This window comes from Acinetobacter sp. CY73, from assembly GCF_059515865.1.
Genome location: NZ_JCAKMZ010000014.1, coordinates 1 through 57,671 on the forward strand (window position 1 = coordinate 1; position 57,671 = coordinate 57,671).

Annotated in this window: 47 protein-coding genes and 2 pseudogenes (1 of these 49 running past the window's edge); 29 read left to right on the forward strand and 20 right to left on the reverse strand. The window is 39.3% G+C overall.

Annotated elements, in window-relative coordinates; genetic code table 11:
• Nucleotides 1-113: pseudogene (locus AC5YD2_RS08235) on the reverse strand (IS5/IS1182 family transposase); the annotation flags it as partial.
• Nucleotides 114-581: 468 nt separating this feature from the next.
• Here AC5YD2_RS08235 and AC5YD2_RS08240 point away from each other — a divergent pair.
• A pseudogene (locus tag AC5YD2_RS08240) lies at nucleotides 582-758 on the forward strand (IS1 family transposase); the annotation flags it as partial.
• 66 nt (nucleotides 759-824) lie between these two features.
• Here the strand turns inward: AC5YD2_RS08240 and AC5YD2_RS08245 are convergent.
• Nucleotides 825-1,706 carry a LysR family transcriptional regulator gene (locus tag AC5YD2_RS08245; RefSeq protein WP_496125871.1) on the reverse strand — a complete coding sequence of 294 codons (882 nt, stop codon included), beginning with the start codon at nucleotides 1,704-1,706 and terminating at the stop codon, nucleotides 825-827.
• A 169-nt stretch (nucleotides 1,707-1,875) separates the two neighbouring features.
• Here AC5YD2_RS08245 and AC5YD2_RS08250 point away from each other — a divergent pair, with 169 nt between their 5' ends.
• From AC5YD2_RS08250 to AC5YD2_RS08280, 7 genes are all read left to right on the forward strand, one after another.
• Nucleotides 1,876-3,393 (forward strand): CoA-acylating methylmalonate-semialdehyde dehydrogenase, encoded by a 1,518-nt coding sequence (locus AC5YD2_RS08250; protein ID WP_496125872.1) that lies wholly within the window; start codon nucleotides 1,876-1,878, stop codon nucleotides 3,391-3,393.
• 11 nt (nucleotides 3,394-3,404) lie between these two features.
• The gene (mmsB, locus tag AC5YD2_RS08255; RefSeq protein WP_496125873.1) at nucleotides 3,405-4,298 is read left to right on the forward strand and encodes a 3-hydroxyisobutyrate dehydrogenase; all 894 of its coding nucleotides are present in this window, start codon (nucleotides 3,405-3,407) and stop codon (nucleotides 4,296-4,298) included.
• A 109-nt stretch (nucleotides 4,299-4,407) separates the two neighbouring features.
• The gene (locus tag AC5YD2_RS08260) at nucleotides 4,408-6,111 is read left to right on the forward strand and encodes an AMP-binding protein (RefSeq protein ID WP_496125874.1); all 1,704 of its coding nucleotides are present in this window, start codon (nucleotides 4,408-4,410) and stop codon (nucleotides 6,109-6,111) included.
• A 34-nt stretch (nucleotides 6,112-6,145) separates the two neighbouring features.
• Nucleotides 6,146-7,273, forward strand: a complete 1,128-nt coding sequence (locus AC5YD2_RS08265) for an acyl-CoA dehydrogenase family protein (protein WP_496125875.1) — start codon at nucleotides 6,146-6,148, stop codon at nucleotides 7,271-7,273.
• Nucleotides 7,274-7,324: 51 nt separating this feature from the next.
• Nucleotides 7,325-8,098: an enoyl-CoA hydratase gene (locus AC5YD2_RS08270; RefSeq protein ID WP_496125876.1), complete on the forward strand. Its 774-nt coding sequence runs from the start codon at nucleotides 7,325-7,327 to the stop codon at nucleotides 8,096-8,098.
• Nucleotides 8,099-8,144: 46 nt separating this feature from the next.
• The gene (locus tag AC5YD2_RS08275) at nucleotides 8,145-9,176 is read left to right on the forward strand and encodes an enoyl-CoA hydratase/isomerase family protein (RefSeq protein ID WP_496125877.1); all 1,032 of its coding nucleotides are present in this window, start codon (nucleotides 8,145-8,147) and stop codon (nucleotides 9,174-9,176) included.
• 97 nt (nucleotides 9,177-9,273) lie between these two features.
• Nucleotides 9,274-9,486, forward strand: a complete 213-nt coding sequence (locus AC5YD2_RS08280) for a hypothetical protein (protein ID WP_496125878.1) — start codon at nucleotides 9,274-9,276, stop codon at nucleotides 9,484-9,486.
• A gap of 133 nt (nucleotides 9,487-9,619) precedes the next feature.
• On the opposite strand, the gene bioB is transcribed toward AC5YD2_RS08280, so the two are convergent.
• Entirely contained in the window at nucleotides 9,620-10,609 is a 990-nt protein-coding gene (gene bioB, locus AC5YD2_RS08285) for a biotin synthase BioB (protein ID WP_496125879.1), read from the reverse strand.
• 281 nt (nucleotides 10,610-10,890) lie between these two features.
• Nucleotides 10,891-11,982, reverse strand: a complete 1,092-nt coding sequence (queG, locus tag AC5YD2_RS08290; RefSeq protein WP_496125880.1) for a tRNA epoxyqueuosine(34) reductase QueG — start codon at nucleotides 11,980-11,982, stop codon at nucleotides 10,891-10,893.
• 23 nt (nucleotides 11,983-12,005) lie between these two features.
• Here queG and AC5YD2_RS08295 point away from each other — a divergent pair, with 23 nt between their 5' ends.
• Complete coding sequence (locus AC5YD2_RS08295) at nucleotides 12,006-13,535, forward strand: NAD(P)H-hydrate dehydratase (protein ID WP_496125881.1); 1,530 nt, start codon at nucleotides 12,006-12,008, stop codon at nucleotides 13,533-13,535.
• Nucleotides 13,536-13,594: 59 nt separating this feature from the next.
• Nucleotides 13,595-13,927, forward strand: a complete 333-nt coding sequence (locus AC5YD2_RS08300) for a hypothetical protein (protein ID WP_496125882.1) — start codon at nucleotides 13,595-13,597, stop codon at nucleotides 13,925-13,927.
• Between the two features lie 49 nt (nucleotides 13,928-13,976).
• Here the strand turns inward: AC5YD2_RS08300 and ruvC are convergent, their stop codons facing one another.
• On the reverse strand, nucleotides 13,977-14,522 hold the full coding sequence (gene ruvC / locus AC5YD2_RS08305) for a crossover junction endodeoxyribonuclease RuvC (protein WP_496125883.1): 546 nt from the start codon (nucleotides 14,520-14,522) through the stop codon (nucleotides 13,977-13,979).
• Nucleotides 14,523-14,644: 122 nt separating this feature from the next.
• Between ruvC and AC5YD2_RS08310 the strand changes: the two genes are divergently transcribed.
• Together AC5YD2_RS08310 and AC5YD2_RS08315 are read left to right on the forward strand one after the other, a co-directional pair.
• On the forward strand, nucleotides 14,645-15,235 hold the full coding sequence (locus AC5YD2_RS08310) for an FxsA family protein (protein ID WP_496125884.1): 591 nt from the start codon (nucleotides 14,645-14,647) through the stop codon (nucleotides 15,233-15,235).
• Between the two features lie 169 nt (nucleotides 15,236-15,404).
• The gene (locus AC5YD2_RS08315; protein WP_496125885.1) at nucleotides 15,405-16,046 is read left to right on the forward strand and encodes a LysE family transporter; all 642 of its coding nucleotides are present in this window, start codon (nucleotides 15,405-15,407) and stop codon (nucleotides 16,044-16,046) included.
• Between the two features lie 13 nt (nucleotides 16,047-16,059).
• On the opposite strand, the gene AC5YD2_RS08320 is transcribed toward AC5YD2_RS08315, so the two are convergent.
• Nucleotides 16,060-16,269, reverse strand: coding sequence for a hypothetical protein (locus AC5YD2_RS08320; protein ID WP_496125886.1), 210 nt, complete (start codon nucleotides 16,267-16,269; stop codon nucleotides 16,060-16,062).
• 361 nt (nucleotides 16,270-16,630) lie between these two features.
• Here AC5YD2_RS08320 and AC5YD2_RS08325 point away from each other — a divergent pair, with 361 nt between their 5' ends.
• Nucleotides 16,631-16,879, forward strand: coding sequence for a hypothetical protein (locus tag AC5YD2_RS08325; RefSeq protein WP_496125887.1), 249 nt, complete (start codon nucleotides 16,631-16,633; stop codon nucleotides 16,877-16,879).
• Nucleotides 16,880-16,994: 115 nt separating this feature from the next.
• Here AC5YD2_RS08325 and metK read toward each other — a convergent pair whose 3' ends face one another.
• Complete coding sequence (gene metK, locus AC5YD2_RS08330; RefSeq protein ID WP_496125888.1) at nucleotides 16,995-18,161, reverse strand: methionine adenosyltransferase; 1,167 nt, start codon at nucleotides 18,159-18,161, stop codon at nucleotides 16,995-16,997.
• 460 nt (nucleotides 18,162-18,621) lie between these two features.
• On the opposite strand from metK, the gene AC5YD2_RS08335 reads away from it, so the two are divergent.
• The 5 genes from AC5YD2_RS08335 (at nucleotide 18,622) to AC5YD2_RS08355 (ending at nucleotide 23,702) form a co-directional block, all read left to right on the forward strand.
• Nucleotides 18,622-19,779: a GGDEF domain-containing protein gene (locus AC5YD2_RS08335; protein ID WP_496125889.1), complete on the forward strand. Its 1,158-nt coding sequence runs from the start codon at nucleotides 18,622-18,624 to the stop codon at nucleotides 19,777-19,779.
• A 186-nt stretch (nucleotides 19,780-19,965) separates the two neighbouring features.
• A complete protein-coding gene (gene tkt, locus AC5YD2_RS08340; RefSeq protein ID WP_496125890.1) occupies nucleotides 19,966-21,954 on the forward strand; it encodes a transketolase in 1,989 nt (662 codons plus the stop codon).
• Between the two features lie 193 nt (nucleotides 21,955-22,147).
• On the forward strand, nucleotides 22,148-22,363 hold the full coding sequence (locus AC5YD2_RS08345; protein ID WP_496125891.1) for a hypothetical protein: 216 nt from the start codon (nucleotides 22,148-22,150) through the stop codon (nucleotides 22,361-22,363).
• A gap of 167 nt (nucleotides 22,364-22,530) precedes the next feature.
• The gene (locus tag AC5YD2_RS08350) at nucleotides 22,531-22,983 is read left to right on the forward strand and encodes a GNAT family N-acetyltransferase (RefSeq protein WP_496125892.1); all 453 of its coding nucleotides are present in this window, start codon (nucleotides 22,531-22,533) and stop codon (nucleotides 22,981-22,983) included.
• Nucleotides 22,984-23,114: 131 nt separating this feature from the next.
• Nucleotides 23,115-23,702, forward strand: coding sequence for a YceI family protein (locus tag AC5YD2_RS08355; RefSeq protein ID WP_496125893.1), 588 nt, complete (start codon nucleotides 23,115-23,117; stop codon nucleotides 23,700-23,702).
• Nucleotides 23,703-23,812: 110 nt separating this feature from the next.
• Here AC5YD2_RS08355 and AC5YD2_RS08360 read toward each other — a convergent pair whose 3' ends face one another.
• Both AC5YD2_RS08360 and AC5YD2_RS08365 read right to left on the reverse strand, forming a co-directional pair.
• Complete coding sequence (locus AC5YD2_RS08360; RefSeq protein WP_496125894.1) at nucleotides 23,813-24,436, reverse strand: LysE family transporter; 624 nt, start codon at nucleotides 24,434-24,436, stop codon at nucleotides 23,813-23,815.
• Nucleotides 24,437-24,677: 241 nt separating this feature from the next.
• Complete coding sequence (locus tag AC5YD2_RS08365) at nucleotides 24,678-25,394, reverse strand: glutamine amidotransferase (RefSeq protein ID WP_496125895.1); 717 nt, start codon at nucleotides 25,392-25,394, stop codon at nucleotides 24,678-24,680.
• A gap of 205 nt (nucleotides 25,395-25,599) precedes the next feature.
• Between AC5YD2_RS08365 and AC5YD2_RS08370 the strand changes: the two genes are divergently transcribed.
• The 3 genes from AC5YD2_RS08370 (at nucleotide 25,600) to AC5YD2_RS08380 (ending at nucleotide 28,421) form a co-directional block, all read left to right on the forward strand.
• Nucleotides 25,600-26,379, forward strand: coding sequence for an SDR family oxidoreductase (locus AC5YD2_RS08370; RefSeq protein ID WP_496125896.1), 780 nt, complete (start codon nucleotides 25,600-25,602; stop codon nucleotides 26,377-26,379).
• A gap of 207 nt (nucleotides 26,380-26,586) precedes the next feature.
• Nucleotides 26,587-27,186 (forward strand): 2-hydroxychromene-2-carboxylate isomerase, encoded by a 600-nt coding sequence (locus tag AC5YD2_RS08375; protein ID WP_496125897.1) that lies wholly within the window; start codon nucleotides 26,587-26,589, stop codon nucleotides 27,184-27,186.
• Nucleotides 27,187-27,371: 185 nt separating this feature from the next.
• Nucleotides 27,372-28,421 (forward strand): NAD(P)-dependent alcohol dehydrogenase, encoded by a 1,050-nt coding sequence (locus tag AC5YD2_RS08380; RefSeq protein WP_496125898.1) that lies wholly within the window; start codon nucleotides 27,372-27,374, stop codon nucleotides 28,419-28,421.
• A 147-nt stretch (nucleotides 28,422-28,568) separates the two neighbouring features.
• On the opposite strand, the gene eutC is transcribed toward AC5YD2_RS08380, so the two are convergent.
• The 4 genes from eutC to exaC all read right to left on the reverse strand — a co-directional run bounded on the left by eutC (nucleotide 28,569) and on the right by exaC (nucleotide 33,975).
• Nucleotides 28,569-29,384 carry an ethanolamine ammonia-lyase subunit EutC gene (eutC, locus tag AC5YD2_RS08385; protein ID WP_496125899.1) on the reverse strand — a complete coding sequence of 272 codons (816 nt, stop codon included), beginning with the start codon at nucleotides 29,382-29,384 and terminating at the stop codon, nucleotides 28,569-28,571.
• 9 nt (nucleotides 29,385-29,393) lie between these two features.
• The gene (locus AC5YD2_RS08390) at nucleotides 29,394-30,776 is read right to left on the reverse strand and encodes an ethanolamine ammonia-lyase subunit EutB (RefSeq protein ID WP_496125900.1); all 1,383 of its coding nucleotides are present in this window, start codon (nucleotides 30,774-30,776) and stop codon (nucleotides 29,394-29,396) included.
• Between the two features lie 40 nt (nucleotides 30,777-30,816).
• On the reverse strand, nucleotides 30,817-32,256 hold the full coding sequence (gene eat / locus AC5YD2_RS08395) for an ethanolamine permease (RefSeq protein WP_496125901.1): 1,440 nt from the start codon (nucleotides 32,254-32,256) through the stop codon (nucleotides 30,817-30,819).
• A 207-nt stretch (nucleotides 32,257-32,463) separates the two neighbouring features.
• The gene (gene exaC / locus AC5YD2_RS08400) at nucleotides 32,464-33,975 is read right to left on the reverse strand and encodes an acetaldehyde dehydrogenase ExaC (protein WP_496125902.1); all 1,512 of its coding nucleotides are present in this window, start codon (nucleotides 33,973-33,975) and stop codon (nucleotides 32,464-32,466) included.
• A gap of 201 nt (nucleotides 33,976-34,176) precedes the next feature.
• Here exaC and AC5YD2_RS08405 point away from each other — a divergent pair, with 201 nt between their 5' ends.
• Nucleotides 34,177-35,361, forward strand: a complete 1,185-nt coding sequence (locus AC5YD2_RS08405; RefSeq protein ID WP_496125903.1) for a helix-turn-helix domain-containing protein — start codon at nucleotides 34,177-34,179, stop codon at nucleotides 35,359-35,361.
• 79 nt (nucleotides 35,362-35,440) lie between these two features.
• Here AC5YD2_RS08405 and AC5YD2_RS08410 read toward each other — a convergent pair whose 3' ends face one another.
• The 3 genes from AC5YD2_RS08410 to AC5YD2_RS08420 form a co-directional block, all read right to left on the reverse strand.
• Entirely contained in the window at nucleotides 35,441-36,451 is a 1,011-nt protein-coding gene (locus AC5YD2_RS08410; RefSeq protein ID WP_496125904.1) for an alpha/beta hydrolase, read from the reverse strand.
• 204 nt (nucleotides 36,452-36,655) lie between these two features.
• Entirely contained in the window at nucleotides 36,656-37,828 is a 1,173-nt protein-coding gene (gene mdh / locus AC5YD2_RS08415) for an iron-dependent methanol dehydrogenase (protein WP_496125905.1), read from the reverse strand.
• 456 nt (nucleotides 37,829-38,284) lie between these two features.
• Nucleotides 38,285-39,115 (reverse strand): SDR family oxidoreductase, encoded by an 831-nt coding sequence (locus tag AC5YD2_RS08420; protein ID WP_496125906.1) that lies wholly within the window; start codon nucleotides 39,113-39,115, stop codon nucleotides 38,285-38,287.
• 328 nt (nucleotides 39,116-39,443) lie between these two features.
• On the opposite strand from AC5YD2_RS08420, the gene AC5YD2_RS08425 reads away from it, so the two are divergent.
• The 3 genes from AC5YD2_RS08425 (at nucleotide 39,444) to AC5YD2_RS08435 (ending at nucleotide 43,870) form a co-directional block, all read left to right on the forward strand.
• The gene (locus AC5YD2_RS08425) at nucleotides 39,444-41,498 is read left to right on the forward strand and encodes a hypothetical protein (protein ID WP_496125907.1); all 2,055 of its coding nucleotides are present in this window, start codon (nucleotides 39,444-39,446) and stop codon (nucleotides 41,496-41,498) included.
• 222 nt (nucleotides 41,499-41,720) lie between these two features.
• A complete protein-coding gene (locus tag AC5YD2_RS08430) occupies nucleotides 41,721-43,436 on the forward strand; it encodes an AAA family ATPase (protein WP_496125908.1) in 1,716 nt (571 codons plus the stop codon).
• A gap of 65 nt (nucleotides 43,437-43,501) precedes the next feature.
• Nucleotides 43,502-43,870 carry a 5-carboxymethyl-2-hydroxymuconate Delta-isomerase gene (locus AC5YD2_RS08435; protein ID WP_496125909.1) on the forward strand — a complete coding sequence of 123 codons (369 nt, stop codon included), beginning with the start codon at nucleotides 43,502-43,504 and terminating at the stop codon, nucleotides 43,868-43,870.
• 119 nt (nucleotides 43,871-43,989) lie between these two features.
• On the opposite strand, the gene thiM is transcribed toward AC5YD2_RS08435, so the two are convergent.
• Nucleotides 43,990-44,853: a hydroxyethylthiazole kinase gene (gene thiM, locus AC5YD2_RS08440; RefSeq protein ID WP_496125910.1), complete on the reverse strand. Its 864-nt coding sequence runs from the start codon at nucleotides 44,851-44,853 to the stop codon at nucleotides 43,990-43,992.
• A gap of 78 nt (nucleotides 44,854-44,931) precedes the next feature.
• Complete coding sequence (locus AC5YD2_RS08445) at nucleotides 44,932-46,092, reverse strand: hypothetical protein (protein WP_496125911.1); 1,161 nt, start codon at nucleotides 46,090-46,092, stop codon at nucleotides 44,932-44,934.
• 381 nt (nucleotides 46,093-46,473) lie between these two features.
• Between AC5YD2_RS08445 and pepN the strand changes: the two genes are divergently transcribed.
• Nucleotides 46,474-49,083 (forward strand): aminopeptidase N, encoded by a 2,610-nt coding sequence (gene pepN, locus AC5YD2_RS08450; RefSeq protein ID WP_496125912.1) that lies wholly within the window; start codon nucleotides 46,474-46,476, stop codon nucleotides 49,081-49,083.
• Between the two features lie 235 nt (nucleotides 49,084-49,318).
• Complete coding sequence (locus AC5YD2_RS08455) at nucleotides 49,319-49,531, forward strand: hypothetical protein (RefSeq protein ID WP_496125913.1); 213 nt, start codon at nucleotides 49,319-49,321, stop codon at nucleotides 49,529-49,531.
• A gap of 269 nt (nucleotides 49,532-49,800) precedes the next feature.
• Here the strand turns inward: AC5YD2_RS08455 and putA are convergent, their stop codons facing one another.
• Nucleotides 49,801-53,643 (reverse strand): trifunctional transcriptional regulator/proline dehydrogenase/L-glutamate gamma-semialdehyde dehydrogenase, encoded by a 3,843-nt coding sequence (gene putA, locus AC5YD2_RS08460; RefSeq protein ID WP_496125914.1) that lies wholly within the window; start codon nucleotides 53,641-53,643, stop codon nucleotides 49,801-49,803.
• A 118-nt stretch (nucleotides 53,644-53,761) separates the two neighbouring features.
• On the opposite strand from putA, the gene AC5YD2_RS08465 reads away from it, so the two are divergent.
• A complete protein-coding gene (locus tag AC5YD2_RS08465) occupies nucleotides 53,762-54,250 on the forward strand; it encodes an Lrp/AsnC ligand binding domain-containing protein (protein ID WP_496125915.1) in 489 nt (162 codons plus the stop codon).
• A gap of 92 nt (nucleotides 54,251-54,342) precedes the next feature.
• On the opposite strand, the gene putP is transcribed toward AC5YD2_RS08465, so the two are convergent.
• Nucleotides 54,343-55,836, reverse strand: a complete 1,494-nt coding sequence (putP, locus tag AC5YD2_RS08470; RefSeq protein ID WP_496125916.1) for a sodium/proline symporter PutP — start codon at nucleotides 55,834-55,836, stop codon at nucleotides 54,343-54,345.
• Nucleotides 55,837-56,263: 427 nt separating this feature from the next.
• On the opposite strand from putP, the gene aspA reads away from it, so the two are divergent.
• A protein-coding gene (aspA, locus tag AC5YD2_RS08475; protein ID WP_496125917.1) for an aspartate ammonia-lyase crosses the window boundary here: on the forward strand, nucleotides 56,264-57,671 show its 5' portion. Its footprint extends 50 nt past the window's final position; only the first 1,408 of its 1,458 coding nucleotides appear in the window; the start codon lies at nucleotides 56,264-56,266; its stop codon lies beyond the right edge, outside the window.

Genomic DNA, 57,671 nt, shown 5'->3' on the forward strand with positions numbered 1-57,671 from the left:
AGTGATTCTGCTTTTGCTAAAACCTCGACCATTTCAGTAAAAACTTGCCGAGGTACGCCAACCAAGCGTTTGAATTCAGAATCTGAAAAATGGTTTAATTTCTGATATCTCATGACATTTATATGGGCATAGTTTTTACTTTCGCAAGAGGTCTATTGATGTCGGCTCTTCTTTCACCAACAAGCTTTGTATTTTAAAAATTCAGTGATCTTGGTGATATGGCAGGGGAGTTTGGTGGTGAAAAAAGTTCAAGTGATCAAAAAAACAACATTTAAATCATGTATCCTAGTTTGTATCCTGTAATTTTTTAAAAGTAATTAGTGTAATAAAAACAATAGGGTAGGTAATAGTTTTCGTCCGTCTGGGCCACCATATAAAACAACCGCTTACGTGTACTAATCCTAAGTGGTTTTTTGTTTTTATTTGCTAGTAAGAATATGGTAAGTAGCTTAAATCAACTTATAAGATTAGGTTTTTTAAAGTTATATAAGGTTTGGATCTGTGCTTGGAATCAAGTGTCTAAGTTTAAGATGAGCCAGAAGATCTGCTTCAGCTTGTTTGGACTCTTCTTGAATTTCGAAGGGTTAACGAACCATGTTGAGCGGTTCAATGCTACATTAAGAAATCGCTTGGGACGTTTTACACGGAAAACTTTAAGCTTTTCGAAGAAGAAAGAAAATCATGAAGCTGTCTTGTATCTGTTTTTATTAAAATACAATCAAAACATGAAAAATAAATGGATAACACGTCATACTTAAACACTATCAAATGATAATTAAGCTCTTGTTAGCTAATTATCAGATGATTAACTTAGTTCTCTATGCTTAATCCATCAATGAGTCTTGTAGAGAGTCTATTTGTTTTCTCAGGAAATCCCAGACCAATTTGATCCGCGGTTCATGCTGCAAATCCACCAAAGTTAGCATCCAAAAAGTATGGGTAAAACGAACCTGTTGCTGTAACACTTGTTCAAGTTCAGGCTTATCTTCTGCCATAAATTTGGGCAAAATCGCAAGTCCTGCGCCTGCACTGACTGCAATTTGTTGCGCTAAAATACTGCTGCTTCTAAAATTTGCTGTGAGCTGTAATGGAAGCCGTTCTAAACAATAGAGTTCTGGGCTATAGACTAAATCATCAATGTAATTGACGAAGCGATGTTGCGATAAATCATCCAAAGTTTGAATAGCTGGATTGGATGCTAAATAACTTTTGCTGCCATAAATTTTTAAACAATAATCCGTCAAGCGCGTAATGATATAAGGGCCAGATTTCGGTCGATCAATAGAAATTACAATATCTGCTTCACGGTGTGAAAGTTTAATCATTTTAGGTACGGGGATCAGATCAATACTGATGAGAGGATATTGTTTGGAAAATTTAACCAATAATTGAGTTAAAAATGCTGTTCCGAAACCTTCAGGTGTGCCAATTCGCACACGACCTTCTAGAGGGTTATGAGGTTTTTGAATTTGCAAATAGGCTTGTTCCATATGTTCAATACGAGGAACCAATGCCATTCCTTCAGTCGTCAGTTCATATCCTGTGACTTCTCGTTTAAACAATTGAGTACCTAAAGCAAGCTCTAAGGCTTGGATTCTTCGCGCAACAGTACTGTGTTCGACCCCGATAATTTTTGCAGCATTGGTTAAGGTCTTGGCACGTGCGAGTACCAAAAAATACTGTAAATGATCCCAATTGATTTTCATTGTTATTTTCACTTCCTGTGCAAATATGCACATCGATCGTGCACGAATTTAGGTTGGTGGTCAAAGATAAATTTGCTAATTTGGATTTAGAACTTAAAAACCAACGACAGCTTAAATTTGAAGGTGAAGTTGTTGTCAAAAATTACAATTGAATACCCAAGGAATGGTTATGAACGCAATTCAGAAAATAGAATTAAAAAAAGCTCAGCTTTTAATCAACGGTGAATTTGTTGATTCAAAAACAACGCATTGGCAAGAGATTGTTAATCCAGCCACCCAAGATGTTTTAGGTCATGTACCGTTTGCGACGGTTGAAGAAGTCAATGCAGCGATTTCATCTGCACAAAATGCGTTTGCGAGTTGGAGTCAAACACCAATTCAAGCGCGTATGCGGATCATGCTTAAATTTCAAGATTTGATTCGTCAAAATGCCAAAGCAATCGCTCAAGTCTTGACAGCGGAACAAGGTAAAACTTTGGCTGATGCTGAAGGTGATATACAACGCGGTTTAGAAGTTGTAGAACATGCCTGTTCAATTGGTACGCTGCAAATGGGTGAGTATATCGAAGGCGTTGCTCGTGGTGTGGATACCTATACTTTGCAACAACCGCTAGGCGTGTGTGCAGGGATTACCCCATTTAACTTTCCTGCCATGATTCCCCTCTGGATGTTCCCGATGGCGATTGTGTGTGGGAATACTTTTGTGCTTAAACCCTCTGAACAAGACCCGTTATCGACCATGATGTTGGTTGAACTTGCGATCGAAGCCGGTGTGCCAGCTGGGGTTTTAAATGTGGTACACGGTGGCAAAGAGGTGGTCGATTTACTCTGTACGCATCAAGATATTAAAGCGATTTCATTTGTCGGTTCGACCCATGTCGGCACGCATGTTTACAACTTAGCAGGTCAACATGGTAAGCGTGTGCAATCGATGATGGGTGCAAAAAACCATGTGGTGGTCATGCCTGATGCCAATAAAGAACAAACTTTAAATGCGTTGGTGGGTGCGGCTTTTGGCGCGGCAGGACAGCGTTGTATGGCTTTATCGGTTGCGGTTCTGGTTGGTGAAACTAAGCAATGGATTGATACACTGGTTGAAAAAGCCAAAACCTTGTCTGTCAATGCAGGGCATGAGCCCAATACCGATATTGGACCGGTGATTTCACCTCGTGCCAAAGCCCGTGTGATTGATTTGATCAATAGCGGTGTTGAAGAAGGTGCAACACTTTTACTCGATGGTCGTGATGTCCAAGTAAAGGGATATGAAAGAGGCAATTTTGTCGGTCAAACCATTTTCAGCGATGTCACGACTGACATGCGTATTTATAAAGAAGAAGTTTTCGGGCCAGTCTTAGCGATTATTTGTGTGGATACACTTGAAGAGGCAATTACCCTGATTAATGCCAACCCATTTGGTAATGGTGTAGGTCTCTTTACGCAAAGTGGTGCAACCGCACGTACTTTCCAGCATCAAATTAATATCGGTCAAGTCGGCATCAATATTCCAATTCCAGTCCCTGTACCATTCTTTAGCTTCACTGGTTCTCGTGGTTCAAAACTCGGTGATTTAGGTCCTTATGGTAAGCAAGCAGTCCAATTTTATACCCAAACCAAGACCATTACCAGCCGTTGGTTTGAAGACTCTCAAGAGTCTACCGGTGTCAATACCACGATCAATCTGCGCTAAGGAGATCAACAATGAAAATTGCATTTATTGGTCTTGGAAATATGGGCGGTGCCATGGCGCACAATCTATTAAAAGCGGGACAGCAGGTTTTTGGTTTTGACCTGAGTGAAAAAGCACTACAAGCACTTCAAGGGCAAGGTGGTGTAATTTGTGAAAGTCCACAAGCGGCGGCCAAACAAGCAGATATTGTGATTAGCATGTTGCCTGCGGCGAAACATGTGCGCGATGTGTATTTAGGTGAAAACGGTGTTTTGGCAGTGCTTAAAGCAGGGAGTCTCTGCATTGATTGTAGTACCATTGACCCGAAAACCATTCAAGATATTGCCAAAATTGCGCATGAAAAAGGCATTCAAATCTGTGATGCCCCTGTGTCAGGGGGCACTATTGGCGCACAAGCAGGAACCTTGACCTTTATGGTGGGTGCAGATCAAGACACATTTAATGCTGCTCAATCTGTTTTGAGCCACATGGGTAAAAATACGGTGTCTTGTGGCGAAGTTGGTGCCGGTCAAATTGCCAAAATTTGTAATAACCTGATCTTGGGGATATCAATGGCAGCTGTCGCAGAAGGGATGGCATTGGGTGCCAAACTGGGCATTGATACGCAAGCTTTGGCAGGGGTCATTAATAGTTCAAGTGGTCGTTGCTGGAGTTCTGAGGTGTGTAATCCGTGGCCAGGAATTAGCCCGAATGCACCAGCGTCACGGGGTTATACGAATGGTTTTGCCAATCAATTGATGTTAAAGGATTTAGGTTTAGCGGTAGAAGCCGCTGCTCAGGTGCAACAACCTGTTTTACTTGGTGGATTAGTCCAACAGCTCTATCAGCAAATGTGTTTACAGGGTAAAAACCACTTAGATTTTTCCAGTGTGATTCAACAATATTTACCGTCAAACTCGCCGTGAAAAATACTGAATTAGGGTGAATAGACGGGATAAAAGTCAAAGGATGACGAAGTAGTGCCTTCATGGAAAAGGTATTGCGATCAATAATAAAATGAAACTGAGGTAGCACATGTCAAACTATCAAGATGTTGCAAAGAGTTTTAATTTAGAAAATGCAGCGGATGCATTGTTGAACGGTTCTTTAAATGCGTTAAATGCTTGTGATGAATGTTGTGATCGACATGCGACAGGCAACAAAGTCGCGTTGTATTGGCAATCTAAAGATGGTGAAAAAAAACAATACACCTTTCAGCAGTTAAAAGAGTACTCGAGTCAATTTGCTAATTTTCTCAAGTCTCAAGGTGTTCAGCGCGGTGATCGAGTTTCGGGTTTATTGCCAAGAAATGTAGAGCTACTGATTACCATTTTAGCCGCATGGCGGATTGGTGCTGTCTATCAGCCTTTATTTACCGCATTTGGACCCAAAGCGATTGAACATCGTGTGCAACTGGCGAAAAGTAAGTTTGTGGTGACCGATGCAACCAATCGTCCGAAGCTCGATGAAGTTCAGGATTGCCCACCGATTATTTCAGTGGTACCTGCATCGGGGTTTAAACGACCAGAAGCAGATTTAGATTTCTGGAACGAAGTAAATGCTCAGTCGAATCAATGTGATGTGGTTTTACTGGGGATCAATGATCCATTTTTATTAATGTTTACCTCTGGCACAACAGGCTTAGCCAAGCCTTTAGAGGTGCCCCTAAAAGCACTGATTGCCTTTGGTCGTTATATGCAAGATGCAATTGGTCTGACTGAAGATGATGCATTTTGGAATATCGCCGATCCGGGTTGGGCCTATGGTTTGTACTATGCCATTACTGGACCCTTGTTATTGGGTCATGCAACCTTGTTCTATGAAGGTGGATTTAGCACCGAAAGCCTGATCAAGATTACTCAAGAATATAACATCACCAACTTAGCAGGTGCTCCGACAGCATATCGTTTAATGATGGCTGCCGATCTAGATCAGATGACCACACTTCGTGGACAATTTAGACGGGTGAGTAGTGCAGGAGAGCCACTCAATCCCGAAGTGATTCGTTGGTTTGATCACGTTTTAAATGCGCCGATTTATGATCATTATGGTCAAACTGAAGTCGGGATGGTGGTGTGTAATCATCATGCTTTAAAACACGATATTCGTGCAGGTTCAGCAGGTTTTGCAAGTCCTGGATATCAGATTGCTGTGGTCGATGAGCAAGGCAATGTATTGCCAACCGATACCCCTGGGATTTTAGCGATCAATTTGGAAAAATCACCACTAATGTGGTTTGGTGGCTATAAAGAGAGCCTGAAATCTCCATTTGTTGGTCACTATTATTTAACAGGTGACACCGCAGAAATTCATGCTGATGGCAGTATGAGTTTTGTGGGACGCAGTGATGATGTGATTACGACATCAGGTTATCGTATTGGGCCATTTGATGTGGAAAGTGCGCTCTTGGAACATGATGCCGTGGTTGAAGCCGCTGTGGTTGGTGTCCCTGATCCTGAACGAACGGAAGTGGTGAAAGCCTTTATTATTTTGGCACAAGGGGTTGAAGCAACGGATCAGTTATCTGCTGAACTCAGTGAGTTTGTGAAGAAACGTTTATCTGCACATGCTTATCCAAGATTGGTTGAATTTGTGACTGAACTTCCTAAAACGCCGAGTGGTAAAATTCAACGGTTTTTATTGCGCAATCAAGAGATCAACAAGCAAGAATTGAAGAAACAAGACGTTAGTAAGCAAGAATTAAATAAGCAAGAAATAAGCAAACAGCAAGCTGTATAAACGGCTGTGAACGAATGTATCAAAAGGACGAGATATGCAACTAACCGAAGAGCAAGTACTGATTCAAGATATGGCGAAAAGTTTTGCCGTCGAGCAAATTAAGCCCTTCGCCAGTGAGTGGGATCAAAAAGGAATTTTTCCGAAGCAAGCCCTGAATCAAATGGGTGAGCTTGGGTTTTTGGGCATGTTGGTGCCTGAACAATGGGGTGGCTCAGAAACCGGTAACCTAGCTTATGTATTGGCTTTAGAGGAAATTGCCGCGGCAGATGGGGCAACCTCGACCATTATGAGCGTGCACAACTCTGTGGGCTGTGTCCCCATTTTAAAATTTGGTACAGAACAACAAAAAGAGCAGTATTTAAAGCCCTTGGCACAAGGGGAACTGATCGGGGCTTTTGCGCTTACTGAGCCACATACGGGTTCAGATGCGGCTGCGATCAAAACCCGTGCGGTGAAAGAGGGCGACGATTATATTCTAAATGGGGCGAAGCAGTTTATTACCTCAGGGCATAATGCCGGCGTCATCATTGTCTTTGCAGTGACCGATCCCAGCGCAGGCAAAAAAGGCATGAGTGCTTTTATCGTTCCGCGTAACACTCCAGGTTATGAAGTGATTCGGGTTGAAGAAAAGCTCGGTTTACATGCTTCTGATACTTGCCAAATTGCACTGACAGATGTGCGTTTGCATAAAAGCATGATGTTGGGTAAAGAAGGTGATGGTCTCAAAATTGCATTATCCAACCTTGAAGGTGGGCGTATTGGCATTGCAGCACAAGCGGTCGGTTTGGCACGTGCAGCTTTAGAGGAAGCAACTCGCTATGCCAAAGAACGCGTGGCTTTTGGTAAACCCATTTTTGAGCAACAAGCCATTTCCTTCCGTTTAGCCAGTATGGCAACCGAAATTCAAGTTGCACGACAAATGGTGCATTATGCGGCGCGCTTAAAAGAAGCAGGTCAGCCGTGTCTCACTGAAGCGTCTATGGCGAAACTTTTTTCGTCAGAAATGACCGAACGTGTCTGTTCTCAAGCCTTACAAATTTTTGGTGGCTACGGTTATCTCAAGGATTTCCCGATTGAACGCATTTATCGCGATGCCCGTATTTGCCAGATTTATGAAGGCACCAGTGATATTCAACGCTTGGTGATTGCACGGAGTTTATAGGTCAGGCTGACTTAAAGCTAAAAAAATTAAATATTGAAAGGGCGTAAAAGAATGAATTTTGAAACGATTTTATTAGATAAGAACAATGGTGTGGGGCTAATCACCTTGAATCGTCCAAAAGCACTGAATGCACTCAATACAGAATTGATTGGTGAAATCAATCAAGCGCTAGATCAACTGGAAAAAGATCAAGCAATTGGCTGTATTGTAATTGCTGGTTCAGAGAAAGCCTTTGCCGCAGGTGCGGATATTAAAGAAATGGCAGAACTGACTTTTCCCAATATTTATTTTGATGATTTTTTTAGTCTGGCAGATCGTATTGCACAGCGCCGTAAACCTTTGATCGCAGCGGTCAGTGGCTATGCTTTAGGTGGTGGTTGTGAGTTGGCGCTGATGTGTGATTTTATTTATTGCGCAGACAATGCCAAATTTGCTTTGCCCGAAGTCACTTTAGGCGTATTACCGGGTATTGGGGGGACTCAACGTTTGACCTTGGCAGTCGGTAAAGCCAAAGCCATGGAGATGTGTTTAACCGCACGCCAAATGGGTGCGATTGAAGCGGAACAAAGTGGATTGGTGGCTCGCGTCTTTGCTGCAGATGAATTGTTAGAACAGACCCTACAAGCCGCGGAGAAAATTGCAGAAAAATCATTAACCGCTGTGATGATGATTAAAGAGTCGATCAATCGTGCCTTTGAAGTGAGCCTTGCTGAAGGCTTGCGCTTTGAGCGTCGCACGTTCCATTCCATCTTTGCCAGTCAAGATCAAAAAGAAGGCATGCGTGCATTTATTGAAAAACGACCTGCTCAATTTAAAAACCAATAAACATTGAGCCATTTATTTATTTGTTTTAATTACTCGGATATAAAAAATGAAGAATGAAAATAACTTAATGATCCAGATGCAAGGTAGCTTAGGCATCATTACTTTAGATCGTCCCAGTCACTTAAATGCTTTATCACTTGAGATGATTCAAGGCATTCAAGCGCAGTTTGAAGCGTGGAAAGATGATGACTTTGTTCAAGCGATCTTGATTAACTCAAACAGTCCAAAAGCCTTTAGTGCGGGTGGTGATATTCGCTATTTGTATGATGCTTATAAAAATGACAGTAGTGATTATCGAGACTACTTTATAGCCGAATATAAAATGCTCAACACCATTCGACAATACCCGAAGCCTGTACTCACCTTTTTAGATGGTTATGTTTTAGGTGGTGGATTTGGTTTGGCGCAAGCCTGTCATATTTTAGTCAGCAGCGAAAAATCAAGATTTGCGATGCCTGAAACAGCGATTGGTTTTTTCCCAGATGTCGGGGCAACGCATTTTCTATCTCGTTTAGATGACATGGGGGTTTATCTTGCCATTACGGGTGAGCAAATCAGTAGTAGTGATGCACTTTATTTGGATTTAATTGATTACCATGTGCCAAGCGCACGTATGGAAGAATTGATCAAGGCGATTATTGCACTTCCTGAATTGGGCAAAATTGAAATTGAACAAGTGATCTCTCGTTTTATCAATGATCCTGTGAGTAGTGAGTTAAAAGATTTGGCAAGCCAGATCCATCAGCATTTTTCGCATACAAGCATTGAAGAAATTGAGAAGAGTCTCGCCAATGAACGAGACCCACTTCGCCAACCTTGGGCTGAAAAAGTTTTAAATGTGCTTAAACAACGTTCCTTGATTGCCAAACAAACCAGTTTGAAATTACAGTTGATTGGGCGAAGTTTATCGCTAGAAAAATGCATGAAGCTTGAACGAGATTTGCAAGATATTTGGTTTGAACATGGCGATTTGATGGAAGGTGTGCGTGCTTTAATTATTGATAAAGACAAACAACCGAAATGGCAAACTGAAAATCCAAAACTCAGCAAAATGATTCAGGATCTTACTGTGGCTTAAGAGCACAAATGATCGATAATAATGGATAGAAGTATGTTGGCTCAGGCTATTGCATTAAGTAGAATTGAGCCAATATATCGCAAGCATAAAATGAAGCATGTCTAAAGATTTTAAAGCAACGACTTATGTTGTCGATGCCAATTTGGCAGATACCTTGACTTGGTTGGTTTCACATCAAGATTGTTATGATCGCTTTGAATATGATGCATTGACCAAAGAGCTTTTGGTTCATCATGCCAATGGAACAGATCGTATTAAACAAGGTGATTATCTAAATGCTTCTTATGGCATTTTGATTACGTCACTTTAGAATAATTAATGTCCTAAAAGCTGAGCTGGATTCTTCCTTCAATAAAGAAAAAACCCAACAGTACATTGGGTTTTTTCTTTATAGGATTACTTCTTCACTTTATTCTTAATATGAAGAATCAATCCATATCAATTTAACTTGCCATGGCATCAATGGTGAGTTCTGCAACAGTGGGTTTTGCTTTTTCAGCCTTTAAGCCTAACTTATGAAACAATTGTCTATCACGACCTTCACCCGCATTTGGTGTGGTGAGTAATTTTTCACCTGAGAATAGCGAGTTTGCCCCAGCCATAAATGCCAACGCTTGATCAGAATCAGACAATGACTCGCGACCTGCTGATAAACGAATATAACTTTTAGGCATAATGATACGAGCGACTGCTATTGTACGAATCCATTCGGTCACATCCAATTTTTCTACATCGGCTAAAGGCGTACCTTCAATCGGCACCAACATATTAATCGGTACTGATTCAGGATGAATCGCCAAAGTCGCCAGTTCATGTAATAAACCGATACGATCTTTACTGTCCTCACCCAAGCCCACGATTCCACCACTACATACTTTCATGCCTGCCTGACGGACATGATCTAAAGTATTTAAGCGATCATCATAAGAGCGGGTGGTAATCACATTGGGATAATATTCACGAGAGGTATCTAAGTTGTGATTGTAATAATCTAAACCTGCATCTTTTAATCGCTCTGCTTGAGATTGATTGAGCATGCCTAAAGTCATACAGGTTTCTAAACCCAATGCTTTCACTTCTTTGACCATTTCTAAGACATAAGGCATATCACGTTCATGTGGGTTACGCCATGCGGCTCCCATACAGAAACGAGATGATCCAGAGGCTAACGCTTCTTTGGCCTCGCTAATCACTTTTTCAACTTCGATACGTTTTTCAGCTTCAAGCTTGGAGTCATAACGTGCAGATTGAGAGCAGTATTTACAGTCTTCAGGACATTTTCCCGTTTTAATTGAAAGTAAAGTACTGACCTGAATGTTGTTTGCATCGAAGTGTTGACGATGAATACGTTGCGCCTCAAAAACCAAATCTAAAAAAGGTTGTTCATATAATTTTTGAATTTCTTCACGCGTCCAATCATTGCGCACGTTCATATTTTATCCATCTAATAAATGCATTGATTTGATCATACGGGTTTTTATGAGGAGACAAAGCTTAAAAAATGACATTTTTGTTGAGAAAAAATCATCGATTTTGCTATGTTGATTGAAAATAGGAATTGTTGATTTGGTTACAAAATTATCTTGAATTCTTGTTAGATGTTTGCAAAGTTTATTGGGGTTGATATTTGCTATGAACTGGTCGCTAACGTGCACTTAAAATTCTAAAACGTGTTTTGTTTTTAGGGATAGGCTTAAAATTGAAAAAAGTTTATTCATTGTTTTAGTTTCTGTTGAGCGATTGCCCAGTCAATATGGACTTGCACAATCTCATCGTATTCAACTCGTGTTCGCATTAAAGTTTCGATAATTTTTTCAGAATAGGGTGCATTACCCAGTCCAATTGCGATGTTCCGCATAAAACTTTGATAACCTGTACGCCGCAGTGGACTACCTTCTGTTCTGGCTAAAAAAGTTGCTTCATCCCATGCCCAAAGTTCTAATAAGCTGACTTGGTCTAAACCATGTCGAGGGTGGAAATCTTCTATCGAGGTGGTTTGAGCAAAACTATTCCATGGACAAATCAGTTGGCAGTCATCACAACCAAAGACACGATTGCCAATACCTCGACGTAATTCTTCAGGAATAATGCCTTGATATTCAATGGTTAAATAGGCAATACATTTACGAGCATCCAGCATATAGGGTTCGACGATGGCTTGTGTCGGGCATATATCAATACAGGCGGTACATGATCCACAATGTTTGCTTGCGGGAGAGTCAAAAGGCAATTCGAGTGAGCTGAATAGTTCACCTAAAACAAAAAAAGAGCCCGCCTTTTTATGAATCAGTAAAGTGTGTTTTCCTGTCCAGCCCATACCCGCAATTTCAGCGAGAGATTTTTCAAAAATAGGGGCTGAATCTGCAAAGGGGCGAGATTCAAAATCTCCTATTTTTTCACGAATACGTGTGGCTAATATCTTGAGGCGACCACGCATCACTTTATGGTAATCCCGTCCACGTGCATATCTGGCAATAATGGCAGCATTGGGTTGATCAGGGACATATCGAGGCTTGGGTGTCTCAACCAAATAATCCATGCGCACACAGATGATACTTTTTGTTCCCGGAACCAATAAAGTCGGATCAGCACGTTTTTCTAGATTTTCTTCTAAAAACTTCATATCGCCGTGATAGCCACGATCTAAATATTCTTGAAAACGGACTAATTCTGCTTGAGCATCTGGTTTGGCAATGACACAATCGGAAAAACCCAAGTCCAAAGCTTGTGCTTTAATCCATGCTTTCAATGCAACCGGATCTTGCTGATCTACAGGGATTTTTACTAAAGATGTGGATTGAGCCATAACCAAGATAATAAGGAAAGATGATGCGTCATTCAGTTTATCACAGCCATGCTATTCAAGCATGGGAACAGCGTTGGTTTAGTCAACAAAACAGCGCTTATGGATTGATGCAACAAGCCGCTTGGACAATTGCACAACGATTAATCGATTCCTTTAACCCTTTAAAGAATCCCGTTAAAAATATTGCGGTCTGTTGTGGGACGGGTAACAACGCAGGTGATGGTTATTTGGTTGCAAAATATTTGGCTGAAGCAGGTTTAAAAGTAGACATTTATGCTGCTGAGCTTGGGCAGTCCAATGCTTTAAAGTTAGCTTATCAAGAAGCACAGCTTACGCAACAACGATCAGATTGTGATCTCAAAATCTATTCAGGTTTCGATTTTCAGCAAAACTATGATGTCTATGTCGATGCTTTATTCGGGATTGGACTCAATCGTGATTTAGATCAATTATGGCAAGACATTATTCAATCGATCAATGCTCAATCAGGTTTAAAGATATGCATTGATATTCCCAGTGGATTGCATGCAAATACAGGTCAACCACTGCCTTGTGCGATTAAAGCAGATATTACCTATAGTATCTTGGCTTTAAAAGCAGGACTATTTACGGGTAAAGGAAAAGAATACGCAGGAACAATTGAATCGGTTTCACTCATTCCCATAGATCAAGAACTAGAACCGATGGCTCAGCTTTCGCAAAATGATATACAACTCCCACAACGTCAAGCTTTTGGGCACAAAGGCAGTTATGGTCATGTATTGATCGTTGGTGGACATGCAGATATGGGCGGAGCTGTCATCATGGCAGCTGAATCTGCTTTTTATGCAGGTGCAGGTAAAGTCAGTATTGTATGTGATGCGAAACATCATGCTTCAATCTTGGCGCGTTCACCGAATATCATGGTCAGAGATATTAATGCCATGTCTTCAAATGATATTGCAACGGTCATTGAGCAAGTTGATGCGATCAGCTTTGGCATGGGCTTAGGTCGAGATGAATGGGCGAAAGGCATCTATCACCATTGGATAGACGCTCTGATTCATTCCAAGATTAAATTAGTACTTGATGCTGATGCATTATGGTTCTTGGCACTTAATCCTCAAAAAATGCATGAGCAGTGTTTTCTTACACCGCATCCAGGTGAAGCTGCAAAGTTATTGAATACTTTGGTTCAACAAGTCGAGTGTGATCGTATTCAAGCGATTCATGCTTTACAGGAAAAATACGCAGGTCAATGGGTATTGAAAGGTGCGGGGAGTTTAACTCTACAGACTATAAAAAATGAATTTAAGCCGAATAACCAAAAATCATTGCCTTGGATTTGTACTGCAGGCAATGCTGGAATGGGAACGGGGGGGATGGGTGATGTGCTTGCAGGAATGATAGCAAGTTTAAAAGCCCAATTTGATAATGAAATTGATCTACATCAAATTGTGACTTTACATGCTTTGGCGGGTGATTATATGGCTCAACAGGGTATGCGTGGCTTACAAGCACATCAGATGAATCATGCGATTTACCATGTTGTGAATCATCCATTAGGCGTTTAGATAGCATTGCAGATAAGAGCTAAACTACTCTTTAAATGAATTAAAATATAAGGTGAAAAATGGAAAAATATTTGATCGTTGCTGTCGTTCTAGTGATCTGTATCGGAATCGTGATGTATACACAGATGGCAAGTGGGACAAAGCTTGAAGGACAATCATTGAAACAGGCTGTTCAGAAAGCATTTCCAAAATATAAAGTGATTGAAAAGCACGGTACGATTATGATTTGCGAAATCAATCATCGAAATGAACCTGATGAATTAGTCTTTATTCGAATTGATCGGAATCAAAAGAAAAATATTCGTAATTTTGGTCGTCGTGTAACCATTACTTATTCTAAAAAGCCTTCAATTAATGAAATAAAAAAAGATGTTATTCCTTATTTGGATTAGCACCTTTAATTGATCTTTTCATTTTAGATTAAACGTTTGAAACTTTAATTTAACGTCTACGTGAACTACTGCGACTTCGTCCACGTGCCATTCCACCTAAGGCATTCAATACTGCTAGTTTTGTCATGCTCCCCGAAGCATGAGCGTGACAGATTGCTGTGGCAAGCGCATCAGCGGCATCTTGTTGAGGTTTAATACTGAGATTTAGAATACGCATCACCATCATTTGAACCTGTTCTTTATCTGCAGCGCCATAACCAACCACAGACTGCTTAATTTGACGTGCCGTATATTCAGCAACTTGTAGATCTAAATTGACCAGTGCCGCGATCGCAGCTCCTCGTGCTTGACCTAGTTTTAATGCAGAGTCAGGGTTTACCGACATAAACACTTGTTCAACAGCAGCCTCAGTCGGGCCATGAAACTTTACAATTCGTTCTATTCCAGCAAAAATTCTTTTCAATCGTTCGGGCATTTCGGGCGTTTCAGTTCGAATCGTTCCAGCATCGACAAATATTAGTTTTTGACCTTCTTTTTGAATGATTCCGTAGCCCGTTAAACGTGAACCTGGATCAATTCCAATAATTAGTGACATTCAAAGACTTTAAAAATAATATAATGCCCATATTGTTACATAAGTGTATGAAAAAAGCTTGATACAGATTAAGCATATGATTACCGCAATTTATTCATTCTCTTGAGATTAGATTACTTTCCATGAAATTAGCTCTTATTGTTTTAGTTGGTATCGTCCTTGAAATATTCGTATGGATCGGAATAGGTGATCTCGTCGGAAGTATGTGGTATGTGTTCTTCTGGTTCATTGCGGCATTTTTTATTGGGATGAATATGATTCGTACACATGCCTCGGGCCTGATGCCACAGATGCAACAAATGCAAAAAGGTCAAATGAGTGCAGATCCGAACCTGACCAATAATTTGCCAAAAATTATTGCGGGTTTATTTTTGATGATCCCGGGTTTGATGACTGATCTGATTGCGTTGTTAATTTTAATTCCACCTGTACAGCGTGCGTTTAAATCGATCATGATGAAAACCATGATGAAGCGTCAACAAGCCATGATGGAAAAAATGATGGGTGGCATGATGGGCGATATGAATGGAATGGGAGGCATGAGCGGTGGTGCTCAAGGTCAAAACCCATTTGCTGATCTGATGCGTCAAATGCAAGAAGCCCAAAATCAACAAACTCGTGGTGGTCGCGACTCTACGATCATTGATGGGGAAGCACGCGAAGTTACGCCAGATGCAAAGAAAATTGAAATGAAAGATGTGAATCCTAAATAAACTAACTTACTTCATTAATGTATGAGCAAAGCCAAATCAAATGATTTGGCTTTTTTATGACAGATCAGATTTGAGCAAATGTAAGTCATCGTTATTTATTCAGATCAATACAACAGACAAAATTTAAAATTGTTATAATTCAGGTATTATTTCATGTTTAAGCCAATTTATGTCCTTGCTCCTGACGATCTGTATATTGCATTTTGTGGCTCAATTTACCCCTGGTCCTGATGTACTCTTGATTGCTAAAAGTGCTGCATCTACGACACGAATCAACACACTTAAAATTATTCTAGGTATTTCAGTCGGTATTTTGGTTTGGGTTGTTCTCACCTTACTCGGCTTCACGGTATTAATTACACAGTTTCCTTGGATTCAGCAGGTACTTATGCTGATTGGTGGGCTATTTTTAGCAAAAATGGGATGGGCAATGTTGAAGGGTGGTTTAGCTACTTTAAATCAACGCTTTGAAATAGATATATCCCAAGACAATCAGGATAAGACGCCTCAAAACTATTTTTTATTGGGTTTATTGACTAACTTATCCAATCCAAAAACATTGATTTATTTTAGTAGTGTTTTTTCACTGGCATTAAGCTCATCCGCAGCAAGTAACTTAAAAACGCAACTGGCTGTCATTATCCCGATTCAAACCTTTTTAGTGTTTGCGCTCTTTATGTTGATTATGTCGATGCCAAAAATTAAGGCTACTTACCAGCGTTCTGGGAGTTATATCGATATTTTATCGGGCGCGCTGTTTTTGATTTTTGCGATTATTCTGTGGATTGATGCGATTTATTTAATGCTTTGAGTTTGGATTTGACTTAAAGCGTATCGGGTTTTGAAGGGTCAAAAGCCTTTGTTGTAATCGCTGACTTTGAAACACGACCTGAATTATCTTGGTCAAAACCTTGTTTTTTATTATCCGAATATGAATTTGGATGAAGTGTGGTTTCTGTATTTTCAGAGCCTTGATAGGTTCGGCTGCGATTGGCACGCTCACGCAACCCCCCTTTTTTAATTAACTGAACCATTTTGAATCCCAAGCTTTATGTAAAAGTGTATTCTATAATAATTTATCATATTTGGAATCGAGAATTTATAATGACTCAATTTGAACGATCTTTAATTCAACTTGATTGTATTTATATTAATTAAAGAATTAATTGAGATAAAATAAATAATTAATTTTTTGTTACGTTTAAAAGGTGGTCAGAATCGAGACCTAACCAACTTATGTTTATGTAATTTATAATTTAAATATTTTGATATTGCTTATTGGTGGTTATTTATTAAAATATGGGTTGATAATGTATATTGTGTCTCATAAGATAATAAAAGCGTTAAAAAATATAGATAAAACAAAAATAATGATCAAGCTGGGAGTAAGAAATAATGCACTATCAGTATCACTGCGCGTGTTGCGAAAAGACAGTACAGTCTTCTGAGAAAGTTTGTCAAAGCTGTGGATCACAGAATATTCGAACCCCTTATGGATTTTGGATGTTTTGTATTTTTGCTTGTTTGATGGTTGCGATTGTTTTTAAAGTAGGACAGATGTATTTACATGATCATCAAAATGTCCCTGTACAACATGGTTTTTTAAATGCGCTAGAGCAGGGTAATCAAAAAACGAGTCAATAATATCTAGCCAATTATCAAGCTTATAATTTTTGTTCCTTTGATTGTTCAAATTATGATTGGATATAAAAAAGCCCACAACGTTGTGGGCTTTTTATATTAAATACTTACTCAAAAATTAGAGACCAGCAGAGGCGCGTAATGCTTCAACTTTGTCTGTTTTTTCCCAAGTAAATGCACTATCAGAACCTTCGCGACCAAAGTGACCGTAAGCAGCAGTTTGTTGATACATCGGTTGAATCAGATCAAGCATACGCGTAATACCGTATGGACGTAAGTCAAAGTGTTCACGAACTAACGCAATAATCAATTCTTCCGATACTTTAGCCGTGTTAAATGTATTGATCGAAATCGAAGTTGGTTCTGCAACACCAATGGCATATGACACTTGGATTTCACATTTATCTGCAAGACCAGCAGCCACAATGTTTTTTGCAACATAACGACCAGCATAAGCGGCTGAGCGGTCAACTTTCGATGGATCTTTACCAGAGAAAGCACCACCACCATGACGCGCCATACCGCCGTATGTATCAACGATGATTTTACGACCCGTTAAACCACAGTCACCTACAGGTCCACCAATCACAAACATACCTGTTGGGTTAATATGGAATTTAGTATTTGCATGGAACATTTCAGCAGGAATAACTTTCTTCACGATTTCTTCAATCACAGCTTCTTTTAATTGAGACTGAGAAATTGAAGGATCATGTTGAGTTGAAAGTACAACAGCATCTAAGCGAACAGGTTTGCCATTTTCATAAGCAAAAGTAACTTGGCTTTTTGCATCTGGACGTAACCAAGCTAAAGTGCCTTGCTTGCGAAGCTGAGCTTGTTTTTCCATAAGACGATGCGCATATGAAATTGGAGCAGGCATCAGCACATCAGTTTCACGACTAGCGTAACCGAACATTAAACCTTGGTCACCCGCACCTTGATCTTCTGGCTTTTGACGGTCAACACCCTGAGCAATTTCAGGCGACTGTTTACCGATCATATTCAATACAGCACAAGTAGAGCCATCGAAGCCAAGATCGGAATGGTGATAACCGATACCATTGACAGTGTTACGAACAATCGCTTCAAAGTCGATATTTGCTGTTGTTGTGATTTCACCGGCAAGAACGACAGCACCTGTTTTTACAAGCGTTTCACAAGCAACCCGTGCATACGGGTCTTCTTTTAAGATTGCATCCAAGATAGCATCACTAATTTGATCAGCCATTTTATCTGGATGACCTTCGCTTACAGATTCTGAAGTAAATACAGCGTACTCGCGCATAAGTCCTATCACAGTTAAATTTAAAAGACGCAATATGGTACATCGAGTTAGACTTTTGGACTAGCTCAACCTGACTAAAAAGCATGAAATTATGTCAATTTATTGCCTTTTTAATTGATATGTACATCTATCAAACTGATAAAGGTCTGGAATAGGGCTATTCATACAATAAATGGATGAGCTGCATTCGAGTTAATACAAGAATAAATACCAACTATGTCAAATCATCTATAAATGAGCAAACATTGAATGAGGATTCAATCTTTAGTAAAAAGTTGCAATTTTTTCACCATATTTATAAATAAAATCAAGTCTTAGGGTTAAAACTTTAACGAATTATTTGTTTGTTTTTTTGTATCAAATTGAGTGAATCTGTCCGCATTAGCCTTATATTAAGCAAATTGTTAAACAATACTAATAAATGTGCTTAGGCAGTTGGTCGTGAAGAGTCAAATATAAAATGTTAAAATCGTTACTGAGCTATGTGCATTGGTTTGTATTTGATTCAAAAATTTTAAATTGGAGTCAGGTTCATAAGTGTATTTTAGTGCTCGTTTTTTATCTTTTTATACGCGCATTATGGATCAGCTGGAAGGCATTTACATTACTAACCCCTGAAGTCCAGCAATTTGTAAATTTGGAAACTCTATATTTCCATCTTAACATTGAGATCGTTGAGTTTTTCTTTACACTACTTGTGGTTTTTATCTTATTACTGAGTCGTAATCAAGAGTGGGCACAACATTTTTTTCCCTATTTTTGTGCTGTTTTACTGATTAGCTCCATGGTATTTGATTGGTATTCTTCAGGCTTACTTGAAGCTGGGGCGGTTATCAATGCAATGAGTTTTATTTACTTATTGATTGTCTTATTTGATCGTAAGATGCTGATTTTTACACTCATCTATGCCATTGCTGTATTTGTATATTTCTTGTCTAGTGGAATCGTTAATGGTCAAGTTCAATATAAACCTTTGTTTAACATTGATCAGATCGGTTATCCCAATTTTAAAAATTCGTTTTGGTTGTGTAGTACTGTTTACTTTAGTGCACCACCTTTTTTACTCGGTGTATTTATTCTCAATACCATACTTACGCAATGGTCTGCACGTGAGTCTTATGTCACGCAACTCAGTCGTAAGGATGGTTTAACGTCTATTTATAACCGCCGTATGTTGAATGAGTTTTTATTGCAGCTCGATGAAACTGAATCGTCTGACCATCCTTATGCCATATTATTAATTGATTTAGATCATTTTAAGTCGGTTAATGATACCTACGGACATTTGATGGGAGATCGAATTTTAATCAGTGCAGCGAATACCTTAAAGCAAGTTATTCGAAGAAGTGATGTTTTGGGGCGATATGGTGGGGAAGAATTTTTAATTATTATTGAAAATACACATCCTTACGAAGTTCAGCGTTTAGCCGAGCGTTGTCGTTCAGCACTCGCTAGCCACCGCCATGCCGTAGATCCTATGAAATCCATATTCGTAACGTGTAGTATCGGTGTGGCATTTTCACATCCGAGTCAAAGTTCATTACAAGTGGTGAATGAAGCGGACCAGGCGCTCTATCAAGCTAAAACACGGGGTCGGAATCAAGTCAGCATTGCTTAAATTCATTTAAACTGAATATTCCACCTGTAGTATAATTTTAAACATCTTGTTTTTAACTATATTTGCCTCAATATAGGATAAATATACGTTTCTAGTCTTTACGCTGTCTCATTTTTTTACGACAATACGCGCAGTTTTGAATTTAATTCAACTTCCCACATTTTTAAATATATCGGATTCTGATCTATGACAACCCCGCTGAATGAACGTCGTGTTGCAAACGCAATTCGTGTACTCGCAATGGATGCTGTGCAAAAAGCAAACTCTGGACATCCAGGTGCTCCAATGGGGATGGCGGATATTGCTGATGTTGTATGGCGCGAATTCTTGAGTCACAACCCTACAAATCCAAATTGGGCGAACCGTGACCGTTTCGTGTTGTCTAATGGTCATGGTTCAATGCTTCACTATGCATTGTTACATTTGACTGGTTATGATCTTTCAATTGAAGATCTTAAATCTTTCCGTCAATTGCATTCTAAAACGCCTGGTCATCCAGAATTAGGTTATGCACCGGGTATTGAAACAACCACTGGTCCATTGGGTCAGGGCATTGCCAATGCTGTGGGTTTTGCACTTGCTGAAAAAACTTTAGCTGCACAATTCAACAAAGATGACATTAAAGTTGTTGATCATTTCACTTACTGTTTCTTAGGCGATGGTTGCTTAATGGAAGGTGTTTCTCACGAAGCATGTTCATTGGCGGGCACTTTAGGTTTGGGTAAACTTGTTGCTTACTACGACGACAACGGCATTTCAATTGACGGTGAAGTTGAAGGTTGGTTCTCTGACGATACAGAACAACGCTTCTTAGCTTACGGCTGGCAAGTGCTTAAAGTGGATGGTCATGATGCAGATGCATTACGTGCTGCAACTTTAGAAGCGAAAGCTGAAACGAATAAACCAACACTCATCATTTGTAAAACGATTATTGGTTTGGGTTCACCAAACAAACAAGGTAAAGAAGATTGCCACGGTGCTCCACTGGGTAATGACGAAATCACATTAACCCGTGCAGCTTTAGGTTGGACTGAAGGTCCGTTCGAAATTCCTGCTGATGTTTATAGCGCTTGGGATGCAAAAGAAAAAGGTCAACAGGCTGAAGCTGCTTGGAACGACACTTTTGCTGCATATGCTGCAAAATATCCAACTGAAGCGGCTGATCTTAAACGTCGTATGTCAGGTGAATTACCAAGCGATTTCATTGCGAAGGCAGATGCTTATATTGCTGAAGTAAATGCTAAAGCTGAAACAGTTGCGACACGTAAAGCGAGCCAAAATGCGATTCAAGCATTTGCGCCATTGTTGTCTGAAATCTTAGGTGGTTCTGCGGATCTTGCGGGTTCTAACTTAACGCTTTGGAAAGGTGCACAAGGCGTTCAAGACAATGCTGCAGGTAACTACGTTCATTACGGCGTACGTGAATTTGGTATGACAGCGATTGCCAACGGTGTAGCCCTTCACGGAGGTTTCATCCCTTATGTAGCAACATTCCTCATGTTTATGGAATATGCACGTAATGCAGTACGTATGTCTGCACTGATGAAACAGCGTGTGATTCATGTCTATACACACGACTCAATTGGTTTAGGTGAAGATGGTCCTACACATCAACCCGTGGAACAGATTGCATCTTTACGTGGTACACCGAACCTCAACACTTGGCGTCCATGTGACACGGTAGAAGCTGCAATTTCTTGGAAATCTGCACTGGTACGTAGTGAAGGTCCAACAGCCCTCATTTTCTCTCGTCAAAACTTACCGTTCCAAACGCGTACTGATGCTCAAATTGCAGATGTTGCGAAAGGTGGTTATGTATTGGCTAAAGAAAAAGGCGAGTTAAAAGCCATTATCATTGCGACAGGTTCTGAAGTATCGCTTGCAATGGATGCGTATGCACAACTTGATGGTGTGCGTGTTGTTTCTATGCCATGTGCTGAAGAATTTGTGAAACAAGATGTGGCTTATCGTGAAGCAGTTCTTCCATCGAATATTCGTGCACGTGTTGCTGTAGAAGCGGCGCATGTTGATTACTGGTGGAAATTTGTGGGTTTAGATGGTCGTGTGATTGGTATGACGACTTATGGTGAATCAGCACCTGCAAAAGACTTATACCAACACTTTGGTATTACGACTGAAGCTGTAGTGGCTGCTGTAAAAGAAGTTATTGCTTAATCATCAACATTAAGCCAGTGGAAAAGCGCTCCATACGGAGCGTTTTTTTATTAAGAGGACTTAAGCAGAATATCAAATGTTGCTATTAAGATTGGAATAATCTGCTTAATTTTCTGATTCGGGCGTATAATATGCACGCCGAATCATTCGGAAAACATTTTAGTGTGGTTTTTAAGATCACAAGTGAGGAAATATGAGCCTGTATAACCAGATTAGTGATGAAATTACCTTAATGGATGCGGGTGAAGAGAAGTGGATCGGTCAGGATCTACCTTTAGAGAGCATGGTTGCAGTGGTTTTACTTCTTAAAGATATGGAAGAAGATAAAATCATTAAAGTACGTCGTCAAAACCGCGAGACAACGTCAGGTCGTAAACAAGTCGATCGCGTTTTGGTAAAAAAACTATAAGATTGTTTTTAATCTTTATAGTCACGCAAGGTCATATTTTATCAGGGATATGACCTTTTTTAGGTTTAAATGAATAATACTTTTAATAAAATGGGGTACAACAACAATCGCTTTAAGTTGAGTTTTCATTTATAAAATGATGAGATTTAAATGAGACTCTATATTTCATGAAACAGAATAATATTCAAATCAAACCGCTCTTATCAGAACAATATCAAGAATGGCTTCATCTATGGAAAGCTTATCAGACATTTTATCAGGCAGATATTTCTGAGCCAATCACTGCCAACACATGGGAAAAATTGATCGATCAGGACCAGCAGCATATTTATGGCTTTGCTGCGTTTAAGGATGATCAAGTGGTCGGTATTGTGCATATTATTGAGCATGATAGTTGTTGGACGATTCAGCCTTATGCCTATTTACAAGATTTATATGTAAATGAAAATTTTAGAAATCAGGGTATTGCACGACACTTGATTGAGTATGCTCAGCAAGTGACCAATCAGAGAGGTTGTGATCGGTTGTATTGGTTGACTCATGAGTCAAATGAAACAGCACAGCTTTTGTATGATCGAATCGCACGTAAGACTGGATTTATTCAATATCGTTGTCCTTAACTCCATCATAACTACAATATAAAAAATTACATTTTTATCGTTCTACCCATGCAACAAACCGTTTTATGTTTAAGGGTGCAATCATTTAAAAACTCTATAGACTAAAATGAATCATTAAAGCGAGAAAAAACATGAATTTTAAAACATTAGCATTAGGCTTAACCATTGCTTCAGTTGCAACTTTTTCGGTAGCAAAACCAGTTGATTATAAAATTGATCCAACACATACCGCGACAGTATTTACTTGGAATCACTTTGGTTTCTCTACACCATCGGCTAATTTCAGCGATATTCAAGGTACAATTTCAGTAGACAATGCAAAACCTGCAAATTCTTCTGTGAATGTAACAATTCCATTGACGAGCCTAAATACCAACGTAAAAGCACTCGATGAGCATTTGTTAAAAGCTGATTTTTTTGATGCAGAGAAATACCCAAATATCACGTTCAAAAGCACAAAAGTTCAAGCGATCAGTAAAACCAAATACAAAATCACGGGTGATTTAACCATTAAAAATGTGACCAAACCTGTGGTGCTTGATGCTGTTTTAAATAAACAAGCTGTGCATCCAATGAGCAAAGCGGAAACGATTGGTTTTAATGCAACAACGAGTTTTGATCGTTCAGCATTTGGTGTCGGTGCTTATGTTCCAAATGTCGGTGATAAAATTACTGTAAATATCACCACTGAAGCATCTGTTCCAACTGAGAAAAAATAATTTGATTGATGACTGACGCATCGTTTAATCAATCTAAAAAGCACCTAAGGGTGCTTTTTAGATTCTGATGCTATTGTCAGTCTCAGTATAAATCTTACTCAGTATAAATATTAATCACGATTTAGAATCAGTAAACATCCAAAGCTGATAAAAATGCCGCCTGTAATGGCATCAATTTTTTTACTGAACTTTTGATAATACGCATTGACTTTAGTTGCTGAAAATAGATAGGCCAACAATGCAAACCAAATTAAGCTTTCAATAAAAACCAATGCCAATAAAGAGCTTTGTTGAAACAGGCTAGCATCAGTGTTGATTGCAATGGCAAATACGCTACTGAAATAAACCAATGCTTTGGGATTCGCCATATTGGTCAGAAAACCTTGAATCAAGAGTTTTGCATAAGATTTTTCAGTATGTGGATTCTCTTCAACAACAACCGCATCAGATTTTTTAAACGCTGATTTTAATAGTTGAGTACCTAGATAAAATAAGTAGAGGCCACCACAGATCATCAGAACTTGTTGTAGCCATGCCATTTTTTGGAATAGATAGTGAAGACCACTTATTGCACACAGAGCCCAAACTAAAATGCTCAGCGAAATACCTAAAGCTGCAAAAAGTGCATGGGTACGAGATTGGCGGACAGCACTTTGAGTCACATAAAAGAAATCAGGGCCGGGGCTAATCAATGCGAAAAGATGAATAATGGCAATACTAATCAGAGGCGTCATATTATGCTTATCTTGAAATTTAAATTGATATTAGTTGAATTTTAAAGTGAGCAAAACACAACTTTAGAAGGGTTGAAATTCAAGACGCATTTTATTTGACCTAAATGCATTGAAAGTGTGGAGTCTTTAAAAGCCAGCAAATTTATGCGTGAAAATTAATGAAAATGCCTGCGTTGATAGGCACGTTATTCTAACAATTCGGCAATCTGATTCGAGGCCAAATTTTATTGTTAAAAGGCTCTTAAGCTATTTGAAGTTGTTGCATAAAATGACGAAGAATCAAATCGGCAGCATCCTCAAGTTGATCAGCATATTGTTGATTGTCACTACGTAGTCTGTGAATATCAATTTTCGCATGGCGTAATTCGCAGGTATGCCCAATTAACCATTTTTCTAAACTTTCAGCAGCCACTTCGATGTGGAATTGCAAAGCCAAAATATTGCTGCCCACTTGAAATGCTTGATTACTATAAACTTGAGAACTTGCTAATAAAGTCGCTTGTTCAGGGAGATCAAAAGTATCACCATGCCAATGCAGAACATGTGTATCAGCCAAAGGTTTGAGCATGTTATTGGTTGCAAGGCGAATTTCTAAAGGACTCCAACCTATTTCTTTTTGATGACCTGCATAAACTTTCGCACCCAAGGCATGCGCAATCAGCTGAGCCCCTAAACAAATCCCTAAAGTCGGCAAATTTTTCTCTAAACGAACTTTAAGTAAGTCAATTTCTTGTTGTAAGAAAGGGTAGTCAGCTGCTTCATAAACGCCGATTGGGCCACCTAAGATAATCGTCAGCCCTTCATAATCTAAAGCTTTAGTTAAGTCATCAATACCTGCCTCAAAATAACGAACCCGAAAACCAAGTTGATAAAAGACATCTTCAAGTGAGCCTAGATCTTCAAATGCAAGGTGTTGAATGGCATAGATCGTTTTCGGTAGGTGTGCAAAAGCAGTCATTGTCTAATTTAAATCGTACAAAATATATAAAGCACTTTAAGCTCAATTGAAACAAAAAAGAATGATTATTTTGTGAAATAAACCGTAATTTAAGGTGTAATCAAAGTATTTCTAAAGTGAATCATCCGCTTGGCAAATAACTTTGACTGATCGAGTCATCCCTCATAAGATCTAGATAAGTTCAAATAATAAAGAGTCGAAGGAAATGCAAAAAAGAGACAAGGAATCAGACGTGATTGATCGTAATTCTAAAGACCATCATTCAAATAAAGTTGCACTTGTGATTGGTGCAGGAGATGCAACAGGTGGAGAAATTGCAAAACGGTTTGCACGCGGTGGTTATATTGCCTGTATGACGCGTCGTAATGCAGATAAATTACAGCCTTTGATCGAATCGATTGAACACGAAGGTGGGCGTGCATTTGGATTTGCATCGGATGCACGTAAAGAAGAACAAGTAATCGAACTCATTGAACAGATTGAATCTGAGATTGGCCCGATTGAAGTCATGGTGTTTAATATTGGAGCAAATGTGCCTTGTAGCATACTAGAAGAAACAGCACAAAAATATTTTAAGATTTGGGAAATGGCCTGTTTTAGCGCATTTCTGACAGGGCGTGAAGTGGCTAAGCGCATGGTCACTCGCGAGCGAGGAACGATTATTTTTACAGGTGCAACAGCGGGTACTCGAGGTTCGGCTTATTTTGCTGCATTTGCAGGAGCGAAACATGCACTCCGTGCATTGGCTCAAAGTATGGCAAGGGAATTAGGTTCTCGAAATGTTCATGTTGCGCATGTGGTAATCGATGGTGCAATAGACACTGATTTTATCAAAGACAGTTTTCCTGCCCTTTATGAAAAGAAAGAGCAGGATGGCATATTAAATCCAGAACATATCGCAGAAAATTATTGGCATATCGCGCATCAACCGCGGGATGCATGGACGCATGAATTAGATCTGAGACCATGGAGTGAAAAATGGTAATGCTTCAAAGTAATCAAATCTACGTTAATTTGATTAGTTGATGAGATATCTGACTCATTTTTTATTTCTCATTACAGAGATAAAAAGGAGGCTTAAGTGATATACATGAAGTCTAGTAGAAGAAAAACGTCCAAAGTGAATATGTAAGATGGAAATCACTTTAGTCATGTAAATACACATATAGATTAATCATCAAGGGAATGGACAATGAATATCGTTGAATTTTATTTTGATTTGGGTAGTCCTTATAGTTATATCGGCTTTTATCAGCTACAAAAAATTGCTGAGCAGCAGCATGCTGAAATTATCTATAAACCGATGCTTTTGGGCGCAGTATTTAAAGCAACAGGGAATAGCAGTCCAATTATGGTTCCTGCCAAAGCACAATATGCCATGATTGATTTACGCCGTTGGTCAAAGCTTTGGAATATTCCTTTTAAGATGAATCCTAATTTCCCGATCAATACACTACCTGTCATGCGCTTAGTCACAGCAGTAAAATTATTTGCACCTGAACAATTTCACCAAGTATTAACAGGACTTTTTGATGCCATGTTTGCTCATCCACGAAATCTGAATGATCGAGATGAGTTAATCCAAGTGGCTACAATCCATGGCTTAGATGAAGCAAGAGTGAAGTTGTGGCTTGATGATGAAAAAGTGAAGAATGAGCTTAAATTTATCACTGAGGAAGCGATTGAACACGGTGTTTTTGGCGCACCAAGTTTTATTGTCAAAGATGAATTATATTGGGGTGTTGATCATCTACACTTTGTTGAAACTGCACTGAGTAATGTAAATACTTAGTATGATTTATATGTTCAGTAGCTCATTTTAAGGTGCTATATTTTTCTAAACGTTTTAGCTAGAAATTCAGATAGAAATATTACGAATGATTTAATGATCGCATGATTCATCGCATTAATTAACTGTAAATCATTAAGCTCAAAATAGAATTTCAATTCAAAATAACTACCCAAAAGGAAGCGAAAATGACACAACACGTTTTAGCCTATGCTGCATTGGATGCGCAAAGTCCATTGGTTCCTTTTAAATTCGAGCAACGTCAGTCACGCCCTGATGATGTCATTATTGATGTTGAATATTGTGGCGTGTGCCATTCAGATTTACACCAAGCACGGAATGACTGGGGCTTTAGTCGTTATCCGATCGTCCCAGGGCATGAGGTGATCGGTCGAGTCAAAAGTATTGGCAATGCTGTGACTAAATTTAAAGTCGGTGATTTGGTTGGTATTGGTTGTATGGTGGATTCGTGCCGTACCTGTTCGGCTTGTCATGATGGTTTAGAACAATACTGCGAACAGGGCAATACAGGCACCTACGGCAGTTTAGATCGCCACGATCAAAGTGTGACCTATGGTGGATATTCGCAAACCATTATTTGCAGTCAAGATTTTGTGCTGAAAGTGCCTGAAAACTTAGATACCAAAGCAGTCGCACCAATTTTATGTGCAGGGATTACCACATGGTCGCCATTACGTCACTGGAAGGTTGGACCTAAATCAAAAGTCGCTGTCATCGGGCTAGGTGGACTGGGACATATGGCGATTAAACTCGCGCATGCCTTGGGTGCAGAAGTAACCCTTTTTACTCGCTCACCAAATAAAGAACAAGATGGCAAAGATTTAGGTGCTGATCATGTGGTGCTTTCAACAGATAAAAGTCAAATGAAAGCGGTCAAAAATCAATATGATTTGATTATTGATACGGTTCCTTATGACCATGATTTAAAGCCCTATATTCCAACATTGGCATTGAGTGGAACATTGGTACTTGTGGGATATTTAGGTGAGTTCTCAACCAACTCTGTACCGATGATCATGGGGCGTAAATCAATCGCAGGCTCGGTGATTGGCGGTATTCAGGAAACGCAAGAGTTGTTGGATTTTTGTGGTGAGCACAATATTGTGTCTGATGTGGAAATAATTGATATGCAAAATATCAATAACGCTTTTGAGCGTATGCTGAAAAGTGATGTGAAATATCGTTTTGTGATTGATTTAAAATCCCTAAAAGATTGATGCACGCTTTATAAAAATCCCTGACGATCAGGGATTTTTTTATTTCATGGTAGGAGTTTTATAGAGGTATTTTATAGACGTATTTTATAGACGTTTTTATAGACTTGATTGGACTATGATGATTGAAAATAATCAGGCTTAAGCATTTTAAAATAATCTTTTCTGGCTAGCAGATACGTCTAAAACTTCAATTTCATGATCATCTTTGAGCTTTACACCAGAATAGCCTAAGCTTTTTGATTTTCTCATCAAGTTCATCAGTCGCTGGGTCGCAATCGGAATGCTTAAACCCGCAGGTCGAACGTTAGAAATACAATTTCGTTTCGAGTCTAAATCTCCTGATTTTGCGCCAAAAGTATAGTAAATCCCTAGGCTGTCAGGGGAGCTTAAACCGGGGCGTTCTCCAATGAGCATGATCAGCATTTTGGCTTTTAAAAGTTCACAAACCTGATCACCCAGTGCAACACGACTGCCTGTTGCAATCACGATGGGCGCAATTGTCCAATTTTCCTGTTTTATCTCAAGCTGTAATGACTGGATCAGTTTAAATGCATTTTCTTCAATTGCGAGAGCAGACAAGCCATCGCCAACCACAATACACACATCAAAGGCTGTGGCATGTTGATGCTGATATTGGGTGAGGACTTCAACGGAATCTTGAGCCAATACACGTCCTAGGTCTGGTCGTTTTAAATAGGCTTGTTTGTCTTCAGCTTGGCTTTTAACCGCAACAGTTTCTAGTCCGAGGCTTTGAATTTGTGCTGTTAATGATGCCACGTCAAGCGCTTGATAGACTGCATCGCGCGCTTGAGCATGTGCCAATTGGAATTCGAGCATCGGACGAGTTGGAATGCTAGAACCTGCACGACCAATGGCGATGCGTGCATCGGTAAACTGTTTAAGTTTTTCCCACTCATCCTGATGAAATGACGGATTAAAAAGATCATTTGGAATAAGGTTCATATGTTGCTCCTATGCCAACAGTCTTGAAAATTGTGAAGGCATTTTCTCTGCCCATTCAATACGTTGATGATGTTGTTTGAAAATGCCTTGCTGTGTAAGCCATTGATCAAATTCAGGTGCGGGTTTAAGCCCTAACAACTGTCTAAGATACAGCGCATCATGAAATGACGTGGTTTGATAGTTCAACATGACATCATCTGAACCCGGTATCCCCATAATGAAGTTTAGGCCTGCTGTGCCAAACAGGGTGAGCAGCACGTCCATATCATTCTGATCGGCGTCAGCATGGTTGGTATAGCAGACATCACAGCCCATCGGTAAACCTAGTAATTTGCCACAGAAATGATCTTCTAAACCCGCACGGATGATTTGCTTGCCGTTATATAAATATTCAGGACCAATAAATCCGACAACGGTATTCACCAATAAGGGATTAAATTTACGTGCAACAGCATACGCTCGAGCCTCAATGGTTTGTTGATCTACGCCGTGATGTGCATTACTAGATAAGGCGCTACCTTGTCCAGTTTCAAAATACATGACATTTTGCCCGACTGTTCCACGTTTTAATGCTAAGGTCGCTTCATATCCTTCTTGCAATAGCGCTAAATTAATACCAAATCCATCATTGGCAAGCTGTGTTCCAGCAATGGATTGAAACATCAGGTCAATTGGCACATTTTTTTCAGCCAACTGAATCCCTGAGCTGATATGCGTTAAAACACAGGATTGGGTGGGGATTTGATACTCTTGAATCACATGATCCATCAGTTTTAACAGCTCAGATAAATTCTGTAAATTGTCTGTGGCAGGGTTAATCCCAATCACCGCATCGCCATTGCCATACATCAAACCATCCAAAATACTGGCGGAAATACCCAGTAAGTCATCGGTGGGATGATTCGGTTGTAAGCGCGTGGAGAGGTGACCTTTTAACCCAATGGTATTGCGAAATTTCGTCACCACTTCACATTTACTGGCCACCAAGATCAAGTCTTGATTGCGCATAATTTTACTGACTGCAGCGACCATTTCAGGGGTTAAACCCATCGAAAGCTTTTGCAACTTTTCCGAGGTTGCATCACTACTTAGTAGCCAATTACGGAAATCTCCCACGGTAAAATGTGAAATCGGTGCAAACAGATCTGCCCGATGATCATCAATAATCAACCGTGTGATTTCATCTTGCTCGTATGGGATCAATGACTCATTTAGAAATGTTTTCAGTGGCACATCGGCCAAAGCCATTTGAGCTGCCACACGTTCTGTCGCATTTTCTGCTGCAACCCCTGCAAGTTCATCACCTGAACGTAGCGGTGTTGCTTTGGCCATCAGCGTTTTTAAATCTGAAAATACATAATGCTGATGACCGATTAAGGTTTTATACGTCATAAAACGATCCTTCTAAAGCGATTCTCTTAAAGGGATTACGTTAAAGCTCTTGTTCTGCTTTACGGATATTTTCAAACTCTTGTTCTGGCGTTCCAGCAACCAAATGATGGCGACTATAGAAAATGAAATAGGCAATAAATAGAACATAAATGCCTGCTGCCATGAACCACACCTTCGGATTCACCAAGAAACCTGCAATGACTGCAATCGCTGCTAAAACCAGTGCAATACTTGAAGTGACGATACCACCGGGTGTTTTATACGGGCGGTGCATATCAGGACGGCTTATGCGTAATTTGATATGCGAGAGCATCATCAGCACATAAGAAATGGTTGCACCAAACACCGCCATTAAAATGAGTAAATCACCTTCGCCAGTGAGGGATAAACCAAAACCAATGATGCCGGGAATGATGATGGCAAGGTAGGGCGCTTTATTTTTATTGGTGAGTGATAGTGATGTGGGTAGATAACCGGCACGAGACAAAGCAAAGATTTGACGCGAATAGGCATAAATAATTGAGAAGAAACTTGCCACTAGACCCGCAAGTCCGACAAAGTTTACAAAGCTGGCTAACCATGTATGTTGTCCATAGACGGCAACTAAGGCATCAACCAGTGGGGCGCCTGAATCTTTCAATAAGTTGGCACCCGCAGCACCGACGCCTAAGACTAAAATCAGAATCGCAAAGGTTGCAAGAATCAGCATGGAACCGATGAGTCCACGGGGTAAAGATTTGGTCGGATCTTTGGCTTCTTCAGCGGCAAGCGGAACACCTTCGACCGCCAAGAAGAACCAAATCGCGTACGGTACAGCCGCCCAGATCCCCATATAACCAAGCGGCAGAAATGCACTTGCTCCCGCTTTATCAGTAGACACAGCCATATCAAATAAATTGGCACTGTTAAAATGTGGAATCATGGCGATGATGAATACGAATAGCGCAACAGCAGCAATCGCAGTAATCACAAACATGATTTTTAAAGCTTCACCTGCGCCTTTTAAGTGAATGGCCATAAAGATAATGTAACAGGCTAAATAAACTTTCCAACCGCCTATCCCAAATAAACTTTCACAATAGGCACCGATAAAGCAGGCAATCGCCGCAGGTGCTATCGCATATTCGATCAGAATTGCGGTACCGGTGAGGTAACCACCAAAAGGGCCAAAAGCCGTACGGGCAAAACTGTATCCACCGCCAGCTGTAGGTAGCATGGTCGACATTTCCGACATAGACAGGCACATGCATAAATACATAATAGCAACGACGACGGTGGCGATAAACATGCCACCCCAGCCACCTTGCGCCAAACCGAAGTTCCAGCCAGCAAAATCACCAGATATGACATATGCCACACCTAGTCCGACCAATAACAGCCAGCCTACAGCTCCTTGTTTAAGTTGTCGTTTTTCAAAATATTCCTGTTGTGAAGAATTGGGTGTAGAAGTATGTGTTCTGTCATTATTAATTTCACTCATCATGAGCTCCAAAATATTATTTTGATTGATCTGCTGAGGAATGCAATTTAGATACCAGCGTCAGACCGAACTTCCCTGAAATGACTTAACTGAAATAATCTTTTTTATTGTTTTATAATTTTAATGATGAAAATATTCAAATCATGATCAATTTTTTTGTCGCTTAAAAGGCAATTACGACCCCGAAAGGTCGTAATTGAGCGTGTCTTAGAAGAAGCCCATCGCTTTAGTTGAATAACTCACCAACAAGTTTTTGGTTTGTTGGTAATGATCCAGCATCATTTTATGGTTTTCACGTCCAATGCCTGATTTTTTATAACCGCCAAAGGCAGCATGTGCAGGGTAGATGTGATAACAGTTGGTCCATACTCGACCAGCCTGAATCGCACGACCAGCACGATAAGACGTATGTGCCGAACGTGACCAAACGCCTGCACCTAGACCATAAATGGTGTCGTTGGCGATCTTAATCGCATCATCAAAATCTTTAAATGTGGCAACCGCAAGTACAGGTCCAAAAATTTCTTCTTGGAAGGTTTTCATGTCATTGGTGCCTTTGAAAATGGTCGGTTCGATATAGAAACCACCATTCACATCATGGCGTTCTTCACCACCCGTTAAAATTTGTGCTCCCTCACCACGACCTGTTGCAATACAACCCAAGATTTTATCTTGTTGCTCTTGTGATGCTTGAGCACCAATCATGGTTTCAGTATCCAGTGGATGACCTGTTTTGATGCGCTTCACACGTTCAACTGCCATTTCTAAGAATTTATCTGCAATGCTTTCTTGGACAAGCGCACGTGATGGACAGGTACAAATTTCACCTTGGTTCAAAGCAAACATGGCAAAACCTTCAAGCGCTTTGTCCAAGAATTCGTCATCTTTGTCCATAATGTCTTCAAAGAAGATATTAGGCGATTTACCCCCCAACTCTAAAGTCACTGGAATGATGTTTTCAGTCGCATATTGCATAATCATTTGACCAACAGCTGTTGATCCCGTGAATGCAATTTTTGAAATACGCGGATTGGTTGCCAGTGGACGACCGACTTCTACGCCATAACCATTGACGATATTTAAAACGCCAGGTGGTAAAATATCTTGGATCAATTCTGCAAGCACTAAAATGCTGACAGGCGTTTGTTCAGCAGGTTTAAGGACAATACAGTTACCTGCGGCTAATGCAGGTGCAAGCTTCCAAGCCGCCATCAGAATGGGGAAATTCCATGGAATGATTTGACCCACAACCCCTAAAGGCTCATGGAAATGGTAAGCAATGGTGTCGTCATCAATCTCAGAAATACCACCTTCTTGAGCGCGAATACAGCCTGCGAAATATCTAAAATGATCAATAGTTAAAGGAATATCTGCTGCAAGGGTTTCACGGATCGGTTTACCGTTATCCCACGTTTCTGCAACAGCCAATAATTCTAAATTTTCTTCTAAACGATCAGCGATTTTCAGCAGGATATTTGAACGTGCAGTGGTCGAGGTTTTACCCCAAGCGTCTTTGGCTTGATGTGCAGCATCAAGTGCCAGCTCAATGTCTTCGACTGACGAGCGTGGAACTTTCGTAAAGACGTTACCATCGACGGGTGAAATATTTTCAAAATATTCACCTTTGACTGGGGCTACCCATTTGCCACCGATAAAATTGTCGTATTGTGTTTTAAATTGGACTTTTGAACCGGGTTGGTTCGGATCGACATAGCGCATGTGAGTTCTTCCTTTGCTTATAGAGTTTATTTAGTGCATCTACACTTTGGTATAAGGTACATCTGTCCTATATTTGATTAGCATAACCAATATAAGGTTGGAAAAAGGTTGGAATGAAGCAGGTTTACAAGCATTCAACAATTGTTTACAACCAAGTTCAATACAGTGGATGTATGTCAGGAATTATTAAAAGAATCAGGAATGATCAGCATGCAAAATTTAATACTGAAAAGACAGCAAATAGAACGATTTAAAGAGAGAATTGGCGGATCAGCAGCACAAGCGAAACAACTTGGACAAAGTATTTTAAGTTCTTGGAAAAGATCCACTTTAGCCGCAATTCCAAAGGATCGCTCCGCTGCTCCAATCATTGATCAATCCATGCCAAAAGGAACAGCTTTAGAGCATGCATTAAACACGTGTTCAGATGAGCTCAAACATATTGCTCAGCAATCTTCCATGGTGATTGCCGTTGCAGATATTGCCAGCACCATTATTTGGAGTGCATCAAGCCGACAGATGCGAAAGGCTGCTGAAAGTGTGCATTTTATAGCCGGTGGGCAATGGCGGGAGGAGTTGGTCGGCACTAATGCATTGGCATTATCTTTAAAAACGCAACAATCGAGCTGTGTTTTTTCCAATGAACACTATATGAGTTCAGTGCATGATTGGGTCTGTTATGCCGCACCGATTATTGATCCTTATTCTAAACATGTGCTTGGCGTGATTGATTTATCCACGACTTGGAAAAATCACAACAGTTTAGGCTTATTGGCGGCTGAACGTTGTGCTTCCATTATCCAAACTGCATTAACAGAATATCAAAGTCAGCGATTGTATATTCGTAGCTTTGGGATGCCTCAAATTTTATTTAACGGTAAGGCTTTAGTGCTTACACCACGTCAAATCGAAATTCTGACCATTTTGGCATTATGCCCACAAGGTTTGACCTTAGATACCTTACATCAGGCTTTATATGGGGAGCGTAAAGTCAGTATGGGAACGCTCAAAGCAGAAATGTCACAGTTACGCGACCTGTTGGGTGGCATGCTTGGATCTAGACCGTATCGAATTTTGGCACATGTCGAAGCTGACTTTCTACAGGCAGAACAAGCGCTTGACGCGGCTTATATTGAAACGGCTTTAAAATTATGTAGCGGTGTGATGCTTGCCAAAACTGAAAGTCCTTTTTTGTGTGCTTGGCGTGACTGTATGGAATCGCGCCTCAGCGATGCGATATTTAAAGCCAACGACACGGATGTATTGCTCAAACATATTGCGCGTTATCCAGATGCGATAGATGCTGTGGAACGTTTGATCGAGCTGACACCATCAGAACATCCCGCACATCAACTCTTGATCAAATACAAACATGGGTCGGAATGAGTTCAGTCGATATTTGCTGTTCAAAAAATAATGAGTTCCTTAAACCTAAACAATTTTTAAAATTCACAGCTTATGTGATTTAGATTTTTTGTTCCAACCATTGAAAGAGGGTTTGATACACCTGCCTTCTCACTGGTTTTGCAGAGAGGACTAAATCGTGTAATCCGTCTCTAATCGAGATGATTTCAACATCACCTTGGATTTTTTTTGCATATTTTGAGATGTGTTTAACGTCTAAAATGACATCACTCGATTGAGCGTCGTGATTAAATTTTCGAGGATAAGTCGTTCGCTTTGAATGCATCACTAAGACGGGAATGTTTAATAATACGCCTTGATGAATCTCTTTTTGAGCTTCATAGATGGCATGCACAAAACTTAAATACACCATTGGATATTTTGTGGGTTTCCAATCTAAATTGAAATCCCATTCGCCTTTTAAGCTTTTATGTAGGCTCGTCACATAAAATGGATTTAACTCGCTTAGAAATTTAAGTTTTGGACATCTTTTACCGATTTTACTGAGTTGTGGTAAAGCCAATTTCTTCTTAATTATGCTCATATTAAAGTCATAAAAAGGACTGTTGAGCCACAATGCTTTGATGAACTTATTTTCAGGATGATGTGCGGCGTACAACGTGGTAATCAGTCCACCAGTAGAGTGACCGCTTAAGATAATAGAATCATGATTTTCTTGTACAATGATTTTCAATGCTTCTGTTATTTCCGCATCGTACTCATTTAAATGTCGAACATAAAACATCTTTTGATGGGGGAGATAAGAACGTCCGTATTTTCTTAAATCTAAGGCATAGAAATCATAACCTTGTTGATTAAACTGTTCAGCCAATTCTTTTTGAAAGAAATAATCGAGAAAACCATGAATGTATAAAACAGCTTTGGTTGTGTGTTGTTCTGCTTTTTTTCGAACCAATGTTGCAATGACTTTGCCTTGATCATCATCAGCAAGATTTAAGATCAACTGCTCATAAGCTTCACCTAAAATATCAGGACAATAATTCGAACGATGTGCTGATTCAAATGAAGTGGATGATACTTCTAAAGGATTTTGATCGGAAGATTGGGACATGGCTGAGGACTCAATTTATTTGATGTTATTGTCGTATGTCTATCATCCTTCATGATGTGATTTTTTTTGTCAAATGAATTTAAATAAAATAGCGAGAATACGCTTCTCGTGCTGAGCAAACCTCAAAATCAAGGTTTGCTCATCTAAGGATTGGGAGAGTTTAAGTCTAGAACACGAGAATGTTTAATCTAAAAGATCAAACACTTACATCGCCGCTTTAAATATTTCAACCACTTGCGCATGATTTGCTTTACGCGGATTGGTCAGCATACAGGCGTCATTTTGTGCATTTTCAGCCATGACGGACAGATCAGACTCTTTAACATTCAACTCTGCAAGGCCAGATGGAATACCGATTGAAACAGACAGTTCTCGGATTGCATTGATAGCTGCATAAGCGGCTTCATTGACTGTCAAATGCGCTGTATCTACACCCATAAGCTCTGCGATTTTTGCGTAACGATCTGGGCAAGCGATGAGATTAAATTCGCAAACATGTGGCAGTAAAATCGCGTTACATACGCCGTGTGGTAAGTTGTAAAAGCCACCCAGTTGATGTGCCATTGCATGTACGTATCCTAATGATGCATTGTTAAATGCCATACCCGCTAGATATTGTGCATAGCTCATCGCATCACGTGCTTCGATATTTTCGCCGTTGGCAACAGCAGGGCTGAGCCATTGGCTAATCATGGTAATTGCTTTTTCAGCACAAGCATCTGTAATCGGATTTGCTGCTGTGGACACATAAGCTTCAACGGCATGGGTCAGCGCATCCATCCCTGTCGCAGCTGTTAATCCTGCTGGTTTTGCAACCATCAGTTTAGGATCATCAATTGCCATCAGTGGAGTACAGCGCCAATCCACAATCGCCATTTTTACATGGGTATCTGTATTGGTAATAATACAAAAACGCGTCATTTCTGAAGCCGTACCTGCAGTGGTGTTAATCGCAATCAATGGGGTCATCGGTACCGTACTTTTATCGATCCCTTCATAATCACGGATATTACCGCCACCCGCTGTCACTAAACCAATCCCTTTAGCACAGTCATGCGATGAACCACCGCCTAGGGAGATAATGAAGTCACAATTGTTCTCATTGTAAGCTTCAACACCTTTCAGCACATTAATATCGGTTGGATTGGGTTCAGCACCTGGAAAAATATGGTAATCAACATTCGCTTCTTTTAAATAACCTGCGATCGTGTCTGCTACACCAAATTTGAATAAACCTTCATCGGTCACAATGAGCGCTTTTTTTGCACCTAAATTATGTGCTCTTTCACCGACTTCTTTAGAGCAACCTGGCCCAAAAAGTGAAACACATGGAATATAAAAGCCATTAGTTTGATCTGAAATATTTTTAAAAGCCATGGTTCGATTCCTTCTACCATTATGATGAATTTTTATCGGTGATCTATACCGTGCTTTGAGTATTCAATAAGACAATTCAGATGTGTACCTACCAAATACCTACCAAATACCTAGCAAAGACATAAAACATAATGAAATTGCAAGGATTAGATTTTAAAGATTGAACTGGAAAATCAAGGTATTAAATTGCTATATATCAAATCATTCCTTGTTTATGAAAGGATTGAATTTAAGACAAAAGAAAGTTTTTGTACTGCCCTTAGTTGCTTTTGTCATTACGTTGGAATGATTTTATAATTACTTTTAGGTGTTTTAGACGATAAATGTAATCAAACTAGAGCGAATAAATATCATAATTTTATTTAAATGGTTGGAAGTTTAGTATAGATCGAGTGCTAAGCATAAATTTGCTGAGCACTCTTGTTCTTAAATAGATTTAATGGTTTTAGATAAATTTTAGAGATAGTGTTTCACTAAAGCGAAAGTCTGATCATAGAGCTGATGTGCGAGCTTTAAATCTTTGGCTTTCGCAGAGCGAATAGCGGGTGTTTGCAGACTGACATATTGACCTGTCCGTTTTGACCATGATGGATCTAGTGCCATTTTTTTAATGAGTTCTGCGGGTTTATTAGGAGAAATTAAAAATAATTTAATCACCATATATTGATATTTAGGTAACTCACGATAAATTTCAGAATCGACACCACCGGGATGTAGGGCATTGGAGGTAATTGACGTATTTTTAAGTTTGTCTGCCAAGGCATTACTAAATAAAAGATTGGCTAATTTACTGTTGCCATAGCGTAGGACGCCATTATAGTTTTTTACATCTTCAGTTTTAAATTGATCAAATTTGATGGAACCCATCAGGTGCATCATTGAAGCCAGATTAATCACTCGACCCGCTTCTGATTTTTTCAATAAAGGCAAAAGCTTTAATGTCCACAAAAAATGACCAATATAATTCACGCCAATTTGTTTCTCAAAGCCATCTTGAGTCGATTCTAAAGTCGGTGACATAATCCCTGCGTTATTGATCAACACATCGATTTTATCGAGTCTTGCAAGTAGATCATTCGCAGTTTGATTGACTTGATCTAGACTATCGAGGTTGAGTGGAAGGAGTTCAACTTTTCCAGTGCCTAAGCGTTCTAATCGTTGTTTCGCTTGCTCAGCTTTTTGAGGATTACGGCAGGCTAAAAAGACATGATGTCCATCTTGAATGAAGCTTTTCGCTGTAGCAAATCCAATACCTGTGTTTGCACCTGTAATGACGACTGTTTTCATTTTATTCAGATATCCTTATTGTTTTGACTTTTATAAAATAAATCATAGAACGATATTTATTCGTTAGTTTTAATTAATAAAAGTGCAGTATGTATCTGCTAATTTAATCATGCGAGCTGATGACTTACTTTTAATATAGACAATTGTTATAGTCAATTTTGATTGTTAGACAGTCACAGCTTTTCTTAGTATTTCCGATCAAGTTTAAGCGATGCACATTGAATCTTTACAGAATATGAACGGTTCCATTTGCTAAATGCATAATAATGTTTAAGATTCATCTTCTTTCACTATCTGCCTGTATTGGGTGCTGCCATGAGTCAAAAACATGCTTAAAACACCGAATCAGAATCACCAACAAACAGCTCAAAGCTTATTGGATCATTCAGCGACCTTGAAACAGTTGTTTCAAGATCAATGGTTTTATTTGTGGACACTGACACCACAAAATCTATGGATGATCGATGCAAAAAATAAACAGTTATTGATTGCAGATGGACTGGTTAAAATTAAATTTTCAGAAAATATAAAATCCTTAGTACAAGTATCGAGTAGTCATAAAAATATTAATATCGATAACATCATCGATTTTGTTTTTGACAAAATGACCTTTTTGATTCGAGATCTAAAAGCACAGCATTCATTATTTTTACAAACCAAGGTTCAGTTATTTAGACAGCTTTTGGTTGAAGAAGTGTTTAAGTGGGTGGATGGCGAAAATCGTGTGGAGCATTTTTTATATAATTTGAGCGTAGCTGAAGCCGAAGTGATTGATCGAATCATGCTAGATGCGGGTTATTACGAAGAAGCGCATCTCACTGATTTTGCAAAATTTGGTAAAGAAATTCCTTTAGATGTTGAATTGAATTTTAAGCATTTGAGTTTGGTCAATTCGGTCTTAGGGTCAAATTTTTTACCTGTTCAGCAACTGATTCCTCATTATGACGAACTGTGTTTTTCAGCGGCTCAGTTCATGCCAAAACCGTTATATCGTATTGTAGAATCGGCTTTTGAAGATCAATTTACATTGTCTCAAGTCGTTGAACATCAAAATGACTTTAAATTGTTATTAGATCATGCTAAAGAACAACCACATTTATTGGGTTTTACTCAGTGGATGAAACGGGGCTATTGGCAGTATAAAGATATATTCAGTAAGAAAAATTTTATCACCACTGAATCCGTGTATTGGGATGAACGAATCTCAAATATTTTCCCTTTGTTTTATTATAAACGAACGGTGAACTGGTTATTTAAACAAGATCAGCAGGTGATCGATTGGGTCGCTCAGAATTTGGATCACTTGAATGTTCGAATTTCAGTGACAGCAATCAGTTTTATGGACACCAGTCAGATTCATCCACAGGTTATTTTACACAGCTTAAAGTATTTTGAATCCGTGGTCGCACATTGGTTTGTCGCTGAAATGAGTCATTTTGCACTTCAGCATCATTGGATAAGTTATTCTAATGAAGCAGAGCCGAAGTCTCAGGCTGTCCACCCATATATTTTAAAATCAACGACACAGCAAAATCCACACATTAAAAATAAGATACAAATTACAAATTCAGTTTTATATACAGAAGAATGGCTGAATTTACTGTTTTTATTGAGCAAAGATGATCAACGTATTGCCAAACAGGTTTATAGCGCTTTATCTCGTGTGATTCATGCGTATATGCTCTTTTTGCAAAGAGGCATACAAGATCTACCTGAAGAATTGATTCAGTTTATGCATCCGCAGATGCAACAAAATCCACGCTTTCAACATTTGCTCAAAAAGAATCAAATCGATGCACAACAATTTCGAAAACATTTTAAACATCCATCCACACGAATTGATCAACCGATCAGTGTATTTGACTCTTATGTCGCAGATTTTTTAAATGATTTATTTTCGAATCATGCAAGTTTCCCTAAAAATCTGACGTGGGGTGGGCTGTTTCAACAAGCTGTGCGTTGGCATCAGCAAGCATATTTTGATGCAACGCTGAGTCATTTACGTAAAAGAATATCCATTACTTCATGGAAAAGAGTGAGTCCACAACACGTCATGTTTACTGAGCATTGGAAGTTTGAAGAGCTCAATGATTTAGACATGATTATTCATGAATCTATTCGATTCAAACATTGCTTAGCGTTGTCTTATACAGAGCGAATCGCAGCAGGTGAATATGTGGCATTTCATATGACCCATTTGGAAGATGAAAATATTCATCTCACCTTAGGATGTTTCTATAAATTTGATCAATTGCATTTTGATCAGCTGCGTTTGCCGAATAATGAAGTTGCAGATCAAAAAACGGAGCAAGAAGCCCAAGCTTTTATTGATAAGGTCAATCAGCATTTAATTTGGGACTTTAAAGAGCAAAAAGTTCAATAAAGTTTAAAGGCTATGATTGTAAAGGGGAGATATTTTAAATCTAATATTTTTTGATGAGGATTATTTTAACATTTCGCATGAAAGGATTGTATTTATTTAAACCCCATACTCGATCTTTAAAGTGTGTAAATACCCTCAAGACGAGCGCAGAATCTGAATTTGAACTTAACTTTTAATGCAAAAATCGTTAGTCTATGACGGTCTGATAAGGTTAAGGTTGTTATGAAGCAAGAAACTGCACTAAAACTCATGAAAGCAGGTGAAAGTGTCTTTTTGACAGGTTCCGCTGGTGCAGGAAAAACCTATACCTTAAACCAATATATTAATTATCTTAAAGCCCGCAAAGTTCCTGTAGCGATTACTGCATCAACGGGGATCGCTGCAACGCATATGAACGGCATGACCATTCATACTTGGGCGGGTATTGGGATTAAAGACTTTTTGTCAGATGATGACTTAAAGCGTATGAAAGAGCGTAAATACCTCAAAGAGCATTTAGAAAATGCCCAAGTACTGATTATTGATGAAATATCCATGTTGCATGCCAAACAATTGAATTTGGTCAATCAAGTCCTCAAATTTTTTAAAGAATCTGATGATGCCTTTGGTGGTATTCAAGTGATTGTTGCAGGGGATTTCTTTCAGTTGCCGCCTGTAGGACGCAATGATGAGAAAAATCGCGATAAATTCTGTTTTATGTCGCAAGCTTGGGTTGAGGCAAAATTTCGTGTTTGTTATTTGACTGAGCAACATCGTCAGGATGATTCGGCACTCAATGATATTTTAAATGCCATTCGTTCACAAAGTATTAATCAACAACATATTCAAGCTTTAGAACAAACACGTCAGCAAGATATTGGTGAGACTTTCACACGCCTATATACCCATAATATGGATGTCGATAGTATTAACTATCGTCATTTAAATGAGATTGATGGTGATGGACATCAGTTCTGTGCGCAGATGGATGGTAATGACAAACTGATTGAAACTTTAAAGTCTTCAGTTCGTGCACCCGAAGAACTCACTCTAAAAAAACATGCCAAAGTCATGTTTGTCAAAAACAACTTTGACATGGGCTATATCAATGGCAGTTTGGGTGAAGTGATTGGTTTTGAAGAAGTAGATGATCACGGTATTTTACCTAAAGTAAAATTAACCGATGGAACAGTCTTATTGGTTGAGCCTGAAACATGGTCAGTGGATAATGATGCAGGAAAAACTATCGCCAGTTTTTCTCAAGTCCCACTTCGTTTGGCGTGGGCGATCACCATTCATAAATCTCAAGGCATGACCTTGGAAGCAGCTGAAATTAATTTGTCGCATACCTTTGAGAAAGGGCAAGGTTATGTCGCAATTTCTCGTCTAAAATCGATCAATGGGCTGCGATTACTTGGGTTTAATGAGCAAGCTTTAGAGCTGGATAGTCTTGCCATTAAAGCAGACCGCCGTTTTCAAGAGTTATCCGAAGAGGCTGAAACTCATTATGCAGATGTGAATTTAGAAGCACAGCATAAAGCCTTTATTCGCCACTGTGGCGGAACGCTGAATGAAACTGAAATTACGCGTAATGAAAAGAAAATTGCCAAGAATGCGGGTAAGCAGAATTATGCAACAGCCACCTTGGATGAAACCAAAGAACTGTTTATGGGTGGTTATGAAATTCAAGATATTGCGGTTGAACGCGGGTTAACGCCAGCGACCATTATCAATCATTTAGCGAAGCTACACCGCGAGCAAGGCTTGGATATTTCTGTCGCACATCCAGGTGATGAAGTGGTGGAACAAGTTCGCAAGATCTATAAGAAGTTGATGAAGCGTCAAAACCCAGAGCATTTAAATGAAGATGGTAGTATTAAATTACGTCCTATCGTTGAAGCAACCGCACCACGTATGGGCTACGATCAAGTGAGATTGGCACTTTTATTTGTAGAGTAAGCTGTTAAATAGAGTTGTCATCTAGATTTATACTGCAATGTATTAAAACGTAAGGAAAAGAAGTCATGCCACAAATGTTCGTAGATTATTCTGACAATATCAAAAATGTGGATAAGCAAAGTTTATTGCTTGGACTTAACCGTGCTTTATTTGATACAGGATTAGTGGGGCACGAGTTTGATATTAAATCTCGAATCCATGCGGTCTCAGATTTTTTGATTGGCTTTGGTGATAATAATCAGGCTTTTATTTTTGTACGTTTACAAGGTTTAAGTGGTCGTACGGATGAGCAGAAAAATTTAATGACAGATCATTTGTCTGAATTTTTACAGTCTTTTAAAGGCTATACAGCAGACGGTTTAGAGGTACAACTCTGTGTGGAATTTGCTGAAATGCCGAAAGAGATTTATCGTAAGATTAAAGTGCAACAATAATTAGCGTTGATTTGAACTGTACTGATTTAAAAAGGGTTGATGAGTTTAGATATCAACCCTTTTTTATTATGCAGATTTTATTATGCAGAACATAGAAGCGCTAACATTTGATTAAAATTTTAGCTCAGCACCTGAATCTCTGCATATTCCTCAAACATTTCCGCATTCATTGCATGTATATAGTCAATAAAAGCCACATTAAAACTGCCAACCGTTTGCGCTTCTTCAAATGCAAGTTTTCCTGCAATTGCAAAATGCACATGCGCTGAAATTGCTGCGATGGTTGGTGTACTGACTGCACTATAAGCTGCGATTAACGCTCCTAAGGCACAACCTGTTGCGGTCACTTTAGGTTGTAAGTGTGAGCCACCATTGATTTGAATGACCGCATTGTATTCTTTTGAAATGATAAAGTCGGATTCACCAGAAATTGCAATACATTCGCTATATGCAAGCAACGATTTGGCATGCTCATAGACTTCAGCGCTATTCAACGTGCTATCAACACCTTTAGATTGAACCTGATTGCCAGCTAAAGTGCTTATTTCAGAGGCATTACCACGAACAATGGAGGGTTGGAATGCTAATAGCTCATCTACTTTTTCTGAGCGCCATTTTAAAAGAGGACCATAACCCACAGGATCGAGAACCCATGGCACTTGATGTTGTTGTGCCGTTTGCGCTGTGATGGTCATGGCTTGCATTTGTTCAGTGGTTGGCGTGCCTAAGTTGATACTGACAGCACCGCTCATTTCTGCAAAGGCTTCCGCTTCATAAGGATTATCAATCATCGCAGGCGAAGCACCTGAAGCTAAAAGGACATTGGCAACATAATTTGCTGCAACGGTATTGGTAATACAATGCACCAAAGGTTGCTGTGTTTGTAATGCTTTCCATGCTTCAATCACCATTTGCAAAATCGTCTGAGTATCCAATTGCAGTTGATGGCTCGCTGATGTTAAGAGTTGTTCAGGATGATTCATGATAATCCCTTATCGGGTGAAAATAGTTTAGCTGATGAAATGGGTTAACGAGTGAAGCTGTTTATCGAGTAAAGCTGTTTATCGAGTAAAATAGTGGTCTTGCTGTTTACAGTTTCGACAGAACAAGGAAACATAATCATTGGCATCATATTCCACCGTGAGTTCATTTGAACCGCAATGCATACAACGCTTTTGAGAATAAAAGTTTAATCGAGGTTCGATTTTTTTCCAAGAACGCCAAATCGGTTGGAAAAAGATATTCTCATCATAACCAAGAAATCGATAAAACAAGATTTCACTCATACGACTCAGTGGAATATTGTTGGGACGTGGTAGGGTATAAGTTTCCCACTTTTCATTTAAAGAACGCTCACGATATTGTTCTAAGGTCTTTTTGAGCAAGTTGGTATTGATGAAGTTTTCATTACGCGCTTTTAACGCATTTTGTTTATGTAAATATTCCAAAGCATTTTGGATCATATAATAAATTTGCCCGACTGCAAGTGAATCCATGAGACGGAAACAAAACACTTGAAAGCTATTATTGCCTGCGATTTGAATACCCCAAGTGCGACAGTAATGTTGTGCAAACTGAATAATCTCTTGGTATAGCAACATATATAAGGCACTTTTCACTTCATCGGCATCTTTAAAAGGGATACCCATGGTCAAGTTATGAAAAAATAAATGCCGTAAATGCTGGGTCAAACTAAATAAACTGGGTTCAGAATAGCCATCTAAACGAACATTTAAATAGTACTGACTGACTTCATCCGAAAATACTTTCGGCACTAAAATTTGATCTTTTAGCAGATTTTTAATCAGACCATTTTGAAAGAGATAATTTGGACTAATCGGATGGTATTTAATGACAGCCCAGTCGATATATTCATGATATAAACTGCCTTCACGTACTTGTTGATCCAAGATGCTGAGCAAAAAAAGTTTATTGATGAAACTTAATTGATCCAGTTCATATTCATAATTTTCTTTGGTCTTTTTGCTGTATTTGCGCTGTTCTTGTACGCGTGTTTCGGCTAAGATTTTCTTTCTTTTGGCTAAACAGGTATCACAGTGGCAGTTGCCTTTATTGTCTTGGAAAACACGATGTTGGCAATGGGAGCATTGATGAAATTGCGTTGGTTGATCATATTGTTCTGCTTCAATCCACAGCATTGCCGCCTGACAGAGCGGGCAACGAGTACTTTCATCAAGCTGTTTTTGCAGAATTTGCAGCATAAATTAATCAATAAAATGAACTGTGGTTTTGATTATACACATTTCAAGGTGGGGAGTTGAAACAAGCGAGATATCGAGATTTCTAATTTTCGTTAGTCTTAAGTTGTTTGATTGGAGACGTCTAAGCTCGAAGTATTTTGAAACAATTAGATGACTTATACGTGATGCGTAAAAAAAGTACAAACGTCGACTAAATATTCAAAATTTATTGAAAAAATCAGTCTGAGCTCCCATATCAGACACAAAGGCAATAGCACAGACAGATGATAAATCTTGGCGTATGATCAAATGCTTGATCAAATTTTTTGTGTTAAAAATTAAATTGCATTAGAAGCCATCGTGAAGAATTTCTCTGCTTAAACAACAGAATCAGGACATTATATGAATATCGCGGCAAATCCAGTGATTGAAGCAGATCAAACTGTTTATTTAAAAGACTACCAAAAACCTTCTTTTCTTGTAGATTCAATTCATTTAGATATTCAAGTTTTTGCAGATCATACTCTTGTGAATTCAACGCTGGTAATGAAGCGTCAAACCGCAGGGGAATTGGTACTGCTTGGTCGTGATTTAGAGCTTAAATCCTTACAATTAAACGGTCAGCTACTGGACGCGTCGCAATACCGTTTAGATTCAGAACAATTGGTCATTCAGAATGCGCCAGATGAAGTGATTTTAGAAACTTCAGTGGTGATCCACCCTGAAACCAATACCCAACTTGAAGGTTTATACCTTGCGGGTGAAGGGCTGTTCGTGACTCAAAATGAGCCAGAAGGTTTCCGTAAAATTACTTTCTATCCTGATCGTCCAGATGTATTGTCCGTATTTACGACACGTGTGGAAGCAGATAAGAAATTCCCAGTGTTACTTGCCAATGGTAACTTGCTAGAAAAAGGTGAAGCTGGCGAAGGTCGTCACTATGCGATTTGGGAAGATCCAACGCATAAACCCGCATATTTATTCGCATGTGTGATTGGTGATTTGGCTGTATTAAAAGATCATTATGTGACTTCAGAAGGTCGCAATGTTGCTTTAGAAATTTATGCTGAAGAAAAAGATATTCCAAAATGTCATATTGCCATGGAAGCTTTAAAGCATTCTATGCGTTGGGATGAGGAGCATTATGGTCGTCCATATGATCTTGATAATTATATGATCGTAGCCACCAGTGCATTCAACATGGGTGCAATGGAAAATAAAGGTTTGAATATTTTCAATACTTCATGTGTTTTAGCAGATGAAGAATATACCACTGATGCTGCGATTATGGGGGTTCAAGCGGTGATCGCGCATGAGTATTTCCATAACTGGACAGGCAACCGTATTACGTGTCGTGATTGGTTCCAACTGTGCTTAAAAGAAGGTCTAACGGTTTTCCGTGATCAGTCTTTCTCAGAAGATTTACAATCTGCTGCGGTGCAACGTATTGATGATGTTGCGGTTCTGAAAGCCCATCAATTCCCGGAAGATTCAGGTCCATTGTCACATCCACCACGTCCAGATCATTTTGTAGAAATTAATAACTTCTATACGGCGACAGTGTATGAGAAAGGCGCTGAAATTAATCGTATGATGGCGACTCTACTGGGTAAAGAAAAATTCCGTAAAGGCACAGATGAATATTTCCGTCGTCATGATGGTCAAGCGGTGACTGTGGAAGATTGGGTTGCGGCATTGAGTGCGGGTTCGGGTGTCGATCTGTCTAATTTCTTAACCTGGTATAACCAACCAGGTACACCAAAACTTGAGGCTCAAGGTGAGTATGACGCAGCTTCACAAAGCTACAAGCTCAGCTTAAAGCAAAGTCTCAAAGCTCATCCCAAATATCCAAATTTAAAAGCAGTTCCGATTCCTGTCGCTTTGGCATTATTTAATGCTAAAACAGGCGAACAGCTCACCTTGAATTCTCAAGCGTTGTTTGAAAATGGCGTAAAAGATGGCGTTTATTTATTTGACCAAGATACTGCAACCATTGAATTTACAGGCTTAACAGAAAAACCTGTGGTGTCATTGCTGCGTAATTTCTCTGCACCAGTTAATCTTGAGTTTAACTATTCAGATGAAGAACTTGCATTCTTACTTCAGTATGAAACCAATGGGTTTAACCAGTGGCAAGCGACTCAAACGCTGTTAGAGCGTATTCTGTTGAATGGTCATGATGCAACGATTTACTTGCAAGCAATGAAACAAACGATTCCGACTTTGATTGATCAAGACCCACTCTTGGTTTCTCGATTGTTTGATGTACCAACAGAAGGGTATTTGGGGAGTCGCATTGATTCGGATTATCAACCCATTAAAATTCAAGAGCAACGTAATGCATTGTTGACTAAGCTTGCTCAAGAATTTGGTTCATTCTGTAAAGAGACTTATTTGAGTCTTGATCCAAGTGTACAAAAAGAATTTTCTCAGGCCATGGGTGTACGTGCACTTAAAAATATCATGTTGAGTATGATTGCACGTCAGGGCGATGCGTCTGCATTTGAATTGGCGGATGCTCAATATAAGACAACCAAAAATATGTCTGAGCGTTTAGGTGCGCTAAAAGTATTGGTTTGGAATGATGCACCTCAAGCTGAAGCGGCATTGATCGATTTTTACATGCGCTTTAAAGATGAATCATTGTCGATGGATCAATGGTTTATGGTTCAAGCTGCACATCCGCAAGCAGATGCTCAAACGATCGAGTATTTAACATCGCATCCTGATTACGATTTGGCGGTGCCGAACCGCATTCGTTCAGTCAGTAGCGGTTTAAATGCCAATCCTGTCAATACGTGGAGCTTTGGTGTTCAGCACTATATTCAATTGGCTCAATATTTGGATGAAAAGAACCCGATTATTGGTTCTCGTTTACTGCAAGTATTGTCTCGTTGGTATACCTTGGCTGAGCCTCAACGCAGTCAGGTCAAAGCTGATTTAGAAGCCTTAAAACCTCTAGTAAAATCGAAGAATGTGAGTGAAACTTTAAACAGTATGTTGAATGTTTAAAATGAATTAGCATTTGATTTAACAGACGCATTTTGACTAACAGCCTGAGAATTCTCAGGCTGTTTTTTATCGAAAAATCTATAAAAATTGATGGCTTATTATTGAGATATACTTTGTATAATATGTAGCTATTGTGATAAATTACACAAAATAATATCAGCCTATCCTGTTTTTATTGGTCATGTTGAAGTGATCTAGGTTTTGGATGAGTATCGTAAAAACGTCAGAGTGAACTATGTTAGTTAAAATAGAAAATGGGTTTTATTTAAATGCACAACATATTATTGCTGTGCGAGTTTCACGATCAGAAGCAAAAGGTCAATTTATTGTGAATATTGAATATACGCCGAATAGTTTACAAAAAGCGGGTGTGTATGAGATTGCTTTTGAAACCAAGATTGATGCGGAACGTTATTTGCAAACATTGAATCAAGCTCTACCAAAGTAAAGTATTTCTGTTTAAAATATTTCTTTCAGATGATTGAATTTAAGCTGCTTTATAGATCGAAATAATCTTTTATTACGGGAATTAACTGAGCTGAAATGGGCCATTCAATTTTTAAAATCTAATGCTGTTCTTGGTTATTTCTAATCTACGATATGTTCTCAATACAATTAAATATCTGAGTTGAAAGTAGCATCGTTTAAGATGATTAACTCAAAATAAAAAAGCAGTCCTGAGACTGCTTTTTTAATTCAATAACTTGGAGAAATCCCTTAACTTTCTAAAGTCATCAAGCTTGCATTACCACCTGCAGCAGCCGTATTAATACTCAATGCACGTTCGATGATTAAAGGCTCAATACATAATTGGGTTTGATTCTCTTCGAAATGGCTGATCGCAATAATTGCACCATCGCGCTTAGCAATTTGATCTTGTAGCTGAGTCAATTGGGCTTGAGTACCGTGATGGAAAACAGCATCAAATTGACCAGATTCAATATTTGAAATGCTATGAATGTTTTGGCGCAATTTCTCAGGCATTTTAGACAAATGTTGGAGCACAAAAGTATGATCCGCCAATACGGTCAGTTGAGCACCAACAGCGAAGATGGTATTCATTTGCGCTAAATACTGCTGTTCAGTTTGAGCGATACTTAATACACGTTCACGGGGTAAAACCGTATATTGATTCGATTCACCTGTCGGACCAGGTAATTCATAAATACCGACTGGAGAGTAAACCTCTGTCAAATCAACTTGAGGGAATTGTTGTTTTGCCCAAGTCCTGAACATCGCATAAATTGAATGGTCATGCTCTGAAGTGTGATGTGCAGTTTGGTTTGCGACAGTAAGCTGATTGAGCGTACCAAAGGGTTGTTTAAAGCTTAACGTATTGGGTTGCATTAATTTATAAAGGTAGAGCGGTCCACCTGCTTTAGGACCCGTCCCAGATAAACCTTCGCCTCCAAAAGGCTGAACACCGACGACAGCACCCACAATATTGCGATTGATATACAGGTTGCCGACATGCGCTTTTTGAATTACGGTTTGAATGGTTTCATCAATACGCGTATGTAAACCCATCGTTAATCCGTAGCCTTTGGCATTAATGTGTTCAAGTAATTGATTGAGCTCGCCGTATTTATAGGTGATCACATGCAATACCGGACCAAATACTTCTCGTTTAAGATCATCTAAATGCGGTAATTCGATCAATGTCGGTGGAATAAAAGTACCTTGGTTGAGATTTTCAAGATTTTTGGAATTTTCACTATTGTTTGAGCTTTCAAGCTTAAATTGATGAACGGGATAGCCCTTTGATCGCATCATTTCAATATGATTTTGAATATTTTGCTGTGCCTCGGTATCAATCACAGGACCGACATCAGTATTTAATAATTGTGGATTACCCAATTTTAATTGTGCCATTGCACCTTTCAGCATTTGAATCAATACATCAGCATTGTCTTTTTGCACGCAAAGGACACGAAGGGCAGAGCAACGTTGACCCGCACTATCAAATGCCGAATTGACAGCATCTAGAACCACTTGTTCTGTGAGTGCTGAAGAATCAACAATCATCGCATTTTGACCACCGGTTTCCGCAATAAGCGGTATCGGTTGTCCTGAAGGGCTTAAGCGTTTCGCCACAGTCTTTTGCAAAATCTTAGCAACTTCAGTCGATCCAGTGAACATAATCCCGTGAATACGATGATCACTCGAGAGTTGAGCACCTACAGTTTCACCGCGACCTGGTAATAGTTGTAAGACAGCTTCAGGAACACCCGCTTCACGTAAAATACCGACAGCTAAACCTGCAATCAACGGTGTTTGTTCCGCAGGTTTTGCAATCACGCAATTACCAACGACTAATGCCGCTGAGATTTGACCTGTGAAAATGGCCAATGGGAAATTCCATGGGCTGATACACAAGATTGTTCCCAAAGGCTTTAATTGCGTAGGACGACCAAATGAAATCGCTTGAGATGCGTAATATCTTAAGAAGTCGACAGCTTCGCGAACTTCTGCAATCCCGTTGGCATAGGTTTTACCGCTTTCACGGCTCAGTAAAACCATGAGTTCTTGGATGCGTGATTCCATAATGTCGGCAGCTTTTAATAACATTGCTGCACGGTCTTCATTTGACACTAATGTCCAAGCTTGATTTGCATTTTGAGCTTGTTGCAAAGCTTGATCAACTTGTTCATGTGTCGCTTCAATCACAGTACCAACATGATCTGTATGGTTTGCTGGATTGATAATCGCTTGAGCAATCGCTGTATCTTTTTGAGATACGAAATTAATTTCAGCGCTAGAACTCGAAGTTTTGAGAGAAGAGGGTTCTTTCGCAAGCATGGGTTGACAATGCCATTGCTGATCAGCCTTTTCCATAACGACACGATTCAGTGCTGTTAAGGTTGAATCATCCGCTAAATCTAAGCCTTTTGAGTTTTGGCGTATAGGTTGGATAACATCGATAGGCAATGGAATAGCTGGGTGCATTTCACCAATATTTGAGGTCACTTTTGCTGTATGCATGATTTCGTGAATAGGATCTTCTATCAAATCATCAATTTTTAAAGTTTTATCAGCAATACGATTGACGAAAGAAGTATTCGCACCATTTTCAAGTAAACGACGGACTAGATAAGCCAAGAGTGTTTCATGGTTGCCTACTGGGGCATAAATACGACATGGGACATTCAATTTATTTTCAGATTTCGGCCCGACCACTTGCTCATACAGCGGTTCACCCATGCCATGTAAGCACTGGAATTCATACTGACCCACATAATATTGCTCAGGATTTGCCAAATGATAAATTGTCGCGAGCGTTTGAGCGTTATGCGTTGCAAACTGAGGATAAATATAATCTGGTTCAGCTAAAAGCTTCTTCGCACATGCGATGTATGACAAATCTGTATGCACTTTACGTGTAAATACAGGGTAGTCCGACATCCCATCCACTTGTGCCTTTTTAATTTCACTATCCCAATAAGCACCTTTCACTAAACGAATCATCAAACGTTTACGGCTACGTTTTGCTAAATCAACAATATAGTCAACCACGTAGAAACAACGTTTTTGATAAGCTTGTATGACAAAACCAATGCCTTTCCAGTCTGCTAAAGCAGGCTCGAAACATAGGCGTTCGAGTAGTTCGAGTGAGATCTCAAGACGATCAGCTTCTTCTGCATCAATATTTAAACCAATGTTGTAATTCTTCGCCAAGATCGCTAAATCAAGAATCTTCGGATAAAGCTCATCGTGTACACGTGAAATTTGTGAGCGTTGATAACGTGGATGTAGCGCAGAAAGTTTGATTGAAATCCCTGGACCTGTATACACGTCTTTGTCTTGTGATGCTTTACCAATCGCATGAATAGCTTGCGTGTAATCTTCGAGATAACGATTAGCATCTTGTTCAGTAAGGGCTGCTTCACCGAGCATGTCATACGAATAGCGGAAGCCTTTTTCTTCTAATTTTTCAGCATGTTCTAAAGCTTCTTCAATGGTTTCGCCTGTGACGAACTGTTCACCCATCATACGCATAGCCACATCGACCGCTTTACGAATAATGCCACGACCACTACGTGCAAGTAGGGAGGTGAGCATGCTTGAAAGACTTTGTTGTTTTGGCGTTTCCATCAACTTACCGGTCAGCATCAATCCCCATGCTGCAGCATTGACAAACATCAGATTACTTTGACCTAAGTGATCTTTCCAATTGCCTTGATTAATCTTATCTTTGATCAATAAATCACGGGTTGCACTGTCAGGAATTCGCAGTAGTGCTTCGGCTAAACACATCAAAGCAATGCCTTCTTGAGAGGAAAGGGCAAACTCTTGTAGTAAACCTTGTACGATGCCCGCTTTACCACCTGAGCTTTTGCGATCACGTAAGCTATGCGCCAAATTAAAAGCAAGATCATAAATTTTTTGATTTAATTCTTGATCGATTGCAGTGTGATGAATCAGGTTTTGGATACATTCAGATTCATCACGGCGCCAAGCAGTATTTACTGCTGACTCATAATCATTTTTGTCTTTAAATTCGGTAATATACTCAAAGCTAGGGCTTAATATTGTGGCTTGAGTAGATTTTATGGTGTTCATATCCACGTCCTGTGAAGCATTAAAAATTGTTGAATGATTTGCCTTATATAATTTATCATTACAGAAAATATGACGAATAACTCACTATATTTTGGCTTATCTTTAGAGAATAATACTTATGTCAAACAATGGACTGACACTCGACCGCATCGATATTAAAATTTTAGATATTCTTCAAAAAGATGGAAAAATCTCGAATATTAAATTAGCTGAAGCAGTCAATTTATCTGCAACGGCGGCACTTGCACGTGTTCAAAAGCTTACTGCTGAAGGTTATATTTTAGGTTTTGAAGCCAAGCTGAATCCCAATTTGTTAAGAGCTAATTTTGTGGTTTTTGTGGAGATATTACTTGATAAAACCACACCGAATGCACTGGAAGCATTTTCGGAAGCTGTTTTTGAATACCCTGAAATTATGGCATGTCATATGATTAGTGGTGGCTTCGATTTTCTGGTCAAGATCTGTTGCGCGAATATGGAAGAGTTTCGCCGTATTTCTGGTCAGGTGCTTTGGCAACTTCCTGGTGTAAAAGAAACGCGTAGTTACCCTGTAATGGAAGTCATTAAAGACAGCTCTCAAATTAAATTGAGCTATAAGCCGAAATAGCCCGTAGATTCAGTGCTTATATCTTATTTTTTGAAAATAAAAAAGAGGCTATTTAGCCTCTTTTTTAGTGTAAATATTATCAGTGAAAAGAATTAACCCATTTCGCGTTTATAAATTTCTTCAGATTTATCGAAACGATCAGTCACTTCTTTTTCAGGTGCTTTACCCATCAAGCTCACCACAACGATACTGATCAATGAAAGTACAAATCCCGGTACGATTTCATATAATCCAAGGTGTCCCAGCGTATTTTTCCACAGGATCACGGTGACAGCACCAACGATCATACCGACCAAAGCACCGTTTAAAGTCATACGTTTCCAGAACAGAGACAATAGAATCAATGGACCAAATGCTGCACCAAATCCTGCCCAAGCGTAGGAAACTAAACCTAAGACCTTGCTCTCAGGATTCATCGCAAGAATGATAGCAAGCACTGAAATTGCCAGTACCATTAAGCGTCCAACCCATACCAACTCATTTTGACTGGCATTTTTACGTAGGAATGATTTATATAAATCTTCCGTTAGCGTACTTGAACAAACCAGAAGTTGACAGCTGAGTGTACTCATAACAGCAGCCAAAATTGCAGCCAAAATTATACCTGCAATCCATGGATTGAATAAAATCTTAGTCAATTCCATAAATACGGTTTCAGGATTGGCATTTACAGCTGCAGCAAGCTCAGGGTGAAGTTGGAAGTAAGCAATACCGATATAACCAACAGCCACAGCACCAGCAAGACATAAAATCATCCAGATCATACCAATACGACGGGCATTTGGAATGGATTTAACTGAATCCGCTGCCATGAAGCGTACCAAGATATGCGGTTGACCAAAATAGCCTAAGCCCCATGCCATTGAGGAAATAATAGCGAGTGTACTAATGCCTGTAAACATATTGGATGCATGTGGACGAGCGGTTTCAATGAGCATCGACAGTTGGGTGGTATCACCTATAGCCAAATACGTCATAAACGGAGCAAGTAACAATGCAAAAATCATCAATCCAGCTTGGAATGTATCCGTCCAACTAATGGCAAGAAATCCACCAATGCAAACATAACTCATGGTAGCGATCGCACTCACCCATAATGCAGTGGTATAAGACAACCCAAAAATACTTTCAAATAAACGAGCACCTGCGACCATGCCTGAAGCACAGTAAATTGCAAAAAACACCAGAATAATGAGTGCAGACGAAATTCTCAGCAGTTTCTTTTTATCACCGAAGCGGTGGGTAAAATAATCAGGCAGGGTTAAGGCATTATTTTGTACTTCTGTATGCACACGTAGACGACCAGCAACCAGATACCAGTTAAACCATGCACCGATAATCAGGCCAATCGCGATCCATGATTCAGAAAGTCCAGTGAGAAAAATAGCACCAGGTAAACCCATGAGCAACCAACCGCTCATATCAGATGCACCTGCTGAAAGTGCGGTCACAAAACTACCAAGACTACGACCGCCTAAAATATAATCCGAAAAATCGGTGGTTTTTCTATATGCATACAATCCAATGCATACCATCGCGATTATATAAAATATAAACGTGACGACGGTGGGGTGGGTAAAATTCATAACTTATCCTTTTGTCATAATGAGTCAATTCTTCCAAGCATTGATTTTTAATTATGTGTGGCGAATTAATCAGCTGATTCAACCATAGAATCATTTTTTTTGACTGTGATTTTTATAATGCGATTATGAGCATCTTCTGTATCTAATTGTACAAATGGATACAAATGGAAAAAAGGGATTTTTAAACTGTAATTCCATCTATAAAAAATTATGCTTTATTAATCCATCAAAATCAGCATTTACTCAATTCTAGAAGTTGCTTTTTATAATTTAATTTATGCCATTTACAAGAGTTAACAATGGGTACAATCTAGCTATACTTAATAATAATGTTTAGCCAAAAGCGTATCAATTATGCCTATTTAAAAAGGACAATAGGCATATGATGTTTGGGTACATATTACAATTCTAATGAGTGAGTCATAACATGGAAACGGTTCAACCTCTAGCAGTACGTATTGAAAAAGATTTATTGGGAAATCGTGAAGTTCCAATGGATCAGTATTATGGTATTCATACTTTAAGAGCCTTAGATAACTTCAAGATTTCTAAGCATACAGTAGGTGAGCAAAGTCACTTTATTCGTGCTTTGGCACAAGTGAAAAAAGCATCTGCACAAGCCAATCAAAACTTCGGATTATTGGCAGAAGAAAAAAGTATTGCGATTCAGAAAGCATGTGATGTTTTAATCGATCATCCAGAGCAATGGGCGACTTCATTTCCAAGTGATGTTTATCAAGGAGGGGCAGGAACCTCGATTAATATGAACAGTAATGAAGTTATTGCCAATATTGCCCTAGAAATACTGGGATATGAAAAAGGTAAATACGATATTATTCATCCAAATGACCATGTAAATAAATCTCAATCCACCAATGATGTATATCCAACCGCATTAAGACTGGCGACTTATTATGCTTTAGATGGATTATTTGAAGTCATGAATAATTTGATTAATAGTCTTTTATTAAAATCAAGCGAATTTAATTTTGTATTAAAAATGGGGCGAACTCAATTACAAGATGCAGTTCCAATGACGCTTGGTCAAGAATTCCATGCATTTGCAACATTATTAAAAGAAGATATTCGACTGATCAAAAAAACACGTCATTTATTATTAGAAATAAATTTGGGTGCAACTGCCATTGGTACGGGTGTGAATACACCACATGGTTATGCAAATATTGCCAATCAATATTTATCTAAAATTACAGGGTTAAATTTAATTGGTGCGGAAGATTATGTTGAGGCAACCAGTGACTGTGGTGTCTTTATTATTTTATCCAGTACATTAAAACGTTTAGCCGTCAAACTTTCTAAGATTTGTAATGACTTGCGATTATTAAGTTCAGGACCACGAACAGGGTTGGCTGAAATTCGTTTACCTGAATTACAAGCAGGTTCATCCATTATGCCTGCAAAAGTGAATCCGGTCATTCCAGAAGTGGTCAATCAAATTGCATTTAAAGTCATTGGGAACGATTTAACCATTACCTTTGCTGCAGAGGCAGGGCAATTACAGTTGAATGTGATGGAGCCTGTGATTGCTGTATCGATGAATGAATCTATTGAACTTCTAGTCAGTGCGATTCAAACACTCGATGAAAAATGTGTGCAAGGTATCGTCGCAAATGAACAAACATGTTTCGATGCCGTCATGCGTAGTGTCGGGATCATTACTTTGCTTGATCCAATTTTAGGTCATGCGAAATGTGATGAGATAGGGAAGCAATGTATTGCTGAAAATAAAACGATTCAAGAAGTTGTCTTGGAACAAGGTTTGTTGACACAAGCTCAGCTGGATCAAATCTTCTCTTTTGAAAATATGATTTCTG

What these genes read in the sequence shown, in the direction of transcription:
- AC5YD2_RS08315 (WP_496125885.1), top strand. Translation starts at nt 15,405, where the DNA reads ATGTCCTTGCTCCTGACGATCTGTATATTGCATTTTGTGGCTCAATTT.
- AC5YD2_RS08365 (WP_496125895.1), bottom strand. Translation starts at nt 25,394, where the DNA reads ATGACTGCTTTTGCACACCTACCGAAAACGATCTATGCCATTCAACAC.
- ruvC (WP_496125883.1), bottom strand. Translation starts at nt 14,522, where the DNA reads ATGTCACTAATTATTGGAATTGATCCAGGTTCACGTTTAACGGGCTAC.
- queG (WP_496125880.1), bottom strand. Translation starts at nt 11,982, where the DNA reads ATGGCTCAATCCACATCTTTAGTAAAAATCCCTGTAGATCAGCAAGAT.
- bioB (WP_496125879.1), bottom strand. Translation starts at nt 10,609, where the DNA reads ATGAACGTGCGCAATGATTGGACGCGTGAAGAAATTCAAAAATTATAT.
- AC5YD2_RS08360 (WP_496125894.1), bottom strand. Translation starts at nt 24,436, where the DNA reads ATGACGCCTCTGATTAGTATTGCCATTATTCATCTTTTCGCATTGATT.
- mmsB (WP_496125873.1), top strand. Translation starts at nt 3,405, where the DNA reads ATGAAAATTGCATTTATTGGTCTTGGAAATATGGGCGGTGCCATGGCG.
- AC5YD2_RS08370 (WP_496125896.1), top strand. Translation starts at nt 25,600, where the DNA reads ATGCAAAAAAGAGACAAGGAATCAGACGTGATTGATCGTAATTCTAAA.
- exaC (WP_496125902.1), bottom strand. Translation starts at nt 33,975, where the DNA reads ATGCGCTATGTCGATCCGAACCAACCCGGTTCAAAAGTCCAATTTAAA.
- eutC (WP_496125899.1), bottom strand. Translation starts at nt 29,384, where the DNA reads ATGAACCTTATTCCAAATGATCTTTTTAATCCGTCATTTCATCAGGAT.
- AC5YD2_RS08265 (WP_496125875.1), top strand. Translation starts at nt 6,146, where the DNA reads ATGCAACTAACCGAAGAGCAAGTACTGATTCAAGATATGGCGAAAAGT.
- AC5YD2_RS08260 (WP_496125874.1), top strand. Translation starts at nt 4,408, where the DNA reads ATGTCAAACTATCAAGATGTTGCAAAGAGTTTTAATTTAGAAAATGCA.
- AC5YD2_RS08320 (WP_496125886.1), bottom strand. Translation starts at nt 16,269, where the DNA reads ATGGTTCAGTTAATTAAAAAAGGGGGGTTGCGTGAGCGTGCCAATCGC.
- pepN (WP_496125912.1), top strand. Translation starts at nt 46,474, where the DNA reads ATGAATATCGCGGCAAATCCAGTGATTGAAGCAGATCAAACTGTTTAT.
- AC5YD2_RS08345 (WP_496125891.1), top strand. Translation starts at nt 22,148, where the DNA reads ATGAGCCTGTATAACCAGATTAGTGATGAAATTACCTTAATGGATGCG.
- AC5YD2_RS08430 (WP_496125908.1), top strand. Translation starts at nt 41,721, where the DNA reads ATGAAGCAAGAAACTGCACTAAAACTCATGAAAGCAGGTGAAAGTGTC.
- AC5YD2_RS08300 (WP_496125882.1), top strand. Translation starts at nt 13,595, where the DNA reads ATGGAAAAATATTTGATCGTTGCTGTCGTTCTAGTGATCTGTATCGGA.
- AC5YD2_RS08245 (WP_496125871.1), bottom strand. Translation starts at nt 1,706, where the DNA reads ATGAAAATCAATTGGGATCATTTACAGTATTTTTTGGTACTCGCACGT.
- AC5YD2_RS08465 (WP_496125915.1), top strand. Translation starts at nt 53,762, where the DNA reads ATGTCAAACAATGGACTGACACTCGACCGCATCGATATTAAAATTTTA.
- AC5YD2_RS08310 (WP_496125884.1), top strand. Translation starts at nt 14,645, where the DNA reads ATGAAATTAGCTCTTATTGTTTTAGTTGGTATCGTCCTTGAAATATTC.
- AC5YD2_RS08455 (WP_496125913.1), top strand. Translation starts at nt 49,319, where the DNA reads ATGTTAGTTAAAATAGAAAATGGGTTTTATTTAAATGCACAACATATT.
- AC5YD2_RS08280 (WP_496125878.1), top strand. Translation starts at nt 9,274, where the DNA reads ATGTCTAAAGATTTTAAAGCAACGACTTATGTTGTCGATGCCAATTTG.
- mdh (WP_496125905.1), bottom strand. Translation starts at nt 37,828, where the DNA reads ATGGCTTTTAAAAATATTTCAGATCAAACTAATGGCTTTTATATTCCA.
- AC5YD2_RS08275 (WP_496125877.1), top strand. Translation starts at nt 8,145, where the DNA reads ATGAAGAATGAAAATAACTTAATGATCCAGATGCAAGGTAGCTTAGGC.
- AC5YD2_RS08380 (WP_496125898.1), top strand. Translation starts at nt 27,372, where the DNA reads ATGACACAACACGTTTTAGCCTATGCTGCATTGGATGCGCAAAGTCCA.
- AC5YD2_RS08355 (WP_496125893.1), top strand. Translation starts at nt 23,115, where the DNA reads ATGAATTTTAAAACATTAGCATTAGGCTTAACCATTGCTTCAGTTGCA.
- AC5YD2_RS08425 (WP_496125907.1), top strand. Translation starts at nt 39,444, where the DNA reads ATGCTTAAAACACCGAATCAGAATCACCAACAAACAGCTCAAAGCTTA.
- AC5YD2_RS08420 (WP_496125906.1), bottom strand. Translation starts at nt 39,115, where the DNA reads ATGAAAACAGTCGTCATTACAGGTGCAAACACAGGTATTGGATTTGCT.
- AC5YD2_RS08410 (WP_496125904.1), bottom strand. Translation starts at nt 36,451, where the DNA reads ATGTCCCAATCTTCCGATCAAAATCCTTTAGAAGTATCATCCACTTCA.
- AC5YD2_RS08250 (WP_496125872.1), top strand. Translation starts at nt 1,876, where the DNA reads ATGAACGCAATTCAGAAAATAGAATTAAAAAAAGCTCAGCTTTTAATC.
- eat (WP_496125901.1), bottom strand. Translation starts at nt 32,256, where the DNA reads ATGAGTGAAATTAATAATGACAGAACACATACTTCTACACCCAATTCT.
- AC5YD2_RS08405 (WP_496125903.1), top strand. Translation starts at nt 34,177, where the DNA reads ATGATCAGCATGCAAAATTTAATACTGAAAAGACAGCAAATAGAACGA.
- putP (WP_496125916.1), bottom strand. Translation starts at nt 55,836, where the DNA reads ATGAATTTTACCCACCCCACCGTCGTCACGTTTATATTTTATATAATC.
- AC5YD2_RS08335 (WP_496125889.1), top strand. Translation starts at nt 18,622, where the DNA reads ATGTTAAAATCGTTACTGAGCTATGTGCATTGGTTTGTATTTGATTCA.
- thiM (WP_496125910.1), bottom strand. Translation starts at nt 44,853, where the DNA reads ATGAATCATCCTGAACAACTCTTAACATCAGCGAGCCATCAACTGCAA.
- tkt (WP_496125890.1), top strand. Translation starts at nt 19,966, where the DNA reads ATGACAACCCCGCTGAATGAACGTCGTGTTGCAAACGCAATTCGTGTA.
- AC5YD2_RS08435 (WP_496125909.1), top strand. Translation starts at nt 43,502, where the DNA reads ATGCCACAAATGTTCGTAGATTATTCTGACAATATCAAAAATGTGGAT.
- AC5YD2_RS08350 (WP_496125892.1), top strand. Translation starts at nt 22,531, where the DNA reads ATGAAACAGAATAATATTCAAATCAAACCGCTCTTATCAGAACAATAT.
- putA (WP_496125914.1), bottom strand. Translation starts at nt 53,643, where the DNA reads ATGAACACCATAAAATCTACTCAAGCCACAATATTAAGCCCTAGCTTT.
- AC5YD2_RS08270 (WP_496125876.1), top strand. Translation starts at nt 7,325, where the DNA reads ATGAATTTTGAAACGATTTTATTAGATAAGAACAATGGTGTGGGGCTA.
- AC5YD2_RS08390 (WP_496125900.1), bottom strand. Translation starts at nt 30,776, where the DNA reads ATGACGTATAAAACCTTAATCGGTCATCAGCATTATGTATTTTCAGAT.
- AC5YD2_RS08325 (WP_496125887.1), top strand. Translation starts at nt 16,631, where the DNA reads ATGCACTATCAGTATCACTGCGCGTGTTGCGAAAAGACAGTACAGTCT.
- metK (WP_496125888.1), bottom strand. Translation starts at nt 18,161, where the DNA reads ATGCGCGAGTACGCTGTATTTACTTCAGAATCTGTAAGCGAAGGTCAT.
- AC5YD2_RS08375 (WP_496125897.1), top strand. Translation starts at nt 26,587, where the DNA reads ATGAATATCGTTGAATTTTATTTTGATTTGGGTAGTCCTTATAGTTAT.
- AC5YD2_RS08445 (WP_496125911.1), bottom strand. Translation starts at nt 46,092, where the DNA reads ATGCTGCAAATTCTGCAAAAACAGCTTGATGAAAGTACTCGTTGCCCG.
- AC5YD2_RS08295 (WP_496125881.1), top strand. Translation starts at nt 12,006, where the DNA reads ATGCGTCATTCAGTTTATCACAGCCATGCTATTCAAGCATGGGAACAG.